General features: G+C 33.6%; 44 protein-coding genes and 1 pseudogene (2 of these 45 running past the window's edge). 15 read left to right on the top strand and 30 right to left on the bottom strand.

Annotated elements, in window-relative coordinates:
* Together IPK88_05145 and IPK88_05140 are read right to left on the bottom strand one after the other, a co-directional pair.
* A protein-coding gene (locus IPK88_05145) for a hypothetical protein (GenBank protein MBK8242791.1) crosses the window boundary here: on the bottom strand, positions 1-291 show its 5' portion. The gene continues 1,044 nt to the left of window position 1, outside the view; the window shows 291 of its 1,335 coding nt (coding positions 1-291); the start codon lies at positions 289-291; its stop codon lies beyond the left edge, outside the window.
* The gene (locus IPK88_05140; protein MBK8242790.1) at positions 288-830 is read right to left on the bottom strand and encodes a sigma-70 family RNA polymerase sigma factor; all 543 of its coding nucleotides are present in this window, start codon (positions 828-830) and stop codon (positions 288-290) included. The genes IPK88_05145 and IPK88_05140 overlap by 4 nt, the downstream gene beginning before the upstream one ends.
* Before the next feature lie 158 nt (positions 831-988).
* On the opposite strand from IPK88_05140, the gene IPK88_05135 reads away from it, so the two are divergent.
* Both IPK88_05135 and IPK88_05130 read left to right on the top strand, forming a co-directional pair.
* Complete coding sequence (locus tag IPK88_05135) at positions 989-4,339, top strand: DUF4175 domain-containing protein (GenBank protein MBK8242789.1); 3,351 nt, start codon at positions 989-991, stop codon at positions 4,337-4,339.
* Complete coding sequence (locus tag IPK88_05130; GenBank protein MBK8242788.1) at positions 4,336-4,722, top strand: ATP-binding protein; 387 nt, start codon at positions 4,336-4,338, stop codon at positions 4,720-4,722. Before IPK88_05135 ends, IPK88_05130 begins: the two co-directional genes overlap by 4 nt.
* 99 nt (positions 4,723-4,821) lie before the next feature.
* Here IPK88_05130 and IPK88_05125 read toward each other — a convergent pair whose 3' ends face one another.
* From IPK88_05125 to ybeY, 4 genes and pseudogenes are all read right to left on the bottom strand, one after another.
* Positions 4,822-5,073 (bottom strand): hypothetical protein, encoded by a 252-nt coding sequence (locus tag IPK88_05125; protein MBK8242787.1) that lies wholly within the window; start codon positions 5,071-5,073, stop codon positions 4,822-4,824.
* 57 nt (positions 5,074-5,130) lie between these two features.
* A complete protein-coding gene (locus tag IPK88_05120; protein ID MBK8242786.1) occupies positions 5,131-5,562 on the bottom strand; it encodes a DUF2147 domain-containing protein in 432 nt (143 codons plus the stop codon).
* A gap of 14 nt (positions 5,563-5,576) precedes the next feature.
* On the bottom strand, positions 5,577-5,903 hold the full coding sequence (locus tag IPK88_05115; protein MBK8242785.1) for an MGMT family protein: 327 nt from the start codon (positions 5,901-5,903) through the stop codon (positions 5,577-5,579).
* A gap of 69 nt (positions 5,904-5,972) precedes the next feature.
* Positions 5,973-6,332: pseudogene (ybeY, locus tag IPK88_05110) on the bottom strand (rRNA maturation RNase YbeY).
* 191 nt (positions 6,333-6,523) lie between these two features.
* On the opposite strand from ybeY, the gene IPK88_05105 reads away from it, so the two are divergent.
* Positions 6,524-7,060: a hypothetical protein gene (locus tag IPK88_05105; GenBank protein MBK8242784.1), complete on the top strand. Its 537-nt coding sequence runs from the start codon at positions 6,524-6,526 to the stop codon at positions 7,058-7,060.
* A gap of 9 nt (positions 7,061-7,069) precedes the next feature.
* Here the strand turns inward: IPK88_05105 and IPK88_05100 are convergent, their stop codons facing one another.
* Complete coding sequence (locus IPK88_05100) at positions 7,070-8,518, bottom strand: polysaccharide biosynthesis C-terminal domain-containing protein (protein MBK8242783.1); 1,449 nt, start codon at positions 8,516-8,518, stop codon at positions 7,070-7,072.
* A 100-nt stretch (positions 8,519-8,618) separates the two neighbouring features.
* Between IPK88_05100 and IPK88_05095 the strand changes: the two genes are divergently transcribed.
* Entirely contained in the window at positions 8,619-11,210 is a 2,592-nt protein-coding gene (locus tag IPK88_05095; protein ID MBK8242782.1) for a gliding motility-associated C-terminal domain-containing protein, read from the top strand.
* A gap of 32 nt (positions 11,211-11,242) precedes the next feature.
* Here the strand turns inward: IPK88_05095 and IPK88_05090 are convergent, their stop codons facing one another.
* The 4 genes from IPK88_05090 to IPK88_05075 form a co-directional block, all read right to left on the bottom strand.
* Positions 11,243-12,592: an amidohydrolase family protein gene (locus IPK88_05090; protein MBK8242781.1), complete on the bottom strand. Its 1,350-nt coding sequence runs from the start codon at positions 12,590-12,592 to the stop codon at positions 11,243-11,245.
* Positions 12,579-15,545, bottom strand: coding sequence for an amidohydrolase family protein (locus IPK88_05085; GenBank protein ID MBK8242780.1), 2,967 nt, complete (start codon positions 15,543-15,545; stop codon positions 12,579-12,581). The genes IPK88_05090 and IPK88_05085 overlap by 14 nt, the downstream gene beginning before the upstream one ends.
* Before the next feature lie 72 nt (positions 15,546-15,617).
* Complete coding sequence (locus IPK88_05080) at positions 15,618-16,703, bottom strand: site-2 protease family protein (GenBank protein MBK8242779.1); 1,086 nt, start codon at positions 16,701-16,703, stop codon at positions 15,618-15,620.
* Positions 16,704-16,712: 9 nt separating this feature from the next.
* Positions 16,713-17,882: an acyl-CoA dehydrogenase gene (locus IPK88_05075; GenBank protein MBK8242778.1), complete on the bottom strand. Its 1,170-nt coding sequence runs from the start codon at positions 17,880-17,882 to the stop codon at positions 16,713-16,715.
* Positions 17,883-18,028: 146 nt separating this feature from the next.
* Between IPK88_05075 and IPK88_05070 the strand changes: the two genes are divergently transcribed.
* Complete coding sequence (locus tag IPK88_05070; protein MBK8242777.1) at positions 18,029-20,065, top strand: M13 family metallopeptidase; 2,037 nt, start codon at positions 18,029-18,031, stop codon at positions 20,063-20,065.
* A 10-nt stretch (positions 20,066-20,075) separates the two neighbouring features.
* Here IPK88_05070 and IPK88_05065 read toward each other — a convergent pair whose 3' ends face one another.
* On the bottom strand, positions 20,076-20,846 hold the full coding sequence (locus IPK88_05065) for an alpha/beta fold hydrolase (GenBank protein MBK8242776.1): 771 nt from the start codon (positions 20,844-20,846) through the stop codon (positions 20,076-20,078).
* A gap of 38 nt (positions 20,847-20,884) precedes the next feature.
* Here IPK88_05065 and uvrB point away from each other — a divergent pair, with 38 nt between their 5' ends.
* Positions 20,885-22,906 (top strand): excinuclease ABC subunit UvrB, encoded by a 2,022-nt coding sequence (gene uvrB / locus IPK88_05060; GenBank protein ID MBK8242775.1) that lies wholly within the window; start codon positions 20,885-20,887, stop codon positions 22,904-22,906.
* A gap of 31 nt (positions 22,907-22,937) precedes the next feature.
* Here uvrB and IPK88_05055 read toward each other — a convergent pair whose 3' ends face one another.
* The 7 genes from IPK88_05055 to IPK88_05025 form a co-directional block, all read right to left on the bottom strand.
* Positions 22,938-24,080, bottom strand: coding sequence for a glycosyltransferase (locus IPK88_05055; protein MBK8242774.1), 1,143 nt, complete (start codon positions 24,078-24,080; stop codon positions 22,938-22,940).
* A gap of 12 nt (positions 24,081-24,092) precedes the next feature.
* Positions 24,093-24,572, bottom strand: coding sequence for a hypothetical protein (locus IPK88_05050; GenBank protein ID MBK8242773.1), 480 nt, complete (start codon positions 24,570-24,572; stop codon positions 24,093-24,095).
* 81 nt (positions 24,573-24,653) lie between these two features.
* On the bottom strand, positions 24,654-26,402 hold the full coding sequence (locus IPK88_05045) for an ABC transporter ATP-binding protein (GenBank protein ID MBK8242772.1): 1,749 nt from the start codon (positions 26,400-26,402) through the stop codon (positions 24,654-24,656).
* A 38-nt stretch (positions 26,403-26,440) separates the two neighbouring features.
* Positions 26,441-27,145, bottom strand: a complete 705-nt coding sequence (gene radC / locus IPK88_05040) for a DNA repair protein RadC (protein ID MBK8242771.1) — start codon at positions 27,143-27,145, stop codon at positions 26,441-26,443.
* 5 nt (positions 27,146-27,150) lie between these two features.
* Positions 27,151-28,290, bottom strand: coding sequence for a cystathionine gamma-synthase (locus tag IPK88_05035; protein ID MBK8242770.1), 1,140 nt, complete (start codon positions 28,288-28,290; stop codon positions 27,151-27,153).
* Between the two features lie 102 nt (positions 28,291-28,392).
* Positions 28,393-29,349 (bottom strand): transketolase family protein, encoded by a 957-nt coding sequence (locus tag IPK88_05030; GenBank protein MBK8242769.1) that lies wholly within the window; start codon positions 29,347-29,349, stop codon positions 28,393-28,395.
* Positions 29,346-30,194: a transketolase gene (locus tag IPK88_05025; protein MBK8242768.1), complete on the bottom strand. Its 849-nt coding sequence runs from the start codon at positions 30,192-30,194 to the stop codon at positions 29,346-29,348. Before IPK88_05025 ends, IPK88_05030 begins: the two co-directional genes overlap by 4 nt.
* Before the next feature lie 184 nt (positions 30,195-30,378).
* On the opposite strand from IPK88_05025, the gene bamA reads away from it, so the two are divergent.
* The 3 genes from bamA (at position 30,379) to IPK88_05010 (ending at position 35,670) form a co-directional block, all read left to right on the top strand.
* Positions 30,379-32,892 carry an outer membrane protein assembly factor BamA gene (gene bamA / locus IPK88_05020; GenBank protein ID MBK8242767.1) on the top strand — a complete coding sequence of 838 codons (2,514 nt, stop codon included), beginning with the start codon at positions 30,379-30,381 and terminating at the stop codon, positions 32,890-32,892.
* Between the two features lie 127 nt (positions 32,893-33,019).
* Positions 33,020-34,177 carry a hypothetical protein gene (locus IPK88_05015; GenBank protein MBK8242766.1) on the top strand — a complete coding sequence of 386 codons (1,158 nt, stop codon included), beginning with the start codon at positions 33,020-33,022 and terminating at the stop codon, positions 34,175-34,177.
* Positions 34,178-34,185: 8 nt separating this feature from the next.
* On the top strand, positions 34,186-35,670 hold the full coding sequence (locus tag IPK88_05010; GenBank protein ID MBK8242765.1) for a hypothetical protein: 1,485 nt from the start codon (positions 34,186-34,188) through the stop codon (positions 35,668-35,670).
* A gap of 298 nt (positions 35,671-35,968) precedes the next feature.
* Here the strand turns inward: IPK88_05010 and IPK88_05005 are convergent, their stop codons facing one another.
* Both IPK88_05005 and IPK88_05000 read right to left on the bottom strand, forming a co-directional pair.
* Complete coding sequence (locus tag IPK88_05005; GenBank protein MBK8242764.1) at positions 35,969-37,363, bottom strand: T9SS type A sorting domain-containing protein; 1,395 nt, start codon at positions 37,361-37,363, stop codon at positions 35,969-35,971.
* Positions 37,364-38,353: 990 nt separating this feature from the next.
* The gene (locus IPK88_05000) at positions 38,354-38,998 is read right to left on the bottom strand and encodes a polysaccharide deacetylase family protein (GenBank protein MBK8242763.1); all 645 of its coding nucleotides are present in this window, start codon (positions 38,996-38,998) and stop codon (positions 38,354-38,356) included.
* Between the two features lie 128 nt (positions 38,999-39,126).
* On the opposite strand from IPK88_05000, the gene IPK88_04995 reads away from it, so the two are divergent.
* A complete protein-coding gene (locus tag IPK88_04995; protein ID MBK8242762.1) occupies positions 39,127-40,653 on the top strand; it encodes a glutamate--tRNA ligase in 1,527 nt (508 codons plus the stop codon).
* A gap of 12 nt (positions 40,654-40,665) precedes the next feature.
* Entirely contained in the window at positions 40,666-42,090 is a 1,425-nt protein-coding gene (locus IPK88_04990) for an MBL fold metallo-hydrolase (protein MBK8242761.1), read from the top strand.
* Between the two features lie 22 nt (positions 42,091-42,112).
* Here the strand turns inward: IPK88_04990 and IPK88_04985 are convergent, their stop codons facing one another.
* Together IPK88_04985 and IPK88_04980 are read right to left on the bottom strand one after the other, a co-directional pair.
* Positions 42,113-43,489: a 4Fe-4S binding protein gene (locus tag IPK88_04985; GenBank protein MBK8242760.1), complete on the bottom strand. Its 1,377-nt coding sequence runs from the start codon at positions 43,487-43,489 to the stop codon at positions 42,113-42,115.
* Positions 43,489-44,832 (bottom strand): NAD(P)/FAD-dependent oxidoreductase, encoded by a 1,344-nt coding sequence (locus tag IPK88_04980; GenBank protein ID MBK8242759.1) that lies wholly within the window; start codon positions 44,830-44,832, stop codon positions 43,489-43,491. The genes IPK88_04985 and IPK88_04980 overlap by 1 nt, the downstream gene beginning before the upstream one ends.
* A 292-nt stretch (positions 44,833-45,124) precedes the next feature.
* Here IPK88_04980 and IPK88_04975 point away from each other — a divergent pair, with 292 nt between their 5' ends.
* Together IPK88_04975 and IPK88_04970 are read left to right on the top strand one after the other, a co-directional pair.
* On the top strand, positions 45,125-45,817 hold the full coding sequence (locus tag IPK88_04975) for a T9SS type A sorting domain-containing protein (protein ID MBK8242758.1): 693 nt from the start codon (positions 45,125-45,127) through the stop codon (positions 45,815-45,817).
* A gap of 34 nt (positions 45,818-45,851) precedes the next feature.
* On the top strand, positions 45,852-46,541 hold the full coding sequence (locus IPK88_04970; GenBank protein ID MBK8242757.1) for a T9SS type A sorting domain-containing protein: 690 nt from the start codon (positions 45,852-45,854) through the stop codon (positions 46,539-46,541).
* 109 nt (positions 46,542-46,650) lie between these two features.
* On the opposite strand, the gene IPK88_04965 is transcribed toward IPK88_04970, so the two are convergent.
* A complete protein-coding gene (locus IPK88_04965) occupies positions 46,651-46,980 on the bottom strand; it encodes a helix-turn-helix transcriptional regulator (GenBank protein ID MBK8242756.1) in 330 nt (109 codons plus the stop codon).
* Positions 46,981-47,156: 176 nt separating this feature from the next.
* Here IPK88_04965 and IPK88_04960 point away from each other — a divergent pair, with 176 nt between their 5' ends.
* Both IPK88_04960 and IPK88_04955 read left to right on the top strand, forming a co-directional pair.
* On the top strand, positions 47,157-47,528 hold the full coding sequence (locus IPK88_04960; GenBank protein ID MBK8242755.1) for a VOC family protein: 372 nt from the start codon (positions 47,157-47,159) through the stop codon (positions 47,526-47,528).
* 4 nt (positions 47,529-47,532) lie between these two features.
* A complete protein-coding gene (locus IPK88_04955; protein ID MBK8242754.1) occupies positions 47,533-47,979 on the top strand; it encodes an SRPBCC family protein in 447 nt (148 codons plus the stop codon).
* A 185-nt stretch (positions 47,980-48,164) separates the two neighbouring features.
* Here IPK88_04955 and IPK88_04950 read toward each other — a convergent pair whose 3' ends face one another.
* From IPK88_04950 to IPK88_04925, 6 genes are all read right to left on the bottom strand, one after another.
* Positions 48,165-49,148: a hypothetical protein gene (locus IPK88_04950; protein ID MBK8242753.1), complete on the bottom strand. Its 984-nt coding sequence runs from the start codon at positions 49,146-49,148 to the stop codon at positions 48,165-48,167.
* Positions 49,149-49,322: 174 nt separating this feature from the next.
* Positions 49,323-50,900, bottom strand: a complete 1,578-nt coding sequence (locus IPK88_04945) for a T9SS type A sorting domain-containing protein (protein ID MBK8242752.1) — start codon at positions 50,898-50,900, stop codon at positions 49,323-49,325.
* A 1,373-nt stretch (positions 50,901-52,273) separates the two neighbouring features.
* On the bottom strand, positions 52,274-52,489 hold the full coding sequence (locus tag IPK88_04940; protein MBK8242751.1) for a hypothetical protein: 216 nt from the start codon (positions 52,487-52,489) through the stop codon (positions 52,274-52,276).
* Positions 52,490-52,556: 67 nt separating this feature from the next.
* The gene (locus IPK88_04935; GenBank protein ID MBK8242750.1) at positions 52,557-53,852 is read right to left on the bottom strand and encodes a TolC family protein; all 1,296 of its coding nucleotides are present in this window, start codon (positions 53,850-53,852) and stop codon (positions 52,557-52,559) included.
* The gene (locus tag IPK88_04930; protein ID MBK8242749.1) at positions 53,839-56,904 is read right to left on the bottom strand and encodes an efflux RND transporter permease subunit; all 3,066 of its coding nucleotides are present in this window, start codon (positions 56,902-56,904) and stop codon (positions 53,839-53,841) included. Before IPK88_04930 ends, IPK88_04935 begins: the two co-directional genes overlap by 14 nt.
* A 10-nt stretch (positions 56,905-56,914) precedes the next feature.
* Positions 56,915-57,671, bottom strand: partial view of an efflux RND transporter periplasmic adaptor subunit gene (locus IPK88_04925; GenBank protein MBK8242748.1) — the 3' portion only. It continues 293 nt past the right edge of the window; only the last 757 of its 1,050 coding nucleotides appear in the window; the start codon falls outside the window, past its right edge; the stop codon is at positions 56,915-56,917.

Raw genomic sequence — 57,671 nt, 5'->3', positions numbered from 1 at the left:
AATGCGCTCTAAATTATTTATTTTGTGTTCTAATGCATTGAGTTCTAGTTTTACTAAGTTATTTGAATTTTTTAATTTGTGGAATAGATCTAACACATAAAAGTTTGAAACAAGTAAGACAAGAATAGTACTTAACAGAAATCCTTTAGATGTCAGTATATTTTTATTACCAGTCTTTTGATAATAGCTATCCAATCGGGACTCTAATTTTTCCCATTGGGTTGTTCTATTGATATTACTTTCGTCGGTTGATTGTAATAGTTTTCTCAAGTATTGATCGCTCTTATTCATAATTGTTCACTTTCCATAAGTACTCGCATGACTTTACGAGCCCTGAATAGATTTGATTTTGAAGTTCCAATTGATATATTTAACATTTTACTTATTTCTTCATGACTCAATTCATCCAATACAAATAGAGTGAAGACTGTTTTATAGGCAGGTGAAAGTTGATCTAGCATATGAAGTAATTTCGATTGAGTTAAATTTTCCAAATATTCTTCTTCAACCCATACCACAGATTCATTCGTTGCATCTAAATTTTGAAATTGAGGTAATTTTTTTTCAAGTCTTATTCTATCTATAGCTGTATTGATCACGATTCTATGAAACCAAGTTTTAAAGGACCATGATTCATTGTATTGTTCAATCTTTGTAAATACTTTATAAAATGCATCATTAATAACTTCTTCAATAATCTCATTCGAGCTTATATAGCGCCTACAAATAGACAAAGCAAAGTCATAGTAACCCAAATAGAGTACTTTTTGACTGATTCGGCTATGTTTCTGACAGCCTGCTAAATGTATGGCTAACTCTTCCTGAGTCACAAGTATATATACGATTTAGATAAAATTTTAGTTGCGTTAAATTCAAAACATAGTGCCCTGTTAATTGTTTATCTCCGTACCAAGTGAAAATTTAGGCTCAAGTGTAGATTTTTGAAATTATTTTTACCGTTTAAACGTTACCCTATATATCTTAGCTTATGGAGTGGAATCAGAACTTTTATGACCAAATGATCCAAAAGTTGGATCAATTTACCCGTAAATATTATATCAATAAGCTAATACGAGGTACCATTTACTTTGTAGGTATTTCAACTGCTTTGTTTATTTTATTTAATTTATTAGAAAGCCAGTTCTATTTTAGCAAGTCCATCCGCAAAGGTTTTGTTTTTGCGTTTATAGGAATTTCGGGTTGGAGTTTATGGAAATTCATTTTTACCCCTTTGTTGCATTATTTTAGACTTGGCAAATTAATATCACATGAGGAAGCAGCTAAAATTATTGGAACGCATTTTAGTGATGTAAAAGATAAATTATTAAATGTACTTCAGCTTAAAAATCAATTAGTTAGCTATTCTGATCGCAGTTTGGTAGAGGCGAGCATCAATCAGAAAGCAGCAGAATTGAAACCAGTTCCCTTTATTGCTGCTATTGATTTTAATAAAAACAGACGTCAGCTTCGATATGCCCTAATTCCGCTTTCGCTCCTTATGGGAATCTTATTCATAGCCCCAAGTCTTATTAAAGATCCAACACAAAGGTTGATTCAGAATAATAAAGATTTTGAGAAGGCTGCCCCGTTTACATTCAATATTGAATCTAAAGAATTGGTGGTGGAGCAGTTTAATGACTTTAAATTGGATATTGCAATACAAGGAACTGCATTACCTTCAGAGGCTTTTATTGAAATTGATCATTTTCAGTATAGACTTAAACAAGACGCTCCGGATCATTTTTCATATGTTTTTAACAATGTTCAGAAAGATCAAACCTTCAGACTGTATTCAGGATCGATAACAACCACAGAACAACAATTAAAAGTTCTACTTAAACCTGTTATGACCAGATTTGAAGTCAGTTTGGAATATCCTTCCTATATATCCAAGAAGAATGAAAAATTAATAAATACAGGTGATTTGATTATTCCTGTGGGTACAAAAGTCAATTGGCAATTAAATACTGAAAATACCGATGAAAGTTATTTTAGATTTTCTGATCAAATCAATAAAACAAATATTTCAAATAGAGGTGAAGGCGAATTTCAGTTTTCAAATCGAATCCTGTCAGACATCGCTTATACGTTATATCTTAAAAACCATAATTTACCCCAATTTGATACTGTACAATATCATATAAATGTCATCCCAGACCAATATGCCCAAATTAATGTAGAATCTTTTGAAGATAGTTCTAATGCTAATATCCTTTATTTTGGAGGTGAAGCATCAGATGATTATGGATTACGTGATCTTAAATTCAATTATCAAATTAAAACAGCAAGTGGAAAACAAGAAGCAGTTCAATCTGAAAAAGTAAATATCCAAACCGGTAAGTCCTCTACTTTTAGATATATTTTAGATATTCAAACGCTAGGATTAAAACCAGGCGATCATTTGAGCTATTATTTTGAAGTATGGGATAATGACGGTATACATGGTAGTAAGGCTACTCGCAGTACCATATATGAACACCATGTGGCCACGAATGAAGAATTGGCTAAAATAGAAGAAACAAATAATGATGATATTAAAAAAGATTTGGAAGCTTCTATTGAAGATGCAAAAAAATTGCAAGACAAATTAAATGAATTCAAAGATAAATTAAGAAGTAAAAAAGATCTTGAATGGCAAAATAAAAAAGATCTGGATAAGATGTTGAAGCAACAAGAAGATTTGCAGAAAAAATTTGATGAAGCCAAGAAAAAATTTGATGAAAATCTTAAAAAACAAGAACAGCACAGTAATCCTGATGAAAGTTTGATTGATAAGCAAAAACAACTTCAAAAATTATTCAATGAAACAATGAGTGAAGAGATGAAAAAACTCATGCAGGATATTCAAAATTTAATGCAAGAATTGAATAAGGAGCAAGCAATCCAAATGACGGAACAATTTCAGAATAAAAACGAGGACATGAAAAAAGATATGGATCGTTTATTGGAATTGTTTAAACAACTTGAAGTTGAGAAAAATGTAAAAGATCAGATTGATAAATTGAGAGAATTATCAAAAGAACAAGAAGCGTTAAAAGAAAAGACAGAAAAAAAATCTGAAAATCAAGATAAATTAAAAAAAGAACAAGAAGATATTATTAAGAAGTTCGATGAATTAAAAAAGAAACAGGATGACATCCAAAAGAAAAATGAAAGTCTCGATAAACCAAAAAAACTCAGTGACCAAAAAAAGAATGCTGAGGATGTTAAAAAGAGTTTAGAAAAGTCCAAAGAAAATCTGGATAAGAAGGAAAACGATGCAGCTGCTAAAGAGCAAGAAAAGGCAGAGGATAAGATGAATGAGATGGCTGATCAAATGGAAGAACAACTGGATAAAGATGAACAAGAAAAGCAAGAAGAAGACATTAAAGTTTTAAGACAACTTTTGGAGAATCTAGTTAATTTATCTTTTGAACAAGAGACACTCATAAAGTCTTTTGGACAGACCGATGTGAATGAACCTAAATATGTGGCTTTGGTCCAGGATGAATTCAGGATCAAAGACAATTTCAGGCTTATACAAGATACCTTAGAGGCATTAAGTAAAAGAGTCGTGGAAATTGAGTCATTTGTTGGTGAAAAAGTAACTGAAATTAATGAGAATTTCACTAAAGGCATAGAACAACTGGAATCAAGGTATACGGGACAAGCCTCTTTATATCAAGGTAGAATTATGAAAAATGTTAACGATTTAGCTGTCATGCTATCAGAAACATTAAATAATAAACAAAAGGAGAAAAATTCTTCTTGTAAAAAACCTGGTAGTGGTTCATGCAAAAAGCCAGGCGGGAAGTCTCCAAAAGCGGGTAAAAAAGGCAAGGTCCCTATTGACAAAATAGCTGAAGGCCAACAAAAAATGGGGGATGGCCTTAAGCAAATGCAAGACAAAATGAAGAAGGGTGAAGGTAAAATGAGCAAGGAATTTGCTGAGATGGCTGCCAAACAAGCTCAACTTCGTAAAATGTTGGAAGATTTGGAACAAGAGAAGAAAGAACAAGGTAATGGATCTAAGGAAATGCAAGAGGCCATTGAAAATATGAATAAAACTGAACGTGAATTGGTTAACAAGCAACTCACTAATGAAACACTCAATCGCCAACAGGAAATCACAACTAGGTTATTAGAAGCAGAACGAGCAGAAAGGGAAAGAGAATATAAAGAAGAGCGAAAATCCGAAACTGGTACGAAAATTGAACGTAAGATTCCAGTTAGCCTAGAGGAATATCTAAAACAAAGGCAAGCAGAAACAGAATGGTTCCAGCACGTATCGCCAGATTTGAGACCGTTTTACAAAAAATTGGTCGAGGATTATTTATTGCGAATAAAAAAGCAAGGATGATTCGAATAGCATCTATACCTAATAATATCCTCAAAATTGAGGAATATTTGAATTGGGTTTTTGCAGAATATCACATTGATAAAAAGCTTTACCCAAATGTTTTGGTGACCATTACCGAAGCTGTTAATAATGCTATTATTCACGGCAATCAGAAAGATTGCAATAAATTCGTCCATTTAAAGACGGAGCGCCGACCAAAATGTATTGCATTTCGAATATCCGATGAAGGCTCAGGATTTGATCCGTCAACTATCCCTGACCCAACCCTACCAGAAAATATTGAATGCTGTGGTGGCAGAGGGGTATTTCTAATGCATCAATTGTCTCATAGGGTCATTTTTTCAGATCAGGGAAGGACCGTGGAGATTCAATTTGAGATATAACTAGATTGAATATTTAAAGTTACAAAATTAAATTTGGTTTAATAAAAATGCCTTCAAAACTGAGTTTTAAAGGCATCTGCAAAAATCTTGGTTAATATCTTAAACCTGTTTTTGACTGTAATTCATTATACGTTCTAGACTAGATGGTTTAGCTGAGAAAAGAACTTGTGGAATAAAGCGTTTTGCGGCTTTAAGTATTTCAATTTCTTCTCTAAGTGACCAATCTTCTGATGCTATTTCCTCAATTAGCAATCTTTCGTCTGGACTGCATTCTTGGTAGGTATAACGAATCAATTGATTAAGTGTAAATGTATCGACCATAGGCGATGATGTGGTTTTTCTATATAACACAATATGAAGTCAAAATATTGTATAAACAGATCATCGAATTAAGATAATCGATGAACTTTATTTAACACGTTCCCAGGTTTGAGTCCTACCAAATAACGAAATACCAATATATCCTCGGACTAATAGCTTTTCAGTACCTTCCAAAGCAATGGTGCAAGAATATATTTTACCTGATTTAGGATCCATAATTTGTCCATTTGAATAATCGTTATTATCCGGTGTCATGTTCCACATTATATCCATCCCTATCAGGGACTTTCCATTTTTTTCACCAGGGCAACGATTGCAGGTTTTAATAGTAGCTGCCGGTAATAATTCAATTACTTTAGCAAATAAAGCTTGGTCTTTTTTATAAATTTCGATAATAGATTTGGCTTGTTTGGTTTCATCATCTATGGTTTTCCATTTGCCAAGAAATTGCGATTCTTGTTGAGCCTGAACAAAAGAAACACAAATACAGATCAATAACTTTATGATTAAATATTTCATATTGAAAATTTTGACTACAGTTCAAAAGATGGGTTCCAATGTTTAGTTTCAAAATCAACTACTTTATTATCGACTACAACAGTTCCTTCTTGTTTTAATAATTGTTCCATATCACGGCCATTGGTAAAGGATAACCGGCCCGTTAGTTCTCCTTTGGCGTTTACAACACGAAAAGAAGGAATATCTGTTTCTGTACCTTTTAATTGATTCAGTGCCCATCCTACCATACGTGCAGATCCCAGACTTAAGAAATTGGAGATGGCGCCATAAGAACTAACTCTTCCAACTGGAATAAGTCTGACTACATCATAAACCTGATCATAGTAATGAACTTCATTCATAAAATCCTGGTGATATTTTTTTAAAGCAACATCTTCCAGATGCCTCATTTTAGACGACTGAATTTCGTCTTTATCCTGAAATCCTAATAAATGAAAGATCCCATGAATAATCACTCTTAGTAACTCAAGTTCATAGTCTATCTTGAGTTGGCTAGCATTTTCTTTTACCCGATCAATACTTATATACAGATCACCTTCAATCGGATTGTCATGATACGGAAAGGTGATAATATCCGTATAATAATCATGAGCCAAATATTTTTTATTAAGATCTAACAAGTAATCATCATTACAGAAAATGAGGTTTATTGAACCTGTTTTATGCTTATTTTCAAGTATTGTTTTACCAATCCAAAGTTTGATTTTGCGTTGATTGAGTTCAAAGGTCGGATAAAGAAAATGGAAGTTGATTTGGTTTGTTTCTGACATAAGTACAATGAATAACTGGATACAAATATAAATAAAAGTAATTCAAGAGGTCAAATACTTCAAATAGGTGGAAATCAGGGTAAAATGTTAAAACTTTATTAATTTGAGTTCATTTAGGTTAACAATTGATTAAATGTCTAGTCTATCTTTAAGTTTGTAATACTTTCGTGAAATTATTAAAATTGTACTTTATGAATAAATTGATTTTTTTAAGTTTTATTTTTTTGGGACTTATAGCCTGCAGTCCAACCCTTACTCCTTTTAGTCAAAAATTGTATGATGATCAGAAATGGTCCCTGGAGGAATTACAGAAAATACAATTTTATCTTTCTGATGATATTGTGCTGTATAGGAAAGTAGCATCCGGAGAAACTACTATTAAGAATGGAAAAATTAAGATGGTCAATGGAGAAAAAATTGAAGAGGTCATTTTTAAAAAAGGTATTCCAGGTGTTTTAATTTTCATGCCTAAAGCAGATCGATTTGCCATCAGTTTTGATTCAGGTACAGATCCAAAATATTTAATTTTTGGTCCAAACCCTAAAATGAGTTCCCGATATGTGTTGTTAGGTAAAGAATGGGATCGAAATTCTGGGCAAGTGACCTATGACAATCAAGTCTACGAAACTTATTCAGGATCAGCTTTCGCCGGATTGTTGGTGAATCTTAAAAGAGCTAACCAATTAGAAAGAAAATCTTCTGAAGTTAAGGGTAGAGTTATTCAATAGAAACAATTTTTAAGAATTGTGTTTTTCTAACCAGATTTGTTTTAGTTCTTGAATTGAAAATATTTTAGAATAGAAGGCAATAACTAAAATAAATACATTGCTTAAAGCAATCTGTATAATATAATTTATAGAGATATATTCATGTATTAAATAAAATCCAACAAGTGAAATGCCAAAAAATGCGATGGGTTTGGTGTATAGTTTTACATTGAATTTAAATGTTTTATGAATAAACCATAATTGTACGAACATCAATATAGCTTGGCTTAATAGATAAGTCCATGAAGACCCTAGAGCTTTAAAAGATGGAATAAAAAATATATTTAAAAGTATGGATATGATTGCGATAAAAATATAAATATACAAAAGTAGTTTTTCTTTATGTGTTGCTTGAAAATATGCACTTAGTATGTAATTAAGACTGCCGGGAATAAAAGCTAACATCATGAATGTTAAAATTAGAGACCAATATTCATCGTAAGTATGATAAAATAAAGAAATAATTTGTTTAGAATAAAAATATCCTGTAAAGGAAATGCAAATGGTGATAAATAATAACAGATGCATTGAAGTTTTGAACAATAATTTTAATTTATTGACATCACTATGTAATCGGGCAAACATAGCTAAAAGTAAAGTTCCAAATGCTAGTGAAAACATACTAGCTGCTTCATAAAGGCGCATGGAAGCAGCATAAATTCCCACTTCGTTTTTTCCATCCGGAAGTATTCTTTCAAGTAGTAACGTATCGCCTTTATAAAATATAGAACTGGTCAAGTAAATTAAGGCGAACGGTAAACAAATATAAGTAATTTGCTTGATATCTTTAATTGATAAAAATTGTAAATCGAATTGATATTGCTTTGAAGCCAAGATGATTAACCCAATGATGATACATAACCCAATGGAAATAGATTGAAACCAAACAAAAAGTTCAATGGTAATATAGGGTCTAAGTATTGGTGTAACTATAAATAATCCACAGACTATAATAAGAATTACCCGATCTAATGCAGAAAGTAAGCTATCCGTTTTATATAATCCAAGTCCTGCTATATTAGAACGAATAAACAGCATAGCGCTAATTAATAATTGATTGATGGCTACATGGATTACAAACCAGAAATTGATTTGATCACCATACCAAATTCTAGAACATATTATGATAACAAAAAAATAAATAATGGAAAGTAGGATTTTGAATCCAAATAAATTTTTTATTCCACTAGTAATGATATTTTTTTGTTGGCTGGCAAATCGTGCAGTATAGTTTTGTAAACCGAAATCACTGATGAACTGAAGTATGATTGTAAAATTAAGAATATTGATGAACATGCCATATTGACTAGTCCCTGTTATTAATTGAATATTACGATCAATACCTAATAAATACAGTGGTTTTATTAGCGCATTAATAAAAATAAGTAACAGAATATTTGTGAGAAAAGCTTTTCTCAAATTATTAGATTTGATTAATTGTGCAAAAATATATTAAAAAAATATGAATTTTCTGTTTGTAAACTATAAAAACAAGTATTTTGCTAACTAATTTTAAATTATGCGACTCATTATCAAAGAAATAATACACTCTACTATTTTTTGTATTATGTTCTGTTTTAGTATTCAGACTTTTGCACAAAATATTCAATTCCAAAAATTATATTATAGTAAGGCATTTACACCGGGCATAAAAAATTCTTACACCAACTTTTATGATGTGGAGTCATTTTCAGATGGTGGATTTGTTACTTTGGGTTTCTTGACCGACACTTTTAATCGATCTGAGGGAATTATAACTAAATATGATTGTTTAGGCAACCCAATTTGGTCAAAAGGTTTGGGCCCCTCTGGATCACCTACGAATACTAATATGGGTATCGTAGAAGCTGATAGCGGAGATGTAGTTTTTACATTTAGCCTTGGAACTGGTTTTTTCCAAGCATCTATCTTATGTGGTCGGATTTCTGCCACAGGAAAAGTAAAATGGATGCGACGTATTGGAAATAATCTTGAATTTGGACGTGATATTGTAATGACCAGAGATAGTGGTTTTGTGGTAGTCGGAAGTACGGGCAGTTATGGATCAGACCGTATTGCAGATGATTTGTATATGTTTAAATTAGACCGCAATGGAAATATTTTGTGGACTAAGACTTATGGAAATCCAAGTGGGACGTATGATGAAGCCTATGCAGTTAAAACAGATTCAGAGGATAACCTCATTATAACAGGACGTTGTATAGCGGATAGCACATTTCAGGCATTTATTTTAAAAGCCAGTCCATTGGGTGTACCCCTTTATTTTAAAACTTATGGATACCATAATCAGAGAACCAATGCATTTGATCTGGTCGTAGATTCTGAAGACAATTATTTGATTACCGGATTTACTACCCTCCTTGAGGAAAATCATCAAAGCTCCGAATATGATGTTTTTTTGATAAAAACGGATTCAGCGCTTAATACTTATTTTACTAACATTTATGAAGTCAGTGTAGGTAGTGATGCGGGATCTATTGGAGAGGGTCTTGCGGTTTTGGCTGATGGATCATATGCTATCGGAGTAAGTACTTTTGCGTTTACAGCGCATGGTGCGAGTGGTCCTAATTCACCAAATAAGAATGCATTATATATTATCAACCAAGACGGAAGTATTAAGAATGCTTTCATTTATAATATGAAAGGATCCCAATATACCAGAGTACGCAGATCTGCAATTGGGGGAGTCATTATATCCGGATTTAGTACAGCATATGCTTCAAATGTAGCATTTCAAGGTCTCATTATTAAGACAGATGATCAATTTTTATCCGGGTGTCATGATATTGATGTAACTTTTGAATTATCCCGATATCAACCTAATTGGACCATAGCTGACTTTACTTATCAAACCAATACAGGTCAAAAAACTTTAGCCTATACTAATTATAAGGATACTTCCATTTTATTCCGAACAGAGTGCGCATCGACCATAAATTTAAATCCATTGATAGATGGACCAAAGCAAGCTTGCCCTAATACAACAGTTCATTTTAAGGATTTTTCAACTGGTGATAGTTTAGCAAAGCATATTTGGAGTATAGGAAATGACGTATTCGAGAAAAAAGGTGATGTGGATTATATTTTTGCGAATCCTGGAACCTACAAAATCACAAAGATTATGCAATATGGTTGCATCAGTGTACCCTATGAGCATATTATTGTGATTTCACCCTATCAGATTGGAAGAATTTCAGCAACACTGTGTGCTGGAAAACCATTTACTTTTAATGGTAGAGAATTATTCAGTGCTGGAATTTATTCAGACACCATTAAGCTCAATAATTCATGTGATTCCATTATTATTCTAACTTTAAGTTCAAATTCATTAACAAATTTAGGTACGCTTAATGATACCATAACTTGTGGTTCCTCAAAATCACAATTTGGCTTAAACTATTCCACAAAAGGTAATTATGTTATTAACATAAAAAATAGGGATGGTTGTGATTCGATCATTGGAACCATTCAAGTTGCTGCTTTTTCAAAGAGGGTTGAAAATCCAAGTATTTGTAGTGGTGATTCCTATTTATTAAATGGGAAAGAATATCGTAAAGAAGGAATATTTGTAGACACCATTCGATCTAATTCTTGTGATGAAATAGTAACTATAAATCTTAAAGTCATTATCCCGTTTGTCCAATTAAATAAGCCAGATACACTGTTTTGTAATCAACCAATATTTAGGCATGGCGTAAAAATTGATAAGCCTGGTAGATCCAGTTTAATAAAGATACCATCTCCAAGTGGATGTGATTCTATTTTTAGTTATAATGTTATCATTTTTAATTGTGAAGATTGCGTCCTTGTACCCAATATTTTTACACCAGAAAATAATGAGGAACTTAATAAAGTCTTTCGGCCCATTAAACCAAAAGATTGCCCTGCTGAATTAATTCGGATATCATTTAACGTGTATAATCGGTGGGGTCTAAAAGTATATGAATCAAATGATCTTAGTTTACCAGGATGGAATGGAAGATATAAGGATGCACCTGCACCTATGGAATCTTATATTTATTATTTAAATTATGATCTTAAGTTTGGGGATGATGCGAATGCTGTCTTAAGAAATATTTCGAAAAAAGGATCTGTTACCTTAATTCGATAGAAATATAAAATTTAAAAATAAGATTGAACTAATTACCTTAATTCAGGATGATATTTTGAATTGTACTTTTTATATAATTGCTTATGTACATTATCTAGATCTATTTCTTTTCCCCGGATATAAGCCTTGATAATATTTTGGGTTTTAATGTCAAGCGCATCGCCTTCGCTTATAAATAGAGTAGCGTCCTTGCCTATTTCTAAAGTTCCAACAGATTGGTCTATGCCTAAGATTTTGGCTGTATTATAAGTAATACTTGATAATGCAGCTTCCTTAGATAAACCAAATGCGATAGCCTGTCCTGCTTGAAAAGCGAGATTTCTTTGTTGCCAAAAACCGTCCATACTTAAACAAAACAATATGCCCGCTTCTGAAAGTAAATAGGGTGTCTTGTAAGATTGCGAAATAGATTCATCTTCTCTTATAGGAAGACTATGGGCTTGATTTAAAATAATAGAAATATTATGAGTTTTCAAAAAATCTGTAATACGCCATGAATCAGCACCTCCTACAATTACAGGCTTAATACCATATTTTTCAGCAAACTGAATACTATGAATAATTGTTTTTGCAAAATCAACATGGATATATAATTTTTTTGTTCCATTCCATAAACCTCTCATAGATTCAAATGCTAAATTTTTTTCACTTTGATTCACAATAGTTGCATAAGATTTTGCTTGATCAAAATAATTTTTAAGAGCAAGAATTTCTTTTTCATATTGATCATTCTTCGATGTCTTTTGCGGTTCACCCCACCAACCTTGGTTGAAATTTGAATTAGGCCAATTTAAACTTATACCTTCATCAGATTTGTAAGCAGCGTCCTCCCAATTCCAAGCATCCATTTCGACAATTGCAGTTTGGCCAGAGATCACACCGCCTACAGGACTTATTTGACTTAATAATACACCATTGGATCTCAACGTAGGGATTATTTTCGAATCCGTATTATAAGCTATAATAGATCTGATATTAGGGTTCATCGCACCTAATTCTTGTTGGTCCATGGTTGCTTTTACCAATTCGATTTCTGCAAGTCCTACTGTGGAATTAGGCGCAATAAATCCAGGATACACTTCTTTATTGGATATGTCAATTTCTATTTCGTTTTGATTTAAAACTTTGTAATCGGTTCCGACATATTTAATTTTTGATTTTGATAAAACAATAATTCCTGATTCAATAATTTGCCCATTTCCAACATGAATTCTTCCACCCTTTAAAACAATATCTTTTTGTTGGTCTAAAGCTGGAATTTGGGCATTTATAAATGAAATAAAAATGAAATTAAAGATCATTAAATGAACCCAAAGTCTATTAATTTTAATGAGTGACATGTTTAATTTTTTACCGGTTAAATGAATTTTATTCTGCTTCATGATCATCACAATGATATAATTTTTTCGGTGGTGAGGCAAAAGATATGGATGCCTGGCCTTCAGATTTTTTTTGGATCATTTTTTGAATAATGCGGGTTCTTTCTTGGTTATTTGCTGATTCCAATTGTTCTTGCTGTGATTTATCATAATATTTAATTCCGTCTATGAAAGTCATCTCAGGGCTGGCATACATTGATAGTGGATGGTTATTCCAAATGACAAAGTCAGCATCCTTGCCTATCTTAATACTTCCAACTCGATTGTCTATATGTAATAATTTTGCAGGATTTAGAGTGACGAATTTGAGTGCTTCTTCTTCACTTACATTTCCATATTTTATTGCTTTTGCTGCTTCCTGGTTTAGTCTTCTTGCCATTTCAGCATCATCAGAATTATAAGCAGTTACCACACCTTGATCGTGTAAAATTGCACCATTGTATGGGATTGCTTCATAAACTTCGAATTTATATGCCCACCAATCTGAAAATGAAGAAGCACCAACGCCATGATTTTTCATTTTATCTGCCAATTTATAACCTTCGAGTATGTGGGTAAACGTATTTATTTTAAACCCAAAATCAGACGCAACATGCATTAACATATTAATTTCCGATTGTACATAAGAATGGCAGGTAATAAACCTTTTTTTATTAAGGATTTCTGCGAGCGCATCTAATTCTAAATCTTGTCTTATTGGATTTTCGGATTTTGTATTGCGAAGATCATTATATCTTTTAGCACGAGTGAATGCATCAACATATATTTGTTCTACACCCATTCGTGAATCGGGGTACCTGACATTATTATTTCCGGAAGATCTTTTTACGTTTTCCCCAAGAGCAAATTTTATAAATCCATCTGCACCTTGAAATTTCATGTCTTCTGCTGAAGATCCCCAACGTAATTTGATAATTGCAGATTGCCCACCTATAGGATTACAAGAACCGTGTAGTAACTGAGAAGTGGTTACCCCTCCACCTAATTGCCTATAGATATTAATGTCGTCAGGATTAATTACATCACCAATGCGAACCTCTGCTGTATTTGATTGTGTACATTCATTGACCCCTTTTGAAATTGCGATATGCGAATGTTCATCAATGATGCCGGGAGTAATGTGTTTTCCAAGTGCATCAATAATTAAAACATTTGGTTCAGAAAGGTCTTTTCCTATTTTTTCAATCTTTCCATTTTTTATTAGTAGATCGGTATTCAATAATTTACCTTCCATTTCACAGGTCCAAATCGTGGCATTTTTTATCAATAAATTTTGAGTTTTTGGTTTATTGGTCCATCCATATGCCATAAAAGGATAAGTCACTTGACCCATATAACCAATTTGTGAATTTGAAGCTGAATCTTTTTTAAGACTATTCTTTATATTATTATCATTTGAAACTTCAAATTTGAAATCAATCCATTTACCTGTTTTATCTTGAGTTTTACCGAACCATTGGTTATTTAATTTTGTCGCAGAAAGTAAATAAGTAAATGAAGTGGCATCTATAAATCGTCCACTTAAATAATTGGAATCTACATTAAGTGTTAAGCTACATGAACTGGAATCAGGTGATAATATTTTATATTCATTTTTAGAGTTTCTAGAATTTGGTAGAACCTGATATGTTTTATTGGAAATGAAAAACCGATATCCTGAATTAAAGTAATCGACTTTTGGTTTATTTATTGTGAATGAATTTCCTTTGATCCAGTTTTCTAATATTATTGTTTTGGTATCAAATAGTTGTCCGTTGGTAATAATGAAATTGGCTAATAATCCTTGTTTTAAACTTCCTACAATATTGGATATTTCTAAAAACTCAGCGGGTCCTTGTGTTATTGCAAAAAGCGCTTTTTCCGGACTAAGACCCCTGGAAATTGCAGTTCGAATTTGATCCAAAAATAATTTCCTATCCTTTAAACCAGATGAAGTAAAAACAAAGGGTATTGAATTTTCTTCCAATATGTGCGGATTGGATGGTGCTAGTTCCCAATGTTTCAAATCAGCCAAATCAATTTGTAAAGCATCATAAGGATCCTCCACTTCATATAATGGCGGAAAATTTAATGGTACGATCAATTTTGCATTGGTTTTTTTTATTTCTTCTATACGCTGATATTCGTCACCACCCGTTTTAATCATATAAGTTTGATTAAATTCTTTAGCCAAACGATCAGCTCTTAAGACATCATATTTATCATTAGCAATAAATATTTGAGGCAATTTTATTTTTTCATTCCAAGCTTGTAGCGATAAATTTATTTCTTTTGATAGATTCGAATTTTGGTAATATTTCCCGTCCATATAAGTTTGTCTCAACAAAGCTATACTCCCCATTAGTGAACTCGGATAATCCTGACTGGAAAGGCCTTTGTTAAAACTCAACACATGACAAGCCAAAGGCTTTAACATCATTTGGTGTTCATTTTTATCACCTAATAAAACAATGGTAGAACCCCCTCGCGAAATTCCGTCTGCATAGTGTGTATTCACTGTACCAAAACCTAGATCTCTTAATGAACCTACTTGATCATTTTTTACTGTGAATAAATCTGATGCATTTATTTCAGGACGAAGTGCTTCGTTCCAGGAAAACGCACCTTCTTTATTACTAATCATGGATTGAATACCTTGTATTTTTTTGGGTTCAGGTATTCCATAATCAGATAGGATTTCTATAAATGAAGGATAAATATGGGCGCCACTCAAATCTCGGATTATTGCGTCAATTGGAATATTTATATTTGAACCAATAGCTACTATATTTCCATTGCGGATTAACATCATCCCATTATCTATAGTGGTTAGTGGATCAACATGTATAGTTGCGTTTTTAAATAAATAACTAGTTTGATCTGGATGGTTGACACCATTTACAGGGAAAGTAGTTTGTGCCAATGAAAGAAAAGTCGAACACAAAAAATAGATTAAAAGAATGCCATATCGGATCATAAAATTAATTTCTGTGATTATTAAATTCATTAATATATATTTGAATATTCTGTTCTATTGTGGTCAAATAGACTATTTGTTTAAACTTAAATAATGTTCTAAAGCTTGGCGATCTATAACACCTAAGATTTCTGGGCCTTCTTTAATCACGACAAGTGGATAGCCTTGATTAAGATAAAACATAAGGTCTTTTAATGTTCGGTTCGGTTCCAAAAATAGAATTTCATGGAGGTTCAAATCTGATATACGTTGATCTGGATTTTGTTTTACAGCAGCGGAAATTTCTTCAGCACTAATGGATGCAGTAAACTCACCATTAAAATTTGTAATAATAAAATTTTTATCTCCGCTTGATAAAACTATAGCCATGGCTTCCTGAACGCTCATATAAGAAGTTATAACATAGCTTATTTTTCGACACACCATCTTGGCTATTTTGCCTTTAAGAGTAAAATCGAGACTGACACTTTGATATTCCTGCATAGCTGCAATAAAAATGAATACTCCAATGAGAACTGTAGTCCATGCTTCATAATAAATTCCAAAGCCAATAAATAATATACAAATAAATTGTCCTATTCTACTTGCCCACAATGTAGCTTTTAGTTTTCCTAATTTAAAAGACAATAGGGCTCTTAATACCCGACCACCATCCATTGGAAATGCAGGAATCATGTTAAATATGACCAAAAAAATATTCGCTATTAAAAGTATTGGTAAAAAAATATTCCAATTTAATAATTCAATTTGATTGAATTCTTCATTTGTAAAAAAAGACAATCCATTTAAATAATAGAGATACCCAAAAATAACAGCTGCAATTATAACATTTACTGCGGGTCCCATAACAGCAATAACCAATTCATGGCTTGGTTTATCAGGCATATTGCGAAGTCTGGCTACTCCACCTATCGGCAATAAAATGATGTCTTCCGTCTGAATATGATATCGCCTGGCAGTTAAGGCATGTCCAAATTCATGCAATACAACACAACAAAACATGGACATTACAAAACAGACTTCAACTAATATATTTTCCCATGGATTATGGTTTGAAAGCCCATTGGCAACAACATAAATTAATATTAAGGGAAAAGTCCAATGTATTTTAACAGGTATTTTTGCGAATGTTCCTAAGCGCCAGGATTGATTAATCATTTAATTTTTTTATTTGTTCCACATCGGTTGATAAAGTTGGTCTTGCAGAACAGCTCTGGAAATAACCATCCGTTGAACTTCTGATGTACCCTCATATATTTGTGTAATTTTTGCATCTCTCATTAATCGTTCTACATGATACTCTTTGACATAGCCATATCCACCGTGTATTTGGACTGCTTCAATGGAGTGCCGCATGGCAACATCTGAAGCGAATAGTTTAGCCATACTTGCTGCAATTGTAAAATCAATGCCTTGGTCTTTCATCCATGCAGCACGATGAACTAAAAGTCGAGCTGCTTCAACTTCAGTAGCCATATCGGCTAATTTGAAGGCTATGGCTTGATGTTGGGCAATTGCTTTTCCAAATGTTTTTCGCTCTTTAGAATAGGCTAATGCCAATTCATAAGAACCTGAAGCAATTCCTAAAGCTTGAGCTGCAATACCAATTCGACCTCCAGTCAGGGTTTTCATTGCAAATTTAAAACCATCTCCGGAAGGACCTAAAAGGTTTTCTTTAGGAACCTTAACATCATTATACATTATAGTATGTGTATCAGAAGAACGAATTCCCAATTTGTCTTCTTTGGCACCTACCATTACACCCGGCCATGAAGTTTCGACTATAAAAGTACAGATCCCATTATAACCTGCACTTGGATTTGCTTGAGCCATAACGAGATGAACAGCAGAAGAACCACCATTAGTTATCCAATTTTTCGTGCCATTTAACAAATAATAATCACCACAATCCACTGCAGTTGTCTTTTGTTGAGTAGCATCCGTTCCTGCCTCAGGCTCAGATAAACAAAAAGATCCTATCCACTCTCCAGTTGCTAATTTTGGTAGATATTTAAGTTTTTGATCTTCGTTTCCCATTTTTTCAATACCCCAACAAACGAGACTGTTATTAACAGACATGATGACAGAGCATGAATTATCGACCTTGGAGATTTCTTCCATAGCCAAAACATAGGAAATTGTGTCCATTCCACCGCCCCCATATTCTGGAGAAACCATCATTCCTAAAAACCCCATTTCCCCCATTTTTCTCACTTCTTCCTTAGGAAATTTCATATGAGCGTCTCTTTCTATTACGCCTGGTAATAATTCTTGCTTGGCAAAGTCTCTGGCGGCTTCTCTTACAGCAATTTGTTCTTCAGTTAAAGTAAAATACATACCAATGATTTTGGGCGAAAATAACACAATTTGAGCGGTCTTATAGCATTCAAAACCAAAAACATAATTTAATGGTCTAGTTGTTGACCGATTTGAATACTGATACGGGTAAAAAGAATAGATTTGTACCAAAATTACTTGATTTCATGAAAAATTACCTAGTCTTCACATTTTTGATCTGTTGTGTTTGTATAAATTGTAAAAATAAAGCCACTACAATACCTGGTGGCGGTGATATTTTATTTGACCATTTAGATACTGCTATAGCTCCAGGGGAAGATTTTTTCATGTATGCAAGTGGTACCTGGCTTAAAAATAATCCTATACCCAAAGAAGAAACGAATTGGGGAATTGGAAATTTAGTAGTCAATGAGAATTATACCAAGCTCAGAGACATTTGTGATAAGGCATCAAAAATTCAAGCAACTAAAGGTTCAAATGATCAAAGAATTGGTGATTTTTGGAAATTAGCCATGGACTCAGCTTTATGTGATCAATTAGGGATGAGTCCCATTCAAAAAGATCTACAACAAATAGACGACATAAATGATATTGCTGGTTTATTTACAGTAATAGCTTTACACAAATCATATGGTATTGGATCTGGATTTGAACTTTATGTTGGTCAGGATATGAAGCAAAGTGATAAAATGACACTTTATTTAAATCAAGGCGGGTTAGGATTACCCAATCGGGATTATTATATAAATCAGGATGAACGAACATTGAAAATTCGAAATGAATATCCAAATCACATCTCGAAAATGTTTCGATTAGTTGGAGTGGACTCTCTAACTTCTATAGATGAAGCAAAAAAAATCTTAGCACTCGAAACGCAATTAGCTCAATCCTCAAAAAAATTAGAAGACCTAAGAGATCCATATGCTAATTATCACGCCTATTCGATAGCCCAAATAAAATCCTTGACACCGAGTATAGATTGGACAGATTGGTGTAAAAAAGCAAGCATAAATTTCGATTCAGCTATAATTGGCCAACCTGATTTTTTTAAAACATTTGAGATGGTGTTGCAAAAAACGGATTTGAATAGTTGGAAAGCTTATATCAAATGGCATTTTATACACCATTTTGCTGCAACTTTAAACAAAGACATCAACGATGAACATTTTAGATTTTACAGTGCACTTCTTCATGGAGCTGAAGCACAACGCCCTCGTTGGAAAAGAAGTTTAAGTGCTATTGAAAATGCAATGGGAGACGTATTAGGACAAGAATTTGTTAAAGCGTATTTTAGTCCAAAATCTAAACAAAGGTATAGTGATATGGTGGAAGATATTCGATCTGCCTTTGCTGATCACATCAGAGATTTAGATTGGATGAGTTCCACAACTAAAGAAAAAGCTTTATTAAAATTAAAGTTGATGACTAAAAAAGTGGGCTATCCTGATCATTGGAAAGATTTTTCATCTATGGAAATTAACAGTAATTCTTATTTTGAAAATGTTAAAAATGCTCAGATCTGGTGGTACAATGATCAAATTTCAAAATTGGGTAAACCAGTTGATCGAAGTATTTGGGATATGACACCTCAGACTTACAATGCTTATTACAATCCTTCTAATAATGAAATTGTTCTGCCTGCTGCAATATTTACAGTTCCAGGTTTTCGTGATGAGGATCTTGATGATGCTTTGGTTTATGGATATGCCGCAGCATCGACCATTGGTCACGAAATTACTCATGGTTTTGATGATGAGGGAAAAAAATTTGATGAAAAAGGAAATCTGAATAATTGGTGGACTAAAGAAGATGAAGATCAATTTAATAAGAAAGCACAATTGATTGTAGATCAATTTAATCAATTCGTCGTTTTAGATAGTCTACATGTTAATGGTAAGGCCACTCTTGGTGAAAATATTGCCGATTTAGGAGGTGTCGTTTTAGGTCTTGAAGCATTTAAGAAAAAAGAACAATATAAATTGGGAAAACCAATCAATGGTCTAACTCCTACTCAAAGATATTTTTTAGGGTATGCTTTAGGTTGGCTTGGACACATAAGAGATGAAAGGTTGGCATCTCAAATATTAACAGATGTACATGCTCCGGCAAAATTACGCGTTAATGGTCCCTTTGTTCATATCCCTGAATTTATGGAAGCGTTTCAAGTTAAGGAAGGCATGAAAATGCATCGTGTAGATAGTTTACAGGTTAAAATTTGGTAAAAATGAAGTTTTATATACAGTAGGATTTAATTATTTCTACCAAACGAATTGGTTGGTCCGCATGTACCCAATGTCCAGCATCAGCAATGGTTATAAAAGATGAATTTGGATAATATTTTTTAATTTCTAATTGATCTTTATCAAGTATATAATTTGATCGGCCACCTCTGATGAATAATATTTCGTTTATTATTGGTTTAGATGGTTTGATTTCCAGGATGATTTCATTGTAATTCTCAAATAAGGATTTTAAGTTTAGTTTCCAAACAAATTGTTGATTTTGATCTCGATCTAAATTTTTAAGAATAAATTGTCTAACAGTTTGATCTAAAATTGTTTTTGAAAGTTCAAATTCAGCTTCAGATCTTTTATTGATTTTTTTTAAATCTAAACCCAACATAGATTTAAAGATTTCATCATGTCCTCTGGGATATGATTTTGTGGCTATATCTATTATAATGGATTTTCCAATATCATTAGGATATAAGTTTATTAATTCTAAAACGACTTTACCACCCATAGAATGCCCAATCATAAAGGGTTTTACTAATTGATATTTTTGTATCATATACATAATATCATTGGCCATTAAAATATAACTAAAATCCTCGGTATGAGGTGATTTACCATGATTTCTTAAATCTATAAGATAGATGGTAAATTCATTCGATAATGCATTGGCAATGGTTTGCCAATTATCAAGACTCCCGAATAAACCATGAAGTATTAATATTGGAGGTCCATTGCCTTGAATCTTAATATTTAAACTAACTGGATTCATATCAATAACTGGGTGTAATTTTACGGCAATTTTATTTGATTATGTCGTCATTTTTATTGAATTCAAATTATAAGCCATCTGGCGATCAACCAGAGGCTATCCAACAATTGACTACCGGGGTTGAACAGGGAGAACGAGCACAAGTATTATTGGGTGTAACGGGATCTGGTAAGACATTTACTTTAGCTAATGTAATCGCACAAACTGGTAAACCTACCTTGATTTTGACACATAATAAAACCTTGACGGCGCAATTGTATGGCGAATTCAAAGCTTTTTTTCCAGATAATGCTGTAGAATATTTTGTTTCATATTATGATTATTACCAACCCGAAGCTTACATTTCAGTAACGGATACTTATATTGAAAAAGACCTTCAAATTAATGAAGAAGTTGATAAGTTGCGCTTAAAAGCTACTTCATCATTGTTGTCTGGAAGAAGGGATATCATTATTGTAGCAACTGTATCTTGTATTTTTGGTATGGGAAATCCGGAGGACTACAAAGCAGGAATTATCAGAATTCAAAAGTCTCAAAATTATCCACGCAATCAGTTTCTATATCGACTGGTTGATATTTTATATAGCAGGACTGAGAGTGATTTGAATAGAGGTCAATTTAGAGTTAAGGGTGATACAGTAGATATTCGTTTGCCTTATGTAGACTATGGATTAAGAATTCATTTTTTTGGAGATCAAATTGAACAGATTGATGAAATAGAGATCTCAAGTGGAAAAAGAATAACTAGTTTGGATTCAGCTGCGATATTTCCCGCTAATTTGTACGTTGCTCCAAAAGATAGACTCAAAGGTATTTTGCATACTATAGAAAATGAGTTATTTGAACAAAAAAAATATTTTGAGTCCGAGAAAAAATATGCTGAAGCAAAGCGTATCGAAGAGCGAACGCAATTCGATCTGGAAATGATGCGTGAACTTGGCTATTGTAGTGGTATTGAAAACTATTCTCGTTTTTTTGATGGTCGATCTATTGGAACAAGACCATTTTGTTTGTTAGATTATTTTCCTGATGATTATTTGTTGATTGTTGATGAAAGTCATGTAACCATACCACAAATTAGAGGTATGTGGGGAGGAGATCGAGCCCGTAAAATGAATTTAGTACAGTTTGGTTTTAGATTGCCATCAGCTCTCGATAATAGACCATTAAGTTTTGAAGAATTCGAAAACCAAATTAACCAGGTGATTTATGCCAGCGCAACTCCAGGCGACTATGAACTAAATCAAGTGCAAGGATATATTGCGGAACAAGTAGTAAGGCCAACAGGTTTATTAGACCCTCCAATAGATGTAAGACCATCAATCAATCAAATTGATGATTTGTTAGAAGAAATTTACAAACGTAAGAAACTCAATGAACGAATTCTAGTAACAACTTTGACTAAGCGAATGTCGGAAGAACTTGCGAAGTATTTCCAAGGCTTAAATTTATTGTGCAAATACATACACTCTGAAATCGATACCATGGAACGCGTAGAAATTTTGCGTGACTTACGTTTGGGTGAATTTGATATTTTAATTGGGGTCAATTTATTGAGAGAAGGGTTGGATTTACCTGAGGTATCTTTAGTAGCCATACTAGACGCAGATAAGGAAGGTTTTTTAAGAAATGACAGATCATTAACTCAAACTGCTGGAAGAGCAGCCAGGAATGCTAATGGTTTGGTTATTTTTTATGCTGATAAAATAACAGAGTCTATGCGAAGAACCATTGATGAAACCAATCGGAGAAGGTCGAAACAAATGGCTTATAATGAATTACATGGTATTGTACCTCAAACACTTAGCAAAACGCGTGAAGAAATTATGAGTAAAAGTTCAATTTTAGATATGAGGGCTCCAGAACCAAGAGCTTACGTAGAACCTGATGTGAATTCCATAGCCGCAGATCCTTTGGTAGCCTATTTGAACCGTGATCAAATTGAAAAATTAATCGTTCAAACAGAGCAAAAAATGAAAGCTGCAGCTAAAGATCTTGACTTTATTTCAGCCGCACATTTTAGAGATGAAATGAATGCACTGAAGAAAAAATTAAAATAGGGAATTGAATGAATAACAAAAAAAACTGAAATTAAATTTTTCTGTCTTTCCAATATAACGGAAGATTAAACCATGAAAATAGTCCTAATAAAATAAAATATAAAGTATAAAAGAACTGCATAGGTATAAACCACCATAGTAGGTGTTTCTTTGAGAAGAAGGTAGTGGCTTGATATAGAATAATAAAATCCAAAACTAATTGAGTACATAAACTAATCCATCCAATATATAATGCTAATGGATTTTGATAAATGAAACCAATGATGATACTGATTATTGTAAAGATTCTCTGAAACCAAACTATACTTGCAATAAACATTACTTTCCAGTCTTTATTAAATTTCATTTTATTGGCCCAACGCAAACGTTGACTTATGAAATGTTTTAGGTCAATTTCGGCTTTAGTTTCCACGATAGTTTCAACCGATTTTGAGACATGAATGTCATGTGGAAACAAAGACTTCATTTTATGAATTAAAAAAATATCATCACCAGACGAAATATGATGATTGGTATCATATGCATTAATTTGGATAAACGTATTTTTGTCGTAAGCTATATTGGCAGCACTACATAAATAATGCAAGCCGGATTTGATTCCAGAGGCATTAATTAGGAAGGAGTTCATAAAATCAAGCATTTGAAAAATACCTAAAAACCCTTTTCCATTTTTAATTTGAACTGGGCCAACGATAAATTTTGATGCATTAAGTTCATAATAAGTTACTATTGTTTCGACCCAATTTTCAGGTAGAACGCAATCAGCATCAGTTGCTAAAATAAGGGTTCCTTGAGCATGTGCTACACCATAGGATATGGCTTTCTTTTTTGAACCTTGAATGGTGGTTTTACCAATAACACCTAATCGCATTAATTTAAAACGACTATCTTTTATGTCTTCTAATAATTCGGGTGTTTGATCTTCTGATTGATCATCGACAACAATAACTTCTAAAAGATGGTGCGGATAATTCTGATCTAAAGCACTTTTGACGCAGGAAACGATATTTTCCTCTTCATTTCTTGCAGGTATAATAATGGAAACTGTTGTTCTTGGAATAACATGTGCAGGTTTTTCAAATTTTTTTATTTTATTCCAATAAATTAAATAAACGAATTGGAGCAGAATATATAGTATGGTGATCGCAAATAATATTATTGAAATAAAATACACACACTACTTTTATTATTCGAAAAGATCCTCATAAGCACTATAAGCTTTTTCCTTCTCTATAGATTTGGTTTTTTGTACTGATTGATTATTTGTTGTAGAATCCACCTCTTCGTAACTTACAAATTCATCTTCAGATTTTGATGGATTGCTTGTCCCTTGAAGCTGTCCGAATTTTCGGTAAGCCCAAGCTTTGAAGACCAATCCAATAGATACAAGTGGCAAACCAATAATTTGAATGGTAAGATTAGTTAATCCTCCAACGAGATTTTGCTTGAATGCTAAACCTATACTTTTCAAATGATCAAAAAGTACTTTTGGAAATAATAAAACCGCAGCAAATAAAAATAGTGGAGATAGTAAGAATAGTAATCGGTAGATTTGATAGAACAAATACAAGAATAATGTGACAATTGCAATAAACATGAGAGCCCCGAAAATTCTTTGAGGCAGACTTCGATTATTTAAATTACTATATAAATTACTGTACATCATGATTATGGGGCAAATATAATATAAATATGTATTAAATTAATATTTAATATATAAATTGTTAATAATAAATTTTAAAAAAGCCTAATTATTTGTAAAATGGGTGTGTATCAGTCTAGAGTACAAACCATCGGTTTGTGTTAAAAGTTCCTCATGGGTACCTTTTTCTACTATTTTGCCATTTTGAAGACTGATGATTTGGTCAGCATGCTTAATCGTAGATAATCTGTGGGCAATGATAATTGAAGTTCGTTTGGTAATAAGGCGTTTGATAGCATGTTGAATAATTGATTCCGTATAGCTATCCACTGATGAAGTTGCTTCATCTAAAATCAAAATATCGGGATTGAAAACTAAAGCACGTACGAAAGAAATCAGCTGACGTTGGCCCAAAGAAAGGTTAGCACCACGTTCAGCTACCTGGTAATCATATCCTCCCGGTAATGCTTCAATAAATTCGTGAGCCCCAATTGCTATTGAGGCTTCAATGATGGAATCCAATGAAATCTCTGGGTCAAATAAACTGATGTTATCTTTTAAGGAACCGTAAAATAAAAATACATCCTGAAGTACCAATCCCATCTTTCTTCTTAGAAAATGTAGGTCATACTCTTTTATGGAAACACCATCGATATAGATGTTTCCACTGTCGAATTCGTACAATCTGTTCAGTAAGCTTATGATTGTTGTTTTTCCAGACCCTGTGTTTCCAACTATAGCTAATGATGTTCCTGCCTTCACCTCGAAGTTGATACTTTTTAAAACAGGTACCTGAGCTTGATATCCAAACATGATATTTTCAAATTGAATATCACCTTTAATTGAATTTGGAGCAATGGTTCCCACATTCAGATCATTTTCAGAATGATCCAAAGTATCAAAAATTCGATTACTGGCTATCAAGCCCATTTGGAGTGAATTGAATTTATCAGCAAGCATCCTAATGGGTTGAAAAAGTCTGGTTAAAAACATTGGAAAAGCCACCAGTTGTCCAATCGTAACGGATTGGTCCAGAACACCTTGAGCGCCCCACCACACCATAAATCCTAGTGATGCTGCCGAAATGATTTCAACAACCGGAAAAAAAACAGCGTAATAAAATATTCCATCAATATTTGCTTGTGTGTAGGTTGTATTTATTTCTTTAAATTTCTTATTGATCATTTTTTCTGAAGAAAACAATTGGATGATTCGCATACCACTTAAAGACTCTTGCAAAAAACCATTCATTCTAGCTACTTCATTTCTTACTCGTTGAAAGGATTTTTTTACACTTTCTTTAAAAATGTAACTGGCTAGTATGAGCAATGGCATAGATATTAATGAAATCAATGTTAGTTTAATACTGGTATAAAACATAACACCTAAAAGCGTCAGTAATCCAATAATATCAGCAATGATCGTAATAAGACCTTCAGAAAAAACTACATTCACAGATTCCAAATCACTTACGGTTCGTGTAGTATTTGTTCCAACTGGCGTTTTATCAAAATAACTCATTCGCATAGAAAGTAAATGGCGAAAAACATCATTTCTCAAATCGTGAATTACATATTGACCTAAACGATTGGTCATGATCACAAAAAAATAACGGAGTACAGTCGTGAGTAGTAATATCAATAAATATAATAAAGAAATATACTTTAACCCATCTAGATCGGATTTCATGATATATTCATCGACCATTATATGTGTCAAATAAGGCGTAAGCGCATTTAATGGAGCTAAGACTACTGCTAATATAGCTGAAGTAAAGAGGATTAATTGATATGGTTTAGCATATCTAAATAACCGTTTTAAAAGTGCGCTATTATTTTTTGCAGTTTGCGTCATATGGAATAAAATACCAAAAAAATCTTATGCATTATAAATTACAAAACACCTTCATCAGCAAAACTATAATACCCATGTTCTGAAATAATTAAGTGATCTAATAATTGAATATCTAATGCTGTACCAGCACTTTTTGCTTTTGATGTAATATCCATATCTGCAGAACTTGGTTTTAGATTACCAGAAGGGTGGTTATGAACTAAAATAATTCCCGACGCTTGATGCTCTATGGCTCTTTTATAAATCATTCTCATATCCATAATGGTTCCTGATATCCCACCGGCACTCATTTTTTCAATTCCTAGGATGGCATTTCGACGATTCAAAAACATAGCCCAACTTTCTTCGTGTTGTAATTCTTCAAGATTGTATTTAACCATTTCATAAGCATCTCGACTACCTTGAATCGTAGGTCTGTGAAGAGCTTCTGATTGTTGTCTCCTTTTTCCGATTTCCAGAGCAGCCAAAATTGTAATTGCTTTGACCTTTCCTACGCCTTTAAATTTTTTAAAATGGTCCATGCCAATTTTGCTTAATTCAAACAAATTATTGTTGCATGATTCAAGAATCCGCTTAGCTAATGACAAGGCACTTTCATCTCTGCTACCAGAACGAAGTAATATTGCCAACAGTTCTGAATTACTCAATGAATCCTTGCCTTTTAGTAGTAGTTTTTCTCTTGGTCTATCGTCTTTTGCCCATGATTTGATGCTTTGGTTTTCTTTAGTGGTGTTATTATTCATATTAGTTATTTGAGTGCCTGTTCGAGGTCGGCGATTAGATCGTCAACGTCTTCAATGCCAACACTAAGTCGCATTAACGAGTCTGTCAATCCACTTTTTAATCGTTCTTCCTTAGGTAGAGAGGCGTGCGTCATTGAAGCAGGGTGACCAATTAATGATTCAACACCTCCTAATGATTCAGCACAGGAAAACAATTTTGTTTTTGATAGAACACTAAAAGCGGCTTCAATTGTAGTATCTTTTAAATCAAAAGATACCATTCCTCCAAAATTTCGCATTTGTTTTTTAGCAATAAGATGTCCTGGGTGCGAAGTAAATCCTGGATATAATACTCGATTGACTCTGGGGTGATTGATTAAGAAATTGGCAATTTTAGCTGCATTTTCACAAGCCCTATCCATCCGAATATGTAGTGTTTTGATGCCACGCAGAATTAGGAAACAATCTTGGGGACCGGGTACAGCTCCACTTGCATTTTGAATAAAAAACAAACGCTCTGCAAGTGCTTTATTTTTTGTGATTACAGCACCATGAATTACGTCAGAGTGACCTCCCAAATATTTAGTAGCTGAATGGAGAACCAGATCAGCGCCTAAGTCCAAAGGATTTTGCAAATAGGGAGATGCAAAGGTATTATCAACACATACCAAAATATTTTTTCCTTTTACTAACTCACATACAGCTTTGATATCAACAATATTTAAAAGTGGATTTGTTGGAGTTTCAATCCATATCAATTTAGTTTCTGAAGAAATATTGGATTCTATAATGGATAAATCCTGCATTGGGATCAGGTTAGTTTCAATTCCAAATGGTTTAAAAATTTTATCCAAAAGTCTGAACGAACCACCATACATATCATTACTAGCTAAAACATGGTCTCCAGATTTAAGTAATTTGATGATGCCATCCATAGCAGCTAATCCACTACTAAAACAAATAGCGTCTGTTCCATTCTCCAAGGCTGCCAGATTGTTTTGAAGTACGGTTCGGGTTGGATTTTGTGTCCGTGCATATTCATAGCCCTTGTGATTTCCCGGACCATCCTGAACATATGTAGAGGTTTGGAATATTGGTGTCATTATTGCTCCAGTTGTTTGATCTGGTTCTATTCCTGAGTGTATAACTTTTGTTCCAAATTTCATAATTATATGTATTTATTATTAACAGTCCCATTTAATTTACTCAAATGGAAAAAATCTAAAAATCTATTTTTTTAATGATCGGAAAAGTCCAATTTATAATGATTACCTTAATAAAACAGCGCGCACACCATTCACAACATCATTTACACTTAGACCGTATTTATCTAAAAGTTCTAAAGGTTTTCCACTTTCACCAAAGCTATCATTTACCGCAATATATTCTTGGGGGCATGGATGATTTCTAACTAAAAGTTGTGCTATACTATCGCCCAAACCTCCATGACGTTGGTGTTCTTCACAAGTTACCACTCTGTTCGTCTTTTTTACGGAATTAAGGATGGCTTCTTCATCTAATGGTTTGATGGTGTGAATGTTAATGAGTTCGCAGTCTATGCCTTCCTTTTCAAGGATTCTTACAGCTTCTAATGCTTGCCAAACCATGTGTCCTGTAGCAAAAATAGAAACATCTTTTCCTTGTTTTAAATGTAGGACTTTTCCAATGACAAATTCTTGATTCTCCAGGAATACCGGCCAATCGGGTCTTCCAAATCTAAGATAAACTGGTCCTTGGTAATCCGCAATAGCAATCGCTGCGGCTTTAGTTTGGGCATAATCAGCCGGATTAATTACAGTCATTCCTGGTAACATTTTCATCAGGCCGATGTCTTCCAGAATTTGATGTGTAGCACCGTCTTCACCTAAAGTTAAACCAGCGTGTGACGCACATATTTTAACATTCTTATCTGAATAGGCTACAGATTGGCGAATTTGATCATAAACTCTACCCGTAGAAAAATTTGCAAAAGTACCTGTATAGGGTATTTTGCCGGTTATAGCCAGACCTGCAGCAATCCCTATCATATTAGCTTCTGCAATACCGACCTGAATGTATCTATGTGGAAATTCCTTTTCAAACAGGTCCATTTTTAATGAACCCGCCAGATCCGCACAAAGCGCAACGACATTAGGATTTGTTTTTCCTGCTTCAATCAAGCCGTCTCCAAATCCATTTCGAGTAGCTTTACTTCCTTTACTTTGAAAAATATCCCAATTGCTCATATATTAAAATCTCCTAGTGTTTCTGGTAATTGATTTAAAGCCTGAACGGTTTGTTCGTCATTAGGTGCTACACCATGCCATTTATGAGTTCCCATCATAAAATCTACCCCAAAACCCATAATGGTTTTCATTAAGATAACAATGGGTTTGCCTTTACTGGTATGCTCTTTGGCCAGATGTAATTGCTCCACAACAGAATTCATTTGATTGCCTTCCATTTCAATAACTTCCCAACCAAAAGTTGTCCATTTACCTCGTAAATCACCCAAGGACATAACTTTGTCGTTAGTACCATCAATCTGTTGACCATTCCAATCTACAATGGCAATGAGATTGTCTAATTTATAATGGGCTGCGCTCATTATGGCTTCCCAATTTTGGCCTTCCTGAAGTTCTCCATCTCCGGTTAGTACATAGACTAATTTGGTATCACCATTCATTTTTTTACCCAAACCCGCACCAACAGCCACGCTAAGTCCTTGACCAAGAGAGCCAGACGCAATCCTAACTCCTGGAATATGTTCGTGAGTCGTGGGATGACCTTGCAATCTTGAATTAAGTTTTCTAAAACTACTTAATTCATGAATATCAAAATATCCTGATCGAGCTAAAACACTATAAAAAACCGGTGAAATATGACCGTTAGAAAGAAAAAATAAATCCTCATCGGATCCTTCCATGTTAAATGGATGTTTTTTTTCCAAAATACCAAAATATAATGCAGTCATAAGATCTGCACAACCTAGAGATGCACCGGGGTGACCACTTTTCGCAAGCCAGGTCTGACGTACGATATCCCTTCTGACTTGTGAAGCGATGTTATTGAGTTCTGTAATGGATTTCATAAGAGACGACAAAGGTACTTATATTCCTAAAAACCCGATCTATAAATATCGAAATGAGGTATAATTACATGAATAAATACAACCTGTGAAAGGGAATCCACTGATTTGGTTCATTTTTGTACCTTCGTGCAAGCAATTATTCAGGGACTATGACGTTTATAGTCCGTAAAATATATTAAATAGCATGTATAAATATTACTTTTTTATCATTTATTTGGTGTTCTCAACCACCCAAATTTTAAAAGCCCAGCGTTTTTTTGATGGTGTTAAAAAAAATTATGAAATAGGCGGCATTGTTGTAAAAGGTAACGCATTTAGTGATGAAAAAGCCATTATCGGTATATCAGGTCTTCGAGTAGGTCAGAAAATAAGTATTCCAGGCTCAGAGATTTCTGGCGCCATCAAATCCATCTACAAGCAACGCCTTTTTTCAAATGTTGAAATTGTTCTAGCCAAAGAAATTGGGGATGTCGCTATGTTGGAGATCCTGGTGCAAGAGAAACCCAGATATTCTAAACACACTTTAAAAGGGGTAAAGAAAAGTGCCCATGATGAACTGAATGAATTAGTCAATAGTCAATTGATTAAAAATAGTATCGTTACCGAAGATGTCAAGGAAAATATTATATTTCGTATAACAGATTATTATGTAGACAAAGGATATTTGGATGCAAGAGTAAATATTCACGAATTTAAAGATGATAAAAAAGATAATGCTGTTAGGTTAGTTATAGATATTAATAAAGGCAAAAGAGTAAAAATCAGCAATATTACTTTTGAAGGAAATGAACATGTCAGATCCATGAAACTTCGAAAGAAAATGAAAGAAACAAAACGCTTATGGCAAGTTTTTTCTAAGTCGAAATTCATCGAAGATGAATATGAAATGGATAAAAATAAAATTGTAAGTTATTACAATACCAAAGGATACCGTGATGCACAGATACTTTCAGATTCTATATGGAGAACAAAGAACGGTCGATTAAGAATTCATTTAAATATTGAAGAAGGTAAGCGTTACTATTATCGAAATATTTTTATTAAAGGAAATTCATTGTATTCTGAAGATCAGATTCGAAATGTTTTAGCCATCCAAAGAGGAGATATTTATAATCAGGAGTTGCTTCAAAAGAGACTTAGTTTCAATCAGGATGGACGTGATGTGAGTAGTTTATATATGGATGAAGGATATTTGTTTTTTAGAGCAGATCCAGTAGAAGTTGGCATCGAAAAAGATTCCGTGGATATCGAGTTACGTATAGTTGAAGGAGCGCAGGCAACCATAGATCGCGTAAAAATAATTGGTAATGATCGTACCAACGAACATGTGGTCCGTCGTGAAATTCGTACAAAGCCGGGCCAAAAATTTAGTCGAAGTGATGTGATCAGATCTCAAAGAGCTATTATGGCTTTGGGTTATTTTAATCCTGAGACTATGGGTATGAATACACCGGTTAATCCAAAACGCGGTACTGTTGATATTGAATATTCTGTAGAAGAAAGACCTTCAGATCAATTGGAATTATCTGCCGGATGGAGTGCATACGGATTAATTGGAACACTTGGTGTAGTGTTTAATAATTTTTCTACCCGTAATTTTTTCAAAAAAGATAGTTGGAGTCCATTGCCCCAAGGAGATGGTCAGAAACTTTCTTTACGTGCCCAAACCAATGGAAAATATTACCAATCCTATAATTTCTCATTTACTGAACCTTGGTTGGGTGGAAAGAAACCCAATTCATTTACTTTGGCAGGCGTTTATTCCCTCATTAATCAGGAATTGAGTGGGGCTGGGAAGGTCAGCATACTCCGTTTTTCTGGTGGACTGGGATCTCAACTGACTAAGCCTGATGATAACTTTATCAGCAGTACAGCACTAAATTTGGAGCGAATTCGTCTTACAGATTATTATGGTTTTAGAACAGATAATGAAACGGTGTCCAATGGTGATTTTTATAATATTTCATTAAAACAAACTATTGCCCGAACTACAGTGTCTGATCCATTATTTCCACGATCAGGATCACGTATAAGTTTATCCGGACAGTTTACCTTACCTTATTCACTTTTTAGAAAAAATTGGGATCCTGCAACGCTTAGTTCACAAGATAAATTTCGGTGGGTTGAATACCACAAATGGCGTTTTGATGGCGAATGGTATTTTAATTTGATCAACAAGTTGGTCTTTTCGTTCAATGCCAAAATGGGACTCATAGGGTATTACAACAAAAAACTTGGTGTGCCTCCATTTGAGCGCGTTCAAGTGGGTGGTGACGGATTGAATAATCAATCCTTTACCATAACAGGTCGTGATATTATTTCTCTAAGAGGTTATGAGGTTGCTGCTGTTAAGGCAAGAAATCCTGAGGAATATAGAGCTGGTGTTGATCGGGGAGATGCTACCATATTTAATAAATTCACTGCAGAATTAAGATATCCGCTATCCTTGAATCCGAGTGCTTCCATTTATGTGTTGGGATTTCTTCAAGGCGCCAATGGTTGGTATAGTTTTAAAGAATATAACCCATTTGATTTAAAGAGATCAGTAGGTGTCGGCGCCAGAGTGTTCTTACCTATGTTTGGATTATTGGGCTTTGATTATGGTTTTGGTATTGATCAACCATGGTTGAAGGAACAAAATGCCGGTTGGAAAAGCTATGGTAAATTTAGTTTGATCTTAGGTTTTGAACCTGAATAGTTACATCAATTTTAATTATCAGAGTGGCGATAAATGGAATAACCTAATTGCTAGATTATATTAAATTCTATCAAAGGGGGACTAAGCACATAGCAGACCTTATCTTTGATCAATATTGTAATTACTTATGTTATTTATTGAAGAAGAAGAAGAAAAAGCTGTCATTTTTCCAAAAGAACTCTGGTCGTCCCAATTAAGTGGGCAGGATGATCTATTAGATTCTATAAATCAAATTGTGTCTAACAGCAGATTCCCACATTGTTCATTAATCACGGGAGTTCCGGGATCTGGTCAACTACTTTTTGCACTACATATCAGTCAACTTTTATTATGCCATTCTGAAGCTAAGCCTTGTGGAACCTGTTCTAATTGTTATAAGGTTGCCCAAATGATTCATCCAGATCTACATTATACTTTTCCGCTTCATGGTGCTAATGAAATATCCGTAAATTATTATGATTCATTCAGAATAGCTGTGAAGGAGAATCCGTATTTAAATGTTCAGCATTGGCTTTCATTGTCTAATAAAGAAAACAAACAAGGGAACATTACAGCCAAAGAGTGCCATTCGATTATTGAAAGACTTTCATTAAAGCCCTATGAATCGGACAAATCCATACTCATATTATGGCTGCCTGAATTTCTGGGTAAAGAATCAAACATTTTACTAAAATTGCTTGAAGAACCTCCCGGACATTCATATATATTACTGGTTACTGAAGATGCAAAATCGATATTGAGTACGATTATATCTCGTACCCAACAGTTTGCGTTAAAGCCACTTGATGAAGAAATGATTGCGCAAAAATTAAGTAACAGTTTAAATATATCTTACGAAAAAGCCATGAATTATGCTTTGGTGGCAGAAGGCAATTATAGTCATGCGATGCAAATGGTAGCTGAGGAGCACTCCAATATGTTGGAATTGACTAAAGGAATTTTTCAAAAAGCATATGTAGCCGAACCCCTGGCCATGATGGGTGTTGTTGAAATAGTTGCTCAGATGGGACGAGATGATCAGAAATACTTGTTTCATTTTATGTCCCAAATCCTATCAATGAGTCTAAGAAGTCAAAATGGCTTATTGAAAAATGAAGCCGGAACCAATGAAATTATGAATTATGTCCATAAATTGTCTACCAGTATAGGTTTGGAAGAGATTGGTGCTATACACGAATTGATTGATGATAGCATCTTTGGTATTCAAAGGAATGCAAATATGCGTATCTTGCTCCTTGATTTTTTGATACAACTATCGAAAATTCTTAGAAAGTTTAAGAAATAACAGGGATTATGGGATGTACAAGTTGTAAAACGGGAACTAATGGTATGCCAAGTGGCTGTGGCGATAAAGGTCACTGTGCTACTGGAGGATGCAATAAACTTAATACATATGATTGGCTAACTGCTTTAGATTTGGAAGATCCTACCAGTTCTGATTTTGCTGAAATCAGTTTTAAAAATGGATCTCGCAAATCATTCTATAAAATAAGTGACCCATTTAGATATAATACCGGAGACATGGTCGTGGTAGATACCGGTAGTGGTGGATACGACGTAGGAAGAATTAGTCTAATGGGAGATTTGGTCAGACTTCAGATGAAGAAAAAGAATTTCAAAGAAGATCGAATTGCATTTGATGTCATACGTAAGGCCAACCAAAGAGACTTAGAAAGAATGATCGAAGCTCGCCAAATGGAGAAACCCGGGTTAGTAAAAGCCAGGGTAATATCAAGGACCTTGAAGTTGGATATGAAGATTGGTGATGTAGAATATCAGGCAGATTTAAAGAAGGCAACATTCTATTATACAGCTGATGGGTGGATCGATTTTAGAGAATTGGTAAGACAATATGCCAAAGAATTCAGAATAAAGATTGAAATGCGCCAAATTGGGTCCCGTCAAGAATCTGCACGTATTGGTGGCATTGGATCTTGCGGACGTGAATTATGCTGTTCTACCTGGCTTACAGATTTCAAGTCTGTAAATACTACAGCAGCTCGATATCAAAACATAGCTATTAATCAATCCAAACTCTCCGGACAATGTGGAAGGTTAAAATGTTGTTTGAATTATGAATTGGATATGTATGTGGATGAATTAGAAAAGTATCCATCTAACGTCGAACGATTAAGAGCTAAACAAGGTACAGCGAGTTTAATTAAAGTAGATATATTCAAGGGCATGTTGTATTATCTATATGAACCCGTCAAAGGGAGAAGTGTCGTAATGCCGCTCAGTCCGGAAGAAGTGAGACGGATTAAAGCAATGAATGATCGCAATGAAATGCCTGAAGAAATCATTGCAGCTGAATTGGCGCAGGTGGTAATCAATCCTGATGAAGAATTTGTGGATGTGACCGGAGAAATAGAGTTGCCTTCAGAAAAAAGGAAGAAAAAGAAGAAGAAAAAACCAAACAGAGATCAAAACTCCGGACAAGGCAATCAAAATCAAAACCAAGCACGACCGCCACAAACGGATAAACCTAACGTGAACCCAAACAATCCAAATCAAACCAATAGACCAAACTCAGGAAACCCCAATCAAAGACCACCTAATCCAAATCAACAGAATAGGAATAATCCAAACAACAATAATCCTAACCAAAACAAGAATCCCAATTCTGACCAAAGAAATCCGAATCAGAGAAAACCAAATCAGGAACCTAATAGAAACCAAGGACAAAGGCCTCCAAATCCCAATCAACAGAACAGGGATAAAGATTCTAATAAACCTAATATTGATAGTTCGAATAGTTCGGATAAGCCTAAAGAATAAATTGGTTTTAAAATTTTCGTTATCATAATTCAGGATTGTTAGGATATTTAATAAATCCAATTATTATATTGAATTTTCACCTATGATTCAATCATCTTTTTCATCTAAAACTATGTTGGGCTTTAATTGATGAACTTAAGTTTAACACCAGGATAAATAATCAAAGTTCGTCATTAAAACAATTATTTATTTCCCATCCACGCTATAAAAACGTTGTAACATTTAGCTTATAAATCTTATGATCAACACTATTCAGAAATTCTATACGATAATGGAAAATAAATTTTAATAGCGTTTATTATTCTATTACAAATTTACCTGTAGCCAAGGATCCATCCCACAAAGAAATGGTATAAAAATAAATTCCACTAACCCAGCTGGTAGTATTCATTGAGTATTCATAGCTACCAGATGGAATGTTTGTTGATTCCATCACCTGACCTGCAGTATTCATTATTCTTAAATTAGCTTTATGTAAAAGCGATTCTCGGAAGCTCAGTGTTATATTATTTCTAGCAGGATTAGGATAAACCAAAAATTCTGGAAGTATAGGAACTTCATGAATGGATACAGTTAGCTCTGGATCACAAACAGGAGCTACCCCTAAACGATAGTTTGGAAAATTGGGTATGGTGCCAGTGTGAGTTTGAGGAAGTTTTAGATCATGCTGTCTAAAGTCACAAGCCTTTCCCTTTTCATCTGGTTTATGAATCACATGAAGTGCGTCCATACTGCTATGACAATTAACATAAATCTTACAATCTGGCCCCCATTGCATTTTTCCAATCATTGCTGGGAATTTTCCTTTGGTTCGATATCCGTCATAATGGGCTATATGCATTTCACTGCTCTTTATATCTGAGGTGTTGAGATCATATTGATATAAATCCCAATAAGTTCCTATATACAGGAATCGACCTGATGGAGAAAAGCAAGCACCACCGTCGGATAATAAACTATCAATAACTGGAATTCTTTGAAAATTACTTAAATTTCCTGTATTTCTATCAAAATCATAAAGATAAAATCCATCATCATAAGGATGATATCGAACCATTTTTGAGCCATCATTGGGCGAGAAAATATGGACTACCCCTCCCCCATCTTCATATCGATTTGAAGTATCACCAATTTGTTGATTGTTAATAAATGTAATACCCTTATCAGTTAATAAAAACTTATCATAGGATCCATAAAAATATTTTTTTACAATGATCCACCAATCATGGTTGTTTCTATGTTTAACAGCTCCTATGTCCGCTAAAGTTGTACTGTCATTAATGATGACTTTATTTTTTTCAATTACCTTACCTAAGCCATTATTAAACCTCATATCTATAATTGAATATCTCAATGCATCAACCCAATATTTTAGTGGTGAAAATTGTACCACAGTAGATGCATGAATTATATAGTAGCTTAATGAATCAAAAGGATTAGGAATGTATACTGCACTTTGTTCTCCAGCAGGATAAAAATCTGCATCACATGTTTCATTTCTATTTATTCCGGAATTAATGTCATCTCCATTTTCCATTACTTCATAATTTGAATTATTAATAAAGCAACCATTAGAATATGTTTTCAATTCCCCATTAATATCACATATCATTGCGCCAGTTACAAAGCGTACGAATTTTTTAACCGGACTAACTTTAACATTCTGAGAATCTACTGGCTTATTAAAGCTCATAACCATAATATTTTCAGTATAATCTGGCATTAACCAAATGTTATCATACTTTGGAAATTGTGAGTAACAATTCACATGTATTAATAAAATGGAGATAGCCAGAATAGGCCATCTCCAATAAGTCATTAGTTTTTTCATTTACTGATCAGAATCTTCGTTCTTAATATCATACCTGCTACAGTTTTTACTTCGGCTAGATAATAACCGCTATATAATAAATTTAAATCCATAGTAATTTCACTTGATCCAACATTTGTCATTTTCAAAACAATTCTTTATATAAAATGGCTCCATCAATAATTTTTTGAAGCTTCATTTAAAAGTATGGCTCCCTAAATGATCCTCGCACACAACAACTCTTCAGTAAACCTTAAACCTAGTCAAACTGATGTTGAACTCAAAGATCGTTCAATCAGCTGAAAAGTTGCAATATATCCAAATCATTGATTACTTGTCGATGATCTACAATTCTTGGCATTACTCATTTGTGTTAGTGCTCCACAGTTGTGAGCATATACTAAAATTCAAAAGTAACTAGAATCTTTAAAATTTTAGGCTAAAGTAATAGTTGGATCTTATCTAATTAATATGTAAAATGGCTATATCTAAAGTAGAACTCTCCCGCAAGTATCCACGTCTTAACCACGTCTTATCCACGTCTTATCCACGACTATTCCTCGATTGTTGTCTTGTCCTAAAATAGCTATGTCTTGTCTTAAAATAGCTATACAGGTTAATAAATAAATCCTAAAATGACTATGCAAATATTATTTATAACCCTGAGTAAGCTATACAAGGTTTTTAATAGTTTTTCCACCTTTTGGGTAATGTTTCAAATTGCAGATGATCTTGATCAGGTGTCAAAAATTGACAATCTTATCCAGAAACCCAATTTGCATATTATTTCACCTCAACAGTAAATAACTTATGAAATTTAGACATACAAGTAAATCTTGCAACTAACTAGGTCTTTTTAGAAAATGAATGTTTTTAGGCCAATTGGGTAGCTGGAATCCTATTAAACTGGTCCAAAGAATTAAAGGAATATCCCAAATTGGTGTAATGTTCAAGGACTTTTGGAAGGGTGTACATCACCTTTTCTTGAGATTTAAGGCTATCATGAAACACGATGATCGAACCATTAATGGTATTTCTTATTACATTTTGAAAGCATTGCTCTGCAGATATGGAGGGATCAAAATCACCACTGAGCACATCCCACATGATAATTCTGTAATGATGCTTTAAAAATCGGGTTTGAGAGGGTTTTAATCTGCCATAGGGTGGACGGAAAAGATTCGTTCCGGCTAATTTGGCAGCTTTACGAACATTCAATATGTAATCCACATTTTCTGTAGCCCATCCGGACAGGTGATTATACGTATGACTTCCTACGGCATGGCCTTCAGCCTTGATCTGTTCAAATATGGTTTGGTGTCGTTCGATATTTTGACCAACACAAAAAAAGGTGGCTTTGGCCTTATAAGCCTTTAAAGTTTCTAATATCCACTCTGTTATTTCAGGAATAGGGCCGTCATCGAAGGTTAGAAAAAGCTCTTTATTTGCTGCATCCGTTCGCCAAACCATGTTCGGCAGTAATTGTTGTAGAAATCTAGGAGTGTAACTAAGATACATCAGCAGAAATAATGATCGAGGATTATGTAATTTTGCCCCCTGTAATCACATTCAAGGTAAATCACATAATGGTAACCTAAATCGTGATGCTAGGAAAGAACCGCAAAGATAAATAGAAATCATTAATAATGACTAAAGTAAGAGTAAGATTTGCACCAAGCCCTACGGGTCCATTGCATATCGGAGGAATTAGAACAGCTTTGTATAATTATCTGTTTGCTAAGCAGCAAAATGGGCGTTTTATTTTAAGAATCGAAGATACCGATCAAGCTCGATTTGTACCCGGAGCCGAAGAATATATTATAGAATCATTAAAATGGGTCGGTTTAAATCCTGATGAAGGACAGGGGATAGGAGGTGATTATCAACCTTATCGACAATCTGAAAGGCAAGATATTTATCATAAGCATGCCTTGGATCTCATCCAAAAAGGTTTTGCTTATTATGCTTTTGATACGCCCGAAGAGATTGAAGCTATGAAAGCAAAGTTCATTTCAGAAGGAGTGTCCGTTCCAAAATATGATTTCAACACCAGATCTATTATGCGAAATAGTTTAACTCTGGATAAACTTCAAGCTGATGAACTGTTAAACTCCGGTGTGCCCTATGTAATCCGACTTAAGGTCCCAAATGATGAAGTAGTAGAAATAACCGACAAAATCAGAGGACATGTGCGATTTGCCACTGAAGAATTGGATGATAAAATTTTGATTAAATCTGATGGATTGCCTACATACCATATGGCAAATGTGGTAGATGATCGATTGATGAAAATAACACATGTCATTAGAGGAGAAGAATGGCTATCGAGCACGGCTCATCATGTATTATTGTACCGATATTTTGGTTGGGAATCAGAAATGCCCGAATTCGCTCATTTACCTTTGATTCTTAAACCTAATGGTCATGGAAAATTATCCAAAAGAGATGGAGCACAGTTTGGATTTCCAGTGTTTCCATTGGATTGGATTCAAGGGGAGGATGATGTTTTTTCCGGTTTTAGGGAAGCCGGTTTTTTACCTGAAGCTTTGCTTAATTTTTTAGCTTTTCTGGGATGGAACCCCGGAACGGAAAAAGAACTTTATTCACTAGAAGAATTAATTCAAGATTTCTCAATAGAGCATATCGTTAAATCGGGTGCCCGATTCGATTATGAAAAAGCCAAATGGTTTAATCAACAACACATTCAGCGCACTTCCGATAATGATTTACAACACGAAGTGATCAGAATATTCAAAGCCAATCATATTGATTTAACTAATGAACAAGCCTTGCAAATTGTATCGTTATACAAAGAACGTATTGTATTATTGACAGATTTTTATCACCAAGGCCTTTATTTGGTGCACGATAATTTGAATTATAATGCTGATTTTAAAGAAAAAAAATGGAAATCAGAGTGGACCACTTCTTATCAAAATTTAGTTCAAATATTAGGAGGTTTGGAATTTTGGAACCAAGAAGTTTTAGAACCAATAATTAAACAATTTATGACAGATTATCAATATAAAATGGGAGATGTCTTGCCAACATTAAGGGTCATGTTATCAGGAATTCCTACGGGGCCGGATATTTATAAAATGCTTATTTCTTTAGGAAGAGAACAAGTTATTCTTAGAATTCAAAATGGGATAACATCATTAAATAGCAATTAAAATTTCGTACAAATGAAAATTAAATTTTGTGGCGCAGCGCAAGAAGTAACTGGAAGTAGTCATTTATTAACCTTAGAGAATGGTTTTAAAATACTATTGGATTGTGGTTTATTTCAAGGTGATGTCGATAATCTCGAGGAACTTAATTCGACTTGGTTTTTTGATCCTAAAGAGATTGATTTATTAATATTATCCCATGCCCATATTGATCATTGTGGACGGATTCCAAAATTAGTAAAAGATGGATTTAGAGGTAATATATTTAGTACCCATGCAACACGAGATTTAGCTTCAATTATGTTGATGGATACAGCCCACATTCAAGAACGAGATGCACAATTTCACAATGAAAAAATGTTGGCTAAACTCCGAACTAATAAAAATTATAAGGGCAAATTAGAAGAACGCGTTCCAATATATAATTCTCAGGATGTAGTCAATGCTTTAAAATTATTTGTTGGCATGTCTTATGATCAACTCATTGAAATTTCACCCGGCATTCATTTATTGTTCACTGATGCAGGGCATATCTTAGGTTCTGCAAGTGTCAACCTTAGAATTAAACATGGTGGTGATGATTTGAGGCTTGCTTTTTCTGGAGATATTGGACGACCAAATCGACCGATACTGAGTGATCCACATCCCATGTTGCCTTCTGATATCGTATTAACAGAATCGACTTATGGAGATCGACTTCACATAGAAAAACCTGCAGAAAAAAACAGATTCTTGGATATTATTAATCAGACTTGTATTCAGCAAAAAGGTAAAGTTATTATACCAGCTTTTAGTCTTGGAAGAACCCAGGAAATAGTTTATATTCTAGATCAATTGGAACATGAAATGCGCTTACCGAATATTCCTGTTTATGTGGATAGCCCTTTAGCCGTTAATGCAACAGATATTTTCAGGACGCATCCGGAATGTTTTGATTATGATCTACATCAATACATATTAAAAGATCCAGATCCATTTGGTTTTAATACACTTCATTACATTACCGATGTCAATGAATCTAAAAAATTGAATACCTCAAATGATCCTTGCATCATTATTTCTGCAGCAGGAATGGTTAATGCGGGACGAATCAAACACCATGTATTCAATAATATCTCAAATCCGAATAACACTATTTTATTTGTAGGTTACTGTTCTCCGAATACACCCGGAGGTATTTTAAGAAGTGGTGTATCAGAAATTAAAATGTTCAATGAAATAATGAAAGTAAACGCAAAAATTGAAATCATGGATTCATTTTCTGCACATGGTGATCAAAAGGAAATGTTGGATTTTCTTGCTAATCAAATCAATACTTCACAGCGAATGTTTTTAGTCCATGGCGATGCGGATACACAAATTATTTATAAAGACAAATTAAAACACGAGGGATTTAAAAATATTGAGATACCTGCGTTAGGGGAAGAAGTTAATTTATAAACAAGGGCCTAGTTTATAAATGTTAGTTTAAAATTCTCAATGCATCTTCACTGATGTGAATGGTTTTTAATTGAGTAGTTCGGGTTGAAATATCTGCTGAACCATTTTCAAGTCTAAGGACTCCTCGTGGGCATACAGCAGCACAAATTCCGCAGCCTACGCACGAAGCTCGAACTATATTCTGACCACGTTGTGCATAAGCCCGGACATCGATACCCATTTCACAATAGGTGGAACAATTACCACAAGTAATACATTGTCCACCATTGGTTGTGATCCGGAATCGTGAGAAAAATTTCTGCTGTATTCCAAGTATTGCTGCCATCGGACAACCAAACCTGCACCAGACACGACTTCCTAATAATGGATAAAAGCCTACTCCGATCACACCAGAAAAAGCAGCTCCAATGATAAAACCATACCACTTTCGCAATTCATAAGTGTTGATTCCTAATAAGGTATTTACACCTGTTTTATATGAATATAGTACACCGACAGTCATGATTACAGAAATGAGCAATACACTATAAATTAAATAGCGTTCCAAATTCCATGCTTTAATTGATTTATCGGATAAATGTCTAAACGAATCTCCTGCCGTTTCAGCTAAACCACCACATCCACACACCCAACTGCAATACCAGCGTTTACCGTATAAGTAAGTAAGTATTGGAGAAATCAGAAAAATCATGGCTAAGCCCCAAATGAGCATAAACCATCCAATATTTCCAGCATGCATTAATTCTTCAAGATGCCAGGAATCAAAAAAATAATAATTCAGAGGCCACATGTTTTTAAAATCATTGAAGGGCAAGTTCAATCGCAACATGAATTCAGGAAGTAAAAAAGCAAAAGCTGTTTGAAAAAAAATAACTGAAATGGTTCTTAATAATTGATATTTATTGTGGCGATATTTCCAAATAAACTTTATTCCAAAAAGTATAATTGCCAGTGTATACAAAGTACCGTAAACGAACCATTCACTTGCCGGCTGATTTTTAAAAAATTGACTTAATGGATCAAAGAAACCAATGATTCCAGTATTGCCTGATGTGGATAGGCCCAGTATATGTGGAAACCAATATAGTAGTATATAAAAGCAAGTTAACACAACACCAAGTATCCATGCTGAAACTCCTCTTCCAGTCAAAGTTCCTGTCCAAACACCGTTGTTTTTAATTCCTTCGGGTAAGTTTGCATACAAGGTTTTGGAATAATAAATAATGATTAATGATATACCTAAAAGTAAACTGACTAATAATCCAAAACTTACTAATTGGGTAAATTGTGCGAGACAAAAAATGCCTAATAAAATTCCTAGCCCAATTGTAATTAAAATGACCTGAAATTTTGAACGGATCAATGATTTTGAACGAATGATATTGGAATGGTTCATCATTATTTTTGTGTTAGAAATTTGAAAACATGATTCAATGTTTTATTTTTATTTAAAATAATTTGTTGATTGAATTGTTGATTGAATGATTCAACAAAAGATACTTCATAATTTTTATAAAATTCAGGATCAAAAAACGCCAGACGAATATTTTGGACTACATCATTCAACCCAGTTTTTTTTGAGATCCATGTTTCACAGACTTCATGTCTAAATCTTATGCCCATTAAATTAAAGCCTAGAATTTCACTGGTTTCAATATTAAAAACCAATCGAATACTTTTTTTGCCATCAGTATGCTCCCAATAAAAACTATTAAATGGTGATTGGATTTTTGATGGGACAAAACCATAGACCTGATACTCGATATCCAGAAATTTAGCAGAATTAAACCAAATCCCGGGATTATAACTGACAGGTTCTTTACAAATATTATAAGCGACCGTTTCGCCCATCATCCTACCAGTATACCATATTGCTTCAATCGGTTTTCTACCGGATAATGCATGTCTTAATTGAGCGCAATCACCAATAGCGTAAACATCAGCTATATTGGTTTCAAGTTGTTCATTCACTAAAATACCTCGATCCGTTTCCAGTGCTGTGTTTTTTAGAAATTCTATATTTGGCTTAACACCCACAGTCAATCCTACATAATTGCATTCTATTTGTTCTCCGTTTGATAGAACTACTCCTGCTGCTTCTCCTTGACCATTATCCAGAATTTCTGTAAGCTCACAATTTAATTTTAGGTCGATGTTGTGTTCATGAATATGTCTGGAGATCATGGCGGCTTCCTCTGGAGGTAGAATATTATACCAATACTCTTTTTCTCTAACGACAAGGGTTACAGGAATGTGCCTGGAATGAAACATCTCTGCCATCTCAATTCCAATTAAGCCTCCTCCTACAATTACAGCACGCGAGCAATTTTTGCTGTATTGTTCCATCATTTCCAGATCTTGCAGGTGATACAGTCCACTCACACCTTGAAGATCTTGACCTGGCCATCCCATTTTATTGGGTATAGATCCTGTGGCTAGTATTAATTGATCATAATGCAGTTTTAATCCAGATTCAAGGGTCAATGATTTAGAAATAAATTCGATTCCGATCACGCTATCGTGAAGTAATTCTATGCGGTTTTTTTTCCAAAATCCATCCTCATAGGGTTTGATATCTTTAAAACGCATATGGCCCATGTAGACATACATAAGTGCTGTACGTGCAAAGAAATGGCTTGATTCTGAAGAAATAATCGTTATATCATGGTTAGATAATTTCCGGATGTGTCTGGCAGCAGTAACTCCAGAAATACCATTTCCAATAATGAATATTCTTGCCATGTACTGATTTGATAAAAGCTTAGTAAAGGTAGGATTTTGGAATTATAAGCGGAATAAATATACATGTATTACTTCCGAAACTTACATTTTTACCCATCAGACGTTGTATAATATGTAATAAAGTACATTAAACTAAATTTAATTAATATATATATAATATTGTAATTCAATTATTTATATTTAAAATTACAATTTTTAGTGCAAATTATTTCTCTAATAAATTATAATGAAATATCGATTTTTTAAATAATATAGTTTAACTTTACCCTTCAGTACGCTAAATAATAAGGTTATGGCAAGAATATTTACCATTTTGTTTTGTTTATCAATGTCTTTGGGCTTTTCTCAAGAACGTTTTAGTTCCGAATTTAATCCTTGTAAGCTCGAAGAAAAAGTGGATGCATCAAAGGATCAGTACTGTCATAACAAAATACGCAACCATACGAAACGACCTATTTTAGTTTTATGGGCAAAGGAGAATCTCTTAATGCCATTGTTTTGGGATTCATATGTGTGTGATAATAATCAATGTTATTCACCTGCTGTTGTTAAATGTCCGGAAGACGCAGCTAATGAAGTATTGGTAGATAGCACAGTTAATATGGATGTACATTTTCAAACTGATGGTACCCAGGGCGGGGCTCATGTTGTAATTTGGGTCAATGAGAAAGATGATACCACCAAAAAATTAAAGATAGATTACCTATTCAATAAAACCGTTTCCAACAATGAGGTTAAGAATATAGCCATTAAGATGTATCCAAATCCTGCCTCCAATGCATTCACAGTAGAATACAATACAGGATTAACCAGAGTTGAATTGTATTCCATACTTGGAAAGAAAGTGGTTTCCTTTAATGCAGGTCATTTCAAGAGTTATGATATCAGTAATTTAGTAGATGGTATATACCTTGTTAAACTGATTGGTCCAAATGATCAATTACTTCGCACGGTTCGACTACAGAAAAGGTCTCCTAGGGCGTAATAGGAACTAAATTTTTAATCGTATTAATGATCCTGTGAAATCAATACATTTTATATTGTTTTGTTTTGTGGGGACAATGAGTCTAGGCCAGATACGTTTTAATTCCGCATTCAATCCATGTTACATTGCCGAAAGTCAGATTATTAAGAACGCTGATTATTATTGTCACAATAAGATCATAAACAAGGTCCAAGAACTTCAAGAAATCATGTGGAGTAAAGTGGATGTTAGCATTCCCTTAGGTTGGCAATCTTATGTATGTGATAATAATAATTGTTATACTCCAAAAATTGTAGATTGTCCGGATAAATTACCCAATGTATTATTAGTAGATAGCTCGGTCAATATGGATGTTCATTTTGAAACGAATGGCATTCAGGGTGGAGCCCATGTAGTCCTGTGGGTTTTTGAAAAAGGCGACACCACCAATAGATTAAAGATTGATTATTTGTTCAACATGGTTTTGTCCAATCATGAAACAAAGACTATTTCATTAAAGATGTATCCCAATCCAACTGCCAGTGTATTTTCAATTGCGACTAATACTATTTTAACCCAAGTAGAATTGTACGATATATTAGGACAAAAGATAGCATCTTATCCAACATTTGAATCTTATGATATAAGTCAATTGAAAGATGGTATTTATTCTGTCAAAATTATAGGTTTAAATAAGCAGGTAATTGCAATATTACGAATCCAAAAGCAAGGTCCAAGATCTTAAAAGGACTGACAATTAATTAATTCAGATTCTAAATCTGCCTCTTATTTATTCAAATGTTATTTTGCTATGGATATGAATTTAAACGCTTCTGATTATGTATTAATAGTGTTTAAACATTATTTAAATCTTCGATAAGTCGACTGGTTAATTGAGCGATAAGGCCTACTTTATCCTGTTCAACGCTTTTAACAAAGTTCAAATCTACGGCAGTATCCTTGTCATATTTGGCTGACCACATGATGACTTCTATTAGGATAGGAATGAGGTCAATTCCTTTTGGTGTAAGCCGATAAATAATTTTTTGCTTATGGCTTGGGTCACTTGATTTATTGACTATGCCATTCATTTCCAATAATGCCAATCTATCTGCAAGAATATTGGTTGCAATGTTCTCTTCGGAGGTGAGAAATTCACCATAGTAATGCTTGCCCTTGAACATTAGATCTCTGACAATAAGAAAAGTCCACCTATCCCCAAAAATTTCTAAGGCAAAATTTATCGGACAATCTGACTTTCTAACGATTTGTTTCACAATGCAAATATATAATAAAATAACTACTTGCAAATTACAAGTAGTTGTGTATCTTTGCTGATCAAATCTTTAAAAAACAAAAAATGACAAATGCAATTAATTGGTTCGAAATCCCAGTTACTGATTTCGCAAGAGCAAAAAAATTTTATGGCACGCTTTATGGCGCTGAAATTTCAGAGATGCCACACCCTTTATTTAAGTATGGAATGTTACCAGCGGATATGCAAAATGGGGGTATAGGCGGCGGAATAGTACAAGGAGATGGGTATGTGCCATCTGCAGAAGGAGTGTTAATATATTTGAATGGGGGAGAAGACTTGAATGGTCCTTTATCAAAAGTTGAACAGGCGGGAGGTAAAATTCTATTGCCAAAAACCTCAATTGGCGGAAATGGTTTTATGGCGATATTTTTAGACACTGAAGGAAATAAGATTGCTTTACATTCAATGAAATAAGACGATGAGTACTTTGATTAATTCCATAACTATTGACGCACCTATTGGCAGAATATGGAACATTCTTACTGATCTAGAATTGTTGGATAAAACCGACCCTACCGTAAAAAAAGCAACTTTAATTTCCGAGATAAAAACGGGGTTACATGCAAAAAGAAAAGTTTTAATGCAAGATGGCAAAAATTGGTTTGACGAAATGATTACCGAATTCAATCCAAATGAAAAACTGGTTTATCAATTGACAGACTGTTCTTTTCCTATCAAAAGATTAAAACACACATACAGTTTTGAAATAATCGGGAACCAAACCAAAGTTCAACAAGTCATGGAATACACAGTAAAGTTTGGTTTAATTGGTGAGCTTATGGATAAAATAATGATTGGCAAACAATTTAATTCAGGAATTAACCTGTTTCTAAATGGACTAAAAACATACGCTGAAAAAAATTAACTTCATCTTGTTAATTCGCAAATCAAGTAAGTGGAAAATACGATGAGCCACCTAACATCGATAAAGTTTACATGTTAGGTGGTTTAACTTTTTTAATCAGGACAAAATTGACATTGACAAAAAAGATTTAAAATCTAAACTAGAATGTTTGTAAATGATATTATATTTCTGTTTAAATAATAGTTTTAGTATTTATGTTTTATCTTTTCTTCTAATGTTGGTAAGTCCTTTTTATATTGTTCAATATCCCATTTAATCTGCCAACGATTTACATAATCTGCCAATGGCCCAAGTCCAACTTCTGCTCTTCTCTGGTCTACATGGTCTGGGTCTTCCAAAGGTGAAACATAATAAAAGTGCGTTTCTTGGTCTCGTGCAATTTGGCTACCATAAATTTGGCGTTTTCCTTGTCCCAATAAAACTCTGTCCTCAAGTAGCGCTAAGCTACTACCTTGTGCTTTGCCTTTTTTAACAGCCTCTCTCATCATAGGCAAATATTTTTCCTGAGTCGTCTGGTTAGAATGTTGAATTACAAGAAACAAAGTAGTGCTTCCTGGCCCACCAATAATGTCATTGCCTAACCACCCATATTGATCAAGCATAGTTTTTACTTTGACTAAATTTATTGAATCCTTTTCTTTTATCAATTTCCAGTGGTCTTTCATTTCTTTTGATTCTCCACCATACTTTTTCTCGATTCCACTAATTTGTTGTCTGTATTTTTGATCTTCAATATAAATACTGTCAAGAATTGCAACTAAAGGTTTGTTCAGGTTCGCCTCTGCTATTTCTTTGTTATGCTTGATTTTATCAAGTAATGGTTCCCATCTGTTATCATTGTGCAATGAGTTCAAATCAGGGTCTGTTGTTATATGACTATAGTTTATATAATTCATTTGGTAAGCAATTCTTTCAAGTTGATAGAACGCACTATCCGGCACTGATGCCATTGCCCAAGAACAGGCAGCATTATACCTGTCATTGGATAACCCTTTCCAGGAGTTTACTTTGAAAGCTTCGGAATATTTGTCACCCGATTTTCTAAAATCTTTTGAGTTGTAAAGTGAGTCAGCAATTCTCACCAAGTTAGAGTATTCATTTGGTGTATTCTGGCCGAAAGTCAGCTTAGCCAATAAGAAAAATGTGATAATTAAAATTGTTTGTTTCATGTTTTTTTATTGTTACTTTTTTTTATGAAATCTGTGCAAACATTTTTTTAAAAGAATGCAGGATAAAGAAAGCCAATTAGTTTAATTAATTCTGGAAGTTGAAGATATAAAAAATTCCCCAAATCGGCTAAAGGATTGCTTTCTTTTTATCGAATATTGTGTCGATAGTTAGGATTAATCTGTGATAACAAGTTTATTTGTCGAAATTATTTGATTGTCATCAATTAACTGAATGAAATATGTTCCGTTTGGTAAATTGTCACGGTTAAAACTAATTGTATTGCCAAATTTGATAGTTAAGGAAGTTATTTGTTTTACTGATTGTCCGTATAAGTTATAGAATGTCAATCTAGGATTTTTCAAAATATTGCTAGTTTGTAAAGTTGCATAAGTAGAAAAAGGATTGGGAAAAACAAACATTTCTTTAGAATAACCAGCAGTCTCATTTATTGATACACTGTTGGTATTATTATATCTAACTACTGCTATATGTGTAGGATAATAATGCACAGGGCCATTGTTGCTAAAACCCGCTGCAACAATTTTACCATCATTCTGTATGGCAATAGAAAATGCACCATCATCACCATTTCCAATATCTGTAAACACTTTTCCATCTGTATCAAAGATGTTATCTAAACTGCCATCAGTGTTGTAACGCATTAAAGCAAAACTATGGTTGCTTTGACCCGCTGCAATAATTTTGTTATCACTTTGTATAACAATTGAATGTGCAACATCTTTTGAATTTCCAACAGCCGTAGTCACTTTTCCATCTGTACCAAAGTTGTTGTCTAAACTGCCATTTGTGTTAAAACGTACTAAAGCAAAATCAAGATTAGAACCATTTCCGCTATATCCAGCCGCTACAATTTTACCATCACTTTGTATAACAATAGAATATGCAAGATCACCAAAAGTACCAATATCTGTGGTTACTTTTCCATCTTTATCAAAGCTGTTGTCTAAACTGCCATTTATGTTGTAACGCACTAAAGCAAAACGAAAATCAGTGCCATTCTGTTTATGTCCACTATATCCAGCCGCTACAATTTTGCCATCACTCTGTATGACAACAGAATATGCACCATTTAAAGCACTACCATTAACAATTGTAGTCACTTTTCCATCCGAATCAAAGCTGCTGTCTAGGCTGCCATTTGTGTTATAACGAACTAAAGCAAAATCACTATAAGATTCATTTCTACTTTCTCCTGCCACAACAATTTTGCCATCACTTTGTATGGTTAATGAATTTCCATAATCATTAGAAGTTCCAAAAGATGTAATCACTTTTCCATCTGCATCAAAGCTGCTGTCTAGGCTGCCATTTGTATTGTAACGTAACAAAGCAAAATCATAGTTAGAACCATTGTTGCTATAACCCGCTACTACAATTTTGCCATCACTTTGCAAAGATATTGAACGTCCATAATCATCAAATCCAAAATCTGTTATCACTATTCCATTTGAATTAAAGCTACTATCTAAGCTGCCATTTGTATTATAACGTATTAAAGTAAAATCCTCATTAGAACCATTGTTGGAATAACCAACTACCAAAATTTTACCATCACTTTGTATGGCTATTGAGTAACCATAATTATCATAATTACCGACAGCTGTAACGACCTTGCCATCATTATCAAAGCTAAGGTCTAATGAAACAGACTGAGAGTATAAAGTATTAAACAATGCGAAACATACTGCAAGTATTAACATTTTTGTAATAATAGTAATTTGTGGTTTCATGGTGTTATTTATTTTATCTTGAAGATATTATTTAGGAACGATTTATTTTTAATATTATTATTTGCTTTCGGATCCCCTTTTTTATGGCATTGACCTCGAAATGAAATGAGTTAACTCTTTTTGAAATTTTATAAAGTTAAAAAAATATTCCATTTACCTAATTGCCTGAATCTAAAAATAAAGAACTAGGTCAATGATATTAATTTTGATTGGTTTTATATTTAATAAATTGAATTATTTTGGTCTTACATTAGAATATTCTCCATTATGCAAGTTTGGTGTGATTGTACTAATGTTGTCTTTTTCCAAATAGGCATAATCATTTTTCTTGCATTTGAATTAACTGTTTTTCCTCTCTCTTTGCAGAATGCCATTTTTTTAAAAAAAGTGAATTAATTAACTCGATTTTTAATTTCAAATTGTGTTTGTAGTATTCCTAAGTTTAAATGAAAATTAATATACTGAACTTGGTCTTCAAGAACTTATTATTTTATCTAATTATTTTACTGTTTATACCAATCAATGTTATAAATTAAATTGTTTTGATCAAGCAAATTCACTTAATCCATCAAAATCAATTTTGGGAATTATAGTCATTATAGATGCACGACTTGCTCCGATAATATTCATTAGATTGTTTCTTACTTAAAGGATATTCTAAATGTATTTGAGGTTTGCGACGAATAATTTGCAATAATTTGTTCTCCAAGTTTGTTGTGAATATTGAATACAAATTTTTTTATATTTTGTATATTTGAATAGGTATCAGCAAACTGATGATGACTATATTCTTGTAGATTTTCAATCCTACATTCATTTGACTTTTTCAAATTTCTGATTATTCAAAATAGGGGTGGGACAATATGTTCAGAATTATGCACTTTGAAAATTGACTGTTGTTTTTATCACATTTCAACAACCATAAGACAAGCAAGACCAATAATATAGAAGATCAGTTGAAAACCACTCTTTATGCTCCTATAGCTGCCAATCGAAAACATCCTAGTATTAACATTTCAAAATGAGCAGAATGGGAACATGTAGCACTTGTTAAAATCAAAGTGTTGCGCAACTTGAGTCAACATGAGTGGGTCTCTTTGCTCTGTATTTTGTGAGTCAATGTGCTCCAGATTATGCAGTATAAGAGTTATTTTTAATCAAACAGGACAATTTAATCCAGTTTATGCAACAAGATTTCATGAAATAAAGTGTAGTTTTACTTTGAACCCTGCAAGATTGAGTTATTATTATTCATTTATGTTCAGTCTTCAGCACCATTCATTTAAATGAAATCAATTATTTCAATTATAAAATTGACTCAATTGTTCAATTCAAAATTAGAGCGAACCTTTAAAATTCCAATAGTTTAATTTCTATTTTCCCTTCTTTCCTGAGGCCATATTTTTATTTCCACCACCTCGTTTCTGTGAAAAATTTGGTCCTTTGAATTTGGAAATGTTTTTATTGTGATTAAAACCTGGATGGGTTAAATTACTACTTTTAGCCTTAGGCACGATTTTAGTCACAGGTTTTGGTGTCTCTTCTACGTTTTCACTATCCTTAATTTTGTCTAGATTCTCTTCTGTCATGGCTTGAATTTTTTTAATAGTTGAACAAAGTTAAAACAAAATATTTGATCATAATATACTCCATATATTAAAATGATCCTGTTATTAAATAAATATTACTGGCGAGCCTTTTGGCTTCATACTTTAAATCATACAATTTTGTATTTATTTCGATCACGTCGAATTGTATTTGTCTGAATTCAACAATTCCAATACTTTGAAACTGTAGTTTTTGGACCGCAATATTAAGGTTCTCCTGAGCTAATGCTAAATTTTTCTTGGTGATTTCAATTTGCTCAATTAAGGAAAGGTAACTCTGATAATTTTGTCTGAGGATCATTCTTGAATTATCCAATAATTCTTCAAGGCTTATTTCTTTTTTCCTAATTTGAAGATCAGCAACTCTGGAGTGTCTGCGTATATAGCCACCATTATATATAGGTATTGAAATATTTATGAGCCCTTGGGGACCATAACTTTGATTCAAAAGGCTAAATCCTGCTTCATTTTGACTTCTATTAAAATTATATGCGGCTATTAAATTGACATTGGGATATTTTAAAGCATTAATTTCTTTCTTGTTCAGTTTTGTAATTTCAAGGTCTTTATAGGCCATTAATAGTTCGGGACTTTGATTTGATAATTGAATTAAATAATCATTCAAAGGAGCAAGTGGAATTAATTGAATGGAATCTTGAATTTGTCTTTTGTCTTCCACTGTTCTGCCCATTAAATGTTCCAACAAACTTTTTTTATTTTGTTGATCACGAGTTAGATTCAATTGTAGGTTCAGCAATTCATTATGATCTATTTGTGCAGCAATTAATTCTGGTTTTCCCGTCGTACCTAGATCAAATTTTTTTTGTTGTATACCCAATCTAATATCTGCTATGTTTATTTGTTCTTTAACAACCCCAATTTGTTCTTGCAATCTAAGAATATCAGTATAGGTCAATATTATATTATATATTAATTCATTGATTGACTGTTTTACATTTAAACTTCCAATGTCTTGTAATTGCTTTAGTTTTTCTTTGGTGGCAAATACTTTGAATCCGTTGAATACATTCCAGTTTAATTTTAAATCAGCATTACTGTTTTTGAACAATACATTATTGGAGTGAATATTGGTTCCATTCGATAATTTTTGGTCTAAATTATTGGATGAAATGGATGGGTTCATTGATGCTATGATCTCAGGATAAGCTCCTGCATTGACCCAATGATTATTGATTTCAGCAATTTCTTCATCTTGTTTGATCATTTTTATACCAAGATTATTTTGGACCCCCTCCATAATGGCTTGATCCAGACTAAGTAAATTAGACTGTCCCATTAAGTTTATTCCACAGAATAAATACACGACTAAATTAAAGATCTTCATTTATTGGATCTTTTTTGGATGAAAGAAATAAATACATGGCAGGAACAATAAAAAGTGTCAATAATAGGGCAAAAATAATTCCACCAATAATGACTACGCCTAATGGTACACGACTCGCCGATGCGGCACCAAATGATAGTGCTAAGGGCAAGGCTCCAAGTGCCATAGCAAGACTTGTCATAAGTATAGGTCTCATTCGTTGGGTTGCGGCTTCTAATATGGCTACATTTTTTTCTATTCCCAGCATTCTTTTTTTATTGGCAAAATCAACAATCAAAATGCCGTTTTTCGTAACCAAACCTATTAGCATAATCATTCCAATCTGGGAAAAAATATTTATAGTTAAATCAAAAAACCACAGAGAAAATAATGCTCCAGCCATAGCTAATGGAACCGTGATCATAATAATGATCGGATCACTAAAACTTTCAAACTGTGCAGCCAAGATTAAAAAAATTAATATTAATGCTAATATAAATGCGAATCCAACATTACTTGAACTTTCTTTAAAATCTCTTGATGGTCCTGAGAGTGCCGTGGAAAAACTAGGATCTAATAATTTTTTGCCAATATCCTCCATAGCTTTTATTCCTTCACCTAAAGATTTGCCTGATGCAAGCCCAGCAGAAATTGTGGCCGATTTGTATCGATTAAAATGATAAATAGTTGGTGTTGAAGTCGCTTCATTCAACGTTACCAGATTATCTAAAGCGATTAATTGTCCTGATTTACTTTTGACATATAACAATTTGAGATCAGCAGGTTCATCGCGCTCATTTTTTTCAATTTGACCAATCACCTGATATTGTTTCCCATCTTTAGTAAAATAACCGACACGTCGATTGCTATACGCTAATTGAATAGTTTGACCAATTTCCTCAATACTTACTCCCAATGAAGCAGCTTTTGGACGATCAATTTCAACATGTAATTCTGGTTTATTGAATTTCAAATCTACATCCACTTGTTGGAATACCGGGTTCTTATTAGCCTCTTCTATAAATTTTGGAAGGATTTCTTTGATCTTATTAAAATCTACATGTTGTATTACAAATTGAACAGGAAGTCCACCTCTTCTATTTACGGAAATGGTTTGTTCTTGAATTGGAAATGCTTTTCCTTCTGGGAATTTAGATAAACTTTTACTAACCACTTGTACAATTTGATCCTGACTGCGTTGACGCTTATTTGGATCACACAACACAACTCTAATAAATCCTGTATTTACAGCACCTGAGCCAATAAAAGAAGGGGCGGTAACACTAAGTATAATGTTTTTTTCCGGGACGGACTCTAATAAAAATTGACTTAACTTATCAATATACTGATCCATATATTCGTAGGAACTTCCTTCTGGTGCTGTCAAGGATAACCTGAATTGACTTCGATCTTCCAGAGGAGCCAATTCTGATTTTAAATTTTTTCCAAAATAATAGATAGATCCAAAACAAACCAATAGAACGACCCAAGCTAAAATTTTAGTCCTTAAAAAAAATCTTAAAGAACCATGATAAGATTCTTCTAACCAAATATAAAAGGGCTCTGTCTTTCTGTAAAACCATGAATGGGAAAAAACTTTTCGACTGAATTTAACATTGAGAATCGGAGTCAAGGTCAACGACACAAACGCAGAAATAAGTACTGCTCCAGCCACAACGATTCCAAATTCTCTGAACAATCGGCCCACGAAACCTTCAAGAAAAATAATGGGAAGAAATACAACAGCTAAGGTTATTGATGTTGAGATCACTGCAAAATAAATTTCCTGAGAACCTTCCCGGGCAGCTTTATACTTACCCATGCCGGCTTCCATTTTTTTAAATATATTCTCTGTTACGACAATACCATCATCAACTACAAGTCCTGTAGCTAATACAATTGCCAATAACGTGAGTACATTTATCGTAAACCCACACAAATACATAATAAAAAAAGATCCAATTAAGGAAACGGGAATATCTATTAATGGCCTGATCGCAATTAACCAATCTCTAAAAAATAAGAACACTATTAAAATGACAAGTATTATAGATATGATTAAAGTTTCCTTGACTTCTAGTATAGATTGCTTGATAAACTTAGCCTGATCAAGTGCTATGTTAATCTCAAATTCCTTGGGTAAGTCTTTTTTGATTTGTTCATAACGCTTATAAAATTCATCAGAAATAGCAACATAATTAGCTCCTGGCTGTGGAGATAATGCCATACCGATCATGGGTACACCACTTTCTTTAAGTACGGTTTCTTCATTTTCCGGGCCAAGAACTGCTTCCCCAATGTCTTTGATTCTAATCTCAGATCCACCAAGATTCTTGATGATTAATTGATTAAAATCTTCTTCTGTTTGTAATCTTCCAAATGTTCTAACGGATAACTCACTCGTATTTCCAGATATTTTTCCTGCGGGCATCTCAATATTCTCCTTAATCAAGGCTTCTTGAATATCTTGAACAGTAAGCCCAAATGCATTCAACTTAACTGGATCCATCCAGATGCGCATCGCATATTTTTTCTCACCCCAAATCATAATACTACTCACCCCAGGAATAGTTTGAAGCTTTTCTAATAAATTATTGTTTGCAAATTCAGTAAGTTCCAATTGGTTTTTCGTATCACTTTTGACGGTCATGGACAAAATCGATTCAGAGCTAGCATCGGCCTTACTTACTACAGGTGGTGCATCTAAATCAGAAGGTAAATTTCGAATGGCTTGTGCTACTTTATCCCTAACATCATTAGCTGCTGATTCCATGTCTTCATTCAGCTCAAATTCAACATTTATGCTGCTTGATCCTTGACTACTTAATGAGGTAATATTTTTAATTCCGGCAATCCCATTGATGGCTTTCTCTAATGGTTCAGATATTTGTGATTCAATGATATCTGCATTGGCACCTGGATAATTTGTTTTTATGGATACTGTAGGAGGATCAATGGCCGGAAAATCTCTAACACCTAAAAATCTAAATCCAATGATACCGAATAAAACAATTACAATATTCATGACCACTGCAAACACTGGTCTTCTCAAACTAAAATGGGAAATATTCATAGTATTCCAGTTATTCGGTCAATGGATTTAAAGCAACTTTTGAATTGGGCTTAATGGATAATAGACCACTGATGAGTATCGTATCACCTACGGATAGTCCCGAGACAATCTGAATTTTTGATGAGTCTCTCATTCCCAGAATAACTTTTTGGAATACAACATTCCCCCCTTTATAGACAATTACTTTCTTATCCCTAGCTTGAGGAATAACAGCTTGTGTGGGAATCATGAGTGCTTTATTATTAGGATCAAATTCAAATAATACATTTGCAAAATTTCCGGGCTTAATGAACCCATCATTATTATCTACCAAAGCTCTAACTTTAAGTGATCGACTATTAATTTCAATACCAGTCTCCATAGCTATAATGCGAGCCTTATAGATTTTATTACTGCCATTACAAGTAAATTGTATTGGATCCCCAATTTTTATTTTATTGATATTTTTTTCGTTTAATAAAAATTCCAATTTCAACTGGTTAACCTGACTAATAGTGGTTAATATCGTTTGAGGAGTAATGTAAGCCCCAAAGCTTATTGATCGCAGTCCTAATCTTCCAGCATATGGTGCTTTGATTTTGGTTTTCTCTATTTGAGATGCAATAATTTCAATATCTGCTTTTAAATTATTTAATTCAAGTAGTGACATTTCATATTCTTGTTGCCCAATGCCTTTAATCTGTAATAACTCAGATTGTCGCTTTTCGGTATTTTGTGCAATTTGTAATTGGATTTTTAACTTTTTTAATCTTGCTTGCAATTCCTCA

Origin of the sequence: Candidatus Defluviibacterium haderslevense (genome assembly GCA_016712225.1) — a bacterium.
In the GTDB taxonomy this organism is placed as follows: domain Bacteria; phylum Bacteroidota; class Bacteroidia; order Chitinophagales; family Saprospiraceae; genus Vicinibacter; species Vicinibacter haderslevensis.
This window is presented reverse-complemented; position numbering and strand designations above follow the sequence as displayed.

Coding starts and splice junctions, on each gene's coding strand:
- IPK88_05135 (MBK8242789.1), top strand. CDS start 989: ATGGAGTGGAATCAGAACTTTTATGACCAAATGATCCAAAAGTTGGAT.
- IPK88_05130 (MBK8242788.1), top strand. CDS start 4,336: ATGATTCGAATAGCATCTATACCTAATAATATCCTCAAAATTGAGGAA.
- IPK88_05120 (MBK8242786.1), bottom strand. CDS start 5,562: ATGAAATATTTAATCATAAAGTTATTGATCTGTATTTGTGTTTCTTTT.
- IPK88_05115 (MBK8242785.1), bottom strand. CDS start 5,903: ATGAATGAAGTTCATTACTATGATCAGGTTTATGATGTAGTCAGACTT.
- IPK88_05105 (MBK8242784.1), top strand. CDS start 6,524: ATGAATAAATTGATTTTTTTAAGTTTTATTTTTTTGGGACTTATAGCC.
- IPK88_05095 (MBK8242782.1), top strand. CDS start 8,619: ATGCGACTCATTATCAAAGAAATAATACACTCTACTATTTTTTGTATT.
- IPK88_05090 (MBK8242781.1), bottom strand. CDS start 12,592: ATGAAGCAGAATAAAATTCATTTAACCGGTAAAAAATTAAACATGTCA.
- IPK88_05085 (MBK8242780.1), bottom strand. CDS start 15,545: ATGATCCGATATGGCATTCTTTTAATCTATTTTTTGTGTTCGACTTTT.
- IPK88_05080 (MBK8242779.1), bottom strand. CDS start 16,703: ATGATTAATCAATCCTGGCGCTTAGGAACATTCGCAAAAATACCTGTT.
- IPK88_05075 (MBK8242778.1), bottom strand. CDS start 17,882: ATGTATTTTACTTTAACTGAAGAACAAATTGCTGTAAGAGAAGCCGCC.
- IPK88_05070 (MBK8242777.1), top strand. CDS start 18,029: ATGAAAAATTACCTAGTCTTCACATTTTTGATCTGTTGTGTTTGTATA.
- IPK88_05065 (MBK8242776.1), bottom strand. CDS start 20,846: ATGAATCCAGTTAGTTTAAATATTAAGATTCAAGGCAATGGACCTCCA.
- IPK88_05050 (MBK8242773.1), bottom strand. CDS start 24,572: ATGATGTACAGTAATTTATATAGTAATTTAAATAATCGAAGTCTGCCT.
- IPK88_05045 (MBK8242772.1), bottom strand. CDS start 26,402: ATGACGCAAACTGCAAAAAATAATAGCGCACTTTTAAAACGGTTATTT.
- radC (MBK8242771.1), bottom strand. CDS start 27,145: ATGAATAATAACACCACTAAAGAAAACCAAAGCATCAAATCATGGGCA.
- IPK88_05035 (MBK8242770.1), bottom strand. CDS start 28,290: ATGAAATTTGGAACAAAAGTTATACACTCAGGAATAGAACCAGATCAA.
- IPK88_05030 (MBK8242769.1), bottom strand. CDS start 29,349: ATGAGCAATTGGGATATTTTTCAAAGTAAAGGAAGTAAAGCTACTCGA.
- IPK88_05025 (MBK8242768.1), bottom strand. CDS start 30,194: ATGAAATCCATTACAGAACTCAATAACATCGCTTCACAAGTCAGAAGG.
- bamA (MBK8242767.1), top strand. CDS start 30,379: ATGTATAAATATTACTTTTTTATCATTTATTTGGTGTTCTCAACCACC.
- IPK88_05015 (MBK8242766.1), top strand. CDS start 33,020: ATGTTATTTATTGAAGAAGAAGAAGAAAAAGCTGTCATTTTTCCAAAA.
- IPK88_05010 (MBK8242765.1), top strand. CDS start 34,186: ATGGGATGTACAAGTTGTAAAACGGGAACTAATGGTATGCCAAGTGGC.
- IPK88_05005 (MBK8242764.1), bottom strand. CDS start 37,363: ATGAGCTTTAATAAGCCAGTAGATTCTCAGAATGTTAAAGTTAGTCCG.
- IPK88_05000 (MBK8242763.1), bottom strand. CDS start 38,998: ATGTATCTTAGTTACACTCCTAGATTTCTACAACAATTACTGCCGAAC.
- IPK88_04995 (MBK8242762.1), top strand. CDS start 39,127: ATGACTAAAGTAAGAGTAAGATTTGCACCAAGCCCTACGGGTCCATTG.
- IPK88_04990 (MBK8242761.1), top strand. CDS start 40,666: ATGAAAATTAAATTTTGTGGCGCAGCGCAAGAAGTAACTGGAAGTAGT.
- IPK88_04985 (MBK8242760.1), bottom strand. CDS start 43,489: ATGATGAACCATTCCAATATCATTCGTTCAAAATCATTGATCCGTTCA.
- IPK88_04980 (MBK8242759.1), bottom strand. CDS start 44,832: ATGGCAAGAATATTCATTATTGGAAATGGTATTTCTGGAGTTACTGCT.
- IPK88_04975 (MBK8242758.1), top strand. CDS start 45,125: ATGGCAAGAATATTTACCATTTTGTTTTGTTTATCAATGTCTTTGGGC.
- IPK88_04965 (MBK8242756.1), bottom strand. CDS start 46,980: ATGTTCAAGGGCAAGCATTACTATGGTGAATTTCTCACCTCCGAAGAG.
- IPK88_04960 (MBK8242755.1), top strand. CDS start 47,157: ATGACAAATGCAATTAATTGGTTCGAAATCCCAGTTACTGATTTCGCA.
- IPK88_04955 (MBK8242754.1), top strand. CDS start 47,533: ATGAGTACTTTGATTAATTCCATAACTATTGACGCACCTATTGGCAGA.
- IPK88_04950 (MBK8242753.1), bottom strand. CDS start 49,148: ATGAAACAAACAATTTTAATTATCACATTTTTCTTATTGGCTAAGCTG.
- IPK88_04945 (MBK8242752.1), bottom strand. CDS start 50,900: ATGAAACCACAAATTACTATTATTACAAAAATGTTAATACTTGCAGTA.
- IPK88_04940 (MBK8242751.1), bottom strand. CDS start 52,489: ATGACAGAAGAGAATCTAGACAAAATTAAGGATAGTGAAAACGTAGAA.
- IPK88_04935 (MBK8242750.1), bottom strand. CDS start 53,852: ATGAAGATCTTTAATTTAGTCGTGTATTTATTCTGTGGAATAAACTTA.
- IPK88_04930 (MBK8242749.1), bottom strand. CDS start 56,904: ATGAATATTTCCCATTTTAGTTTGAGAAGACCAGTGTTTGCAGTGGTC.